The 40,538-nt window shown below is 55.0% G+C and carries 35 protein-coding genes and 1 pseudogene (1 of these 36 only partly in view); 25 read left to right on the top strand and 11 right to left on the bottom strand.

Annotated elements, in window-relative coordinates:
* From KI367_RS17425 to KI367_RS17405, 5 genes are all read left to right on the top strand, one after another.
* On the top strand, positions 1-226 hold a 226-nt coding region (locus tag KI367_RS17425; protein ID WP_212951188.1), incomplete at its 5' end, for a hypothetical protein.
* Between the two features lie 82 nt (positions 227-308).
* Entirely contained in the window at positions 309-1,760 is a 1,452-nt protein-coding gene (locus KI367_RS17420; RefSeq protein ID WP_306433248.1) for an FAD-dependent oxidoreductase, read from the top strand.
* 138 nt (positions 1,761-1,898) lie between these two features.
* Positions 1,899-2,528 (top strand): immunity protein Imm33 domain-containing protein, encoded by a 630-nt coding sequence (locus KI367_RS17415; protein WP_212951186.1) that lies wholly within the window; start codon positions 1,899-1,901, stop codon positions 2,526-2,528.
* 346 nt (positions 2,529-2,874) lie between these two features.
* Positions 2,875-3,486 carry a TetR/AcrR family transcriptional regulator gene (locus KI367_RS17410; protein ID WP_212951184.1) on the top strand — a complete coding sequence of 204 codons (612 nt, stop codon included), beginning with the start codon at positions 2,875-2,877 and terminating at the stop codon, positions 3,484-3,486.
* 134 nt (positions 3,487-3,620) lie between these two features.
* A complete protein-coding gene (locus tag KI367_RS17405; protein WP_212951182.1) occupies positions 3,621-6,746 on the top strand; it encodes an MMPL family transporter in 3,126 nt (1,041 codons plus the stop codon).
* A 134-nt stretch (positions 6,747-6,880) separates the two neighbouring features.
* Here the strand turns inward: KI367_RS17405 and KI367_RS17400 are convergent, their stop codons facing one another.
* Positions 6,881-8,005, bottom strand: a complete 1,125-nt coding sequence (locus KI367_RS17400) for an NADH:flavin oxidoreductase (protein WP_212951180.1) — start codon at positions 8,003-8,005, stop codon at positions 6,881-6,883.
* 119 nt (positions 8,006-8,124) lie between these two features.
* The gene (locus tag KI367_RS17395; protein WP_036706189.1) at positions 8,125-8,436 is read right to left on the bottom strand and encodes an ArsR/SmtB family transcription factor; all 312 of its coding nucleotides are present in this window, start codon (positions 8,434-8,436) and stop codon (positions 8,125-8,127) included.
* Between the two features lie 139 nt (positions 8,437-8,575).
* On the opposite strand from KI367_RS17395, the gene mprF reads away from it, so the two are divergent.
* Positions 8,576-11,218 carry a bifunctional lysylphosphatidylglycerol flippase/synthetase MprF gene (gene mprF / locus KI367_RS17390; protein WP_212951178.1) on the top strand — a complete coding sequence of 881 codons (2,643 nt, stop codon included), beginning with the start codon at positions 8,576-8,578 and terminating at the stop codon, positions 11,216-11,218.
* A 141-nt stretch (positions 11,219-11,359) separates the two neighbouring features.
* On the opposite strand, the gene KI367_RS17385 is transcribed toward mprF, so the two are convergent.
* From KI367_RS17385 to KI367_RS17365, 5 genes are all read right to left on the bottom strand, one after another.
* Complete coding sequence (locus tag KI367_RS17385; protein ID WP_212951176.1) at positions 11,360-12,640, bottom strand: sensor histidine kinase; 1,281 nt, start codon at positions 12,638-12,640, stop codon at positions 11,360-11,362.
* On the bottom strand, positions 12,633-13,319 hold the full coding sequence (locus KI367_RS17380; protein WP_212951174.1) for a response regulator transcription factor: 687 nt from the start codon (positions 13,317-13,319) through the stop codon (positions 12,633-12,635). The genes KI367_RS17385 and KI367_RS17380 overlap by 8 nt, the downstream gene beginning before the upstream one ends.
* Positions 13,320-13,532: 213 nt before the next feature.
* Positions 13,533-14,792 (bottom strand): MFS transporter, encoded by a 1,260-nt coding sequence (locus KI367_RS17375; RefSeq protein ID WP_212951173.1) that lies wholly within the window; start codon positions 14,790-14,792, stop codon positions 13,533-13,535.
* Positions 14,793-15,129: 337 nt separating this feature from the next.
* A complete protein-coding gene (locus tag KI367_RS17370) occupies positions 15,130-15,975 on the bottom strand; it encodes a lipoate--protein ligase family protein (RefSeq protein ID WP_212951171.1) in 846 nt (281 codons plus the stop codon).
* A 24-nt stretch (positions 15,976-15,999) separates the two neighbouring features.
* Entirely contained in the window at positions 16,000-16,797 is a 798-nt protein-coding gene (locus KI367_RS17365; RefSeq protein WP_212951170.1) for a GNAT family N-acetyltransferase, read from the bottom strand.
* 239 nt (positions 16,798-17,036) lie between these two features.
* Between KI367_RS17365 and KI367_RS17360 the strand changes: the two genes are divergently transcribed.
* The 4 genes from KI367_RS17360 to KI367_RS17345 all read left to right on the top strand — a co-directional run bounded on the left by KI367_RS17360 (position 17,037) and on the right by KI367_RS17345 (position 19,879).
* Complete coding sequence (locus KI367_RS17360) at positions 17,037-17,624, top strand: TetR/AcrR family transcriptional regulator (protein WP_212951168.1); 588 nt, start codon at positions 17,037-17,039, stop codon at positions 17,622-17,624.
* Between the two features lie 25 nt (positions 17,625-17,649).
* Positions 17,650-18,405 (top strand): glycosyltransferase, encoded by a 756-nt coding sequence (locus KI367_RS17355; protein WP_212951167.1) that lies wholly within the window; start codon positions 17,650-17,652, stop codon positions 18,403-18,405.
* Between the two features lie 61 nt (positions 18,406-18,466).
* On the top strand, positions 18,467-19,438 hold the full coding sequence (locus KI367_RS17350) for an alpha/beta hydrolase (protein ID WP_246537043.1): 972 nt from the start codon (positions 18,467-18,469) through the stop codon (positions 19,436-19,438).
* A gap of 216 nt (positions 19,439-19,654) precedes the next feature.
* On the top strand, positions 19,655-19,879 hold the full coding sequence (locus KI367_RS17345; RefSeq protein ID WP_212951165.1) for a cold-shock protein: 225 nt from the start codon (positions 19,655-19,657) through the stop codon (positions 19,877-19,879).
* 71 nt (positions 19,880-19,950) lie between these two features.
* Here the strand turns inward: KI367_RS17345 and ald are convergent, their stop codons facing one another.
* Positions 19,951-21,078, bottom strand: coding sequence for an alanine dehydrogenase (ald, locus tag KI367_RS17340; protein WP_212951163.1), 1,128 nt, complete (start codon positions 21,076-21,078; stop codon positions 19,951-19,953).
* A gap of 217 nt (positions 21,079-21,295) precedes the next feature.
* Here ald and KI367_RS17335 point away from each other — a divergent pair, with 217 nt between their 5' ends.
* The 4 genes from KI367_RS17335 to KI367_RS17320 all read left to right on the top strand — a co-directional run bounded on the left by KI367_RS17335 (position 21,296) and on the right by KI367_RS17320 (position 27,729).
* Positions 21,296-22,960 carry a PucR family transcriptional regulator gene (locus KI367_RS17335; RefSeq protein ID WP_444544270.1) on the top strand — a complete coding sequence of 555 codons (1,665 nt, stop codon included), beginning with the start codon at positions 21,296-21,298 and terminating at the stop codon, positions 22,958-22,960.
* A 34-nt stretch (positions 22,961-22,994) separates the two neighbouring features.
* Positions 22,995-23,996, top strand: coding sequence for a glycosyltransferase (locus tag KI367_RS17330; protein ID WP_036706204.1), 1,002 nt, complete (start codon positions 22,995-22,997; stop codon positions 23,994-23,996).
* Between the two features lie 96 nt (positions 23,997-24,092).
* Complete coding sequence (locus KI367_RS17325; RefSeq protein WP_036706206.1) at positions 24,093-25,838, top strand: ABC transporter ATP-binding protein; 1,746 nt, start codon at positions 24,093-24,095, stop codon at positions 25,836-25,838.
* Positions 25,825-27,729 carry an ABC transporter ATP-binding protein gene (locus KI367_RS17320; RefSeq protein WP_373316241.1) on the top strand — a complete coding sequence of 635 codons (1,905 nt, stop codon included), beginning with the start codon at positions 25,825-25,827 and terminating at the stop codon, positions 27,727-27,729. Before KI367_RS17325 ends, KI367_RS17320 begins: the two co-directional genes overlap by 14 nt.
* Positions 27,730-27,752: 23 nt before the next feature.
* On the opposite strand, the gene KI367_RS17315 is transcribed toward KI367_RS17320, so the two are convergent.
* From KI367_RS17315 to KI367_RS17305, 3 genes are all read right to left on the bottom strand, one after another.
* Positions 27,753-28,355, bottom strand: a complete 603-nt coding sequence (locus tag KI367_RS17315; RefSeq protein ID WP_212951159.1) for a DedA family protein — start codon at positions 28,353-28,355, stop codon at positions 27,753-27,755.
* 360 nt (positions 28,356-28,715) lie between these two features.
* The gene (locus KI367_RS17310; protein ID WP_081991960.1) at positions 28,716-28,847 is read right to left on the bottom strand and encodes a DUF4023 family protein; all 132 of its coding nucleotides are present in this window, start codon (positions 28,845-28,847) and stop codon (positions 28,716-28,718) included.
* A complete protein-coding gene (locus KI367_RS17305) occupies positions 28,844-29,644 on the bottom strand; it encodes a MerR family transcriptional regulator (protein ID WP_052146724.1) in 801 nt (266 codons plus the stop codon). Before KI367_RS17305 ends, KI367_RS17310 begins: the two co-directional genes overlap by 4 nt.
* 108 nt (positions 29,645-29,752) lie before the next feature.
* Here KI367_RS17305 and KI367_RS17300 point away from each other — a divergent pair, with 108 nt between their 5' ends.
* From KI367_RS17300 to KI367_RS17250, 11 genes and pseudogenes are all read left to right on the top strand, one after another.
* Positions 29,753-30,457 (top strand): CPBP family intramembrane glutamic endopeptidase, encoded by a 705-nt coding sequence (locus tag KI367_RS17300; RefSeq protein WP_212951157.1) that lies wholly within the window; start codon positions 29,753-29,755, stop codon positions 30,455-30,457.
* A gap of 246 nt (positions 30,458-30,703) precedes the next feature.
* Positions 30,704-31,657, top strand: a complete 954-nt coding sequence (locus KI367_RS17295; protein ID WP_212951155.1) for an ABC transporter permease — start codon at positions 30,704-30,706, stop codon at positions 31,655-31,657.
* Positions 31,654-32,598 (top strand): iron chelate uptake ABC transporter family permease subunit, encoded by a 945-nt coding sequence (locus KI367_RS17290; protein ID WP_212951153.1) that lies wholly within the window; start codon positions 31,654-31,656, stop codon positions 32,596-32,598. The genes KI367_RS17295 and KI367_RS17290 overlap by 4 nt, the downstream gene beginning before the upstream one ends.
* The gene (locus KI367_RS17285; RefSeq protein ID WP_036706213.1) at positions 32,595-33,353 is read left to right on the top strand and encodes an iron ABC transporter ATP-binding protein; all 759 of its coding nucleotides are present in this window, start codon (positions 32,595-32,597) and stop codon (positions 33,351-33,353) included. Before KI367_RS17290 ends, KI367_RS17285 begins: the two co-directional genes overlap by 4 nt.
* A 240-nt stretch (positions 33,354-33,593) precedes the next feature.
* Positions 33,594-34,577, top strand: coding sequence for a siderophore ABC transporter substrate-binding protein (locus tag KI367_RS17280; RefSeq protein WP_373316243.1), 984 nt, complete (start codon positions 33,594-33,596; stop codon positions 34,575-34,577).
* A 283-nt stretch (positions 34,578-34,860) separates the two neighbouring features.
* Complete coding sequence (locus KI367_RS27470; protein WP_212951151.1) at positions 34,861-36,021, top strand: winged helix-turn-helix domain-containing protein; 1,161 nt, start codon at positions 34,861-34,863, stop codon at positions 36,019-36,021.
* 58 nt (positions 36,022-36,079) lie between these two features.
* Positions 36,080-37,387 (top strand): MFS transporter, encoded by a 1,308-nt coding sequence (locus KI367_RS17270; protein ID WP_212951149.1) that lies wholly within the window; start codon positions 36,080-36,082, stop codon positions 37,385-37,387.
* Positions 37,388-37,445: 58 nt separating this feature from the next.
* A pseudogene (locus KI367_RS17265) lies at positions 37,446-38,461 on the top strand (S66 family peptidase).
* A 183-nt stretch (positions 38,462-38,644) separates the two neighbouring features.
* Complete coding sequence (locus KI367_RS17260; RefSeq protein ID WP_212951147.1) at positions 38,645-39,496, top strand: copper amine oxidase N-terminal domain-containing protein; 852 nt, start codon at positions 38,645-38,647, stop codon at positions 39,494-39,496.
* A gap of 150 nt (positions 39,497-39,646) precedes the next feature.
* On the top strand, positions 39,647-40,447 hold the full coding sequence (locus KI367_RS17255) for an ABC transporter ATP-binding protein (RefSeq protein WP_212951145.1): 801 nt from the start codon (positions 39,647-39,649) through the stop codon (positions 40,445-40,447).
* 3 nt (positions 40,448-40,450) lie between these two features.
* Positions 40,451-40,538 carry the start of a hypothetical protein gene (locus KI367_RS17250; RefSeq protein ID WP_212951143.1) on the top strand. Its footprint extends 1,553 nt past the window's final position, so 88 of the gene's 1,641 nt are visible here — the first part of the coding sequence; the start codon lies at positions 40,451-40,453; its stop codon lies beyond the right edge, outside the window.

Raw genomic sequence — 40,538 nt, 5'->3', positions numbered from 1 at the left:
GTGTGGTAGACTTCATCTAAAAGGTGCTCCTTTCTTTGTAGGTGATGTTCTGGACAAACACCATTCTACCAAAGAATTGGAGCCCTTTTCTTGTTTTTCAGACGATGTTACTTTCGAAATTCAGGATCAATATTTTAGCATATGTTTCTTAATATTCATCCTTTGGATTGTAAGCGGAGTGTTAAATATTGTATATTGGGAACGGAGGCGATTTGAAAAAAAGTAATAAATAGGAAACGTTAGTCTTGAGCTTTACGGTGTTAAAAAATTCATTTTCATCTTATCAAGAAGCGAGCTGATTATTGCCTGTGCGTCGGTCAAAAAAAACGTGGAAGCTTATGCTCCTGGGCATGGTATCCCTGCTCATCATGACTTTTTTTCTTCCGCGCGGATTGACGCGGATCAGCCAGCCGGAATCCTGCGGGGAAGGCTGCAGCCGTTATGACATCGTCGTCATCGGGAGCGAAATTCAAGGGGTACTCCTCGCCAAGGAAGCCCAAAATCTCGGACGGAGCGTCCTGATCCTCGATCCCCGGGAGAAACCCGGAGGAGAGTTGATCCAGGGTCAAATGCTCTTTCTCGACGAGCCTATGAACAAGGAGCGCAAAAGCCTGGTACAAGGCGAGCTCAAGGCACTGTTTGACGGGTACAACAAGGGCAAAATCCGCGACTTGCACGAATTCCAGGCTTATTACGATAAGCTGATTCAAGATATAACGCTTAAAAGCGGCATTACCATCAGCGGCGTGGAGGAAGATGCCGCAGGCAAAGGCCATCGGATGAAATCGCTCACCTATAAGGACCGGGATCGGAAGACTTATAAGGTGGAGGCCGGCTATTGGGTGGAAAACACCGATTTTAATGCCCTGACGGGCCGGCTTAAGCATAAACGGCGGATTCCGGGCATGGAGACGATCGAAAAAAGCCATAAGCCCGACTATATGGGCGCTACTTATATGCTGAACTTTAAAAACGTCGATTGGAAAAAACTCAGCAAAGAGGTGCTGAAGCATTACCCGCTGTCCAACGTCCGGAAGGTTTTTGGCCCCAATACCTACGTAGACTGGAACTTCGCGGTAGGGTTCAGCAACGTCATGGCCCAATACGTTCCCGCCGAAAAGCTCGTCCGGCTGCGTGGCCTCAACATGGCGAACCAGGGGGACGGGAAGGTCATCATTAACGCCTTAATCATGTATAACGTCGATCCGTCCAGCGATGCCTCCGTCAAAGAGGCGATGCGAAAGGGAGAGGCGGAGGCGCCGCGTATCCTGGAATATTTGCGTTCCCGTCTCCCCGGGTTTGAACAGGCGGAATTAAACGGATTTCCAAGCTACCTGTATATCCGCGATTTCAACCGGTTCGAAACGGACTACGTGCTCAAATACGAGGACGTGATGGGCGGCAGGATGTTTTGGGATAACGTCAGCATCGGCGCTTATCCGGTCGACCTGCAGGGAACGGTTCACATCCCGCACGGAATCGGCTTCGGCGTGCCGGATGCCTACGGGATTCCGCTCCGCTCTTTCGAGCTGAAGGAATACGACAACGTGCTCGTCGTCGGAAAAAACATCGGGGCCGACATCAAAGCATACGGTTCGTCGCGGATCATGGCCAACAACGCGCTGGCGGCCCAGACGATCGGAATCATCCTCGGGTACGAAGCAGACCGGAAACGGCTGAAGGAGCTGACGCCGGAAGACTTCAAGCGGATTCACCAGTATCTGAAACGAAGACATCACATCGATGTCGAACATATTTGAAGAAAGATTATCGGCTGCAAAGGCAATGCCCCGTTTTGGCGGGGCTTTTTTATCGGCTATTGAATCCTCGGGGTACAGGTTTTATAGTGATGAAAAGATTGCATTCAAAATACTGCAAAAAGGCGGGGACTCTAAAAAATGGCTTGGTATCTCGACAGCGCGCTGGAACGCCATAAAAAAGCGCCGTATACGTTTTACGTTCCGTCGCCTTCCGTCATCGAAAAGCTCGGGGAAGGCGATCGGGTCAGACTTCTTTTTATGTCCGGCGCGGAAGAGGACTACGTTTGCGAACGGATGTGGGTCGAAATTACGGAAAGGGACGGGGACCGTTTTGCAGGCACGCTGGTGAACGAGCCGGTAAGCATGGAGCAGCCGGTCCGGGGCGAAACCGTTCATTTTCGCGGCGAGCATGTGTGCGACACCGAATATAAAGACCCCGAGGAGCAGCGGTGGGATTACTATTTTGACAACAGGATCGTGGTAAGCCGCGACGTGCTTGCGAGGAAAGAATTCAACTTTTTGCTGAGGGACTTTCCCAATCGGGACGGCGACACCGGATGGACCGCATCAAGCGGGTATGAAGAAGAAGACTATTGGGAACATGCCGACCATTTGCAGGTCGTTTCCATCGGCGTCGTGCTGAATATGGACGATTCGATCCTCGAGTTCATCGATGACGCGCCGCAATGCGCCTACGAACGGGATCCGGCAACGGGAAGGTTCGTGAAGGTCGATGATTTCGACTGGGACGGCTACAACAACGGGTAAGGATCAAAAATCAACAGAAAACGACGTTTTTCATGCCATACCCATCCATAATTATGACCCGGAAAAACGAATTTTGGTGGAAAAATCTAACTTTGGTTAGTTTTTTTTTCAAACTTGTTCTTGGTAATCTGATAAAAGAAAGCAAGTCCTTACATCCTCCCAACGAATTCCCCGACATTTCCCCACGCGCATCCTCAAGCAACATCCCTTCCCGGACAGAGGGTTGAACCCGGTAGCTGCCGGGCTTAACCCTCCTTCGTATGTCCATGTGGACCGCGATTTGCCAACCGGCATGCCGGCGCTATATAATAATTTCATCAAAATAATAGTAAACAGGTGTTTATTTATGCAAACGCTAAAGGAAGACGTTCGTCAAAACATATTGCGGGCTGCCTTGGCCGAATTCAAATCCCATGATTACGCGGATGCCTCCATGCGCCGGATTTCGGCGGCGGCGGGCATCACGACGGGCAACATTTACCGCTACTTCAAAAACAAAGAGGAACTGTTCGAAGCGCTCGTCAAACCGGTATACGAGAAACTGCTGGACTATCTTCTGAGTCTGAAAAACGAGCTCGACCGCTCCTATATCGACGGCAACGGCGAAATGAAGTATTTCGGCATGATCGAGGATACGGTCGTCGGGCTGTTTGATGCGTACAGCGCGGAATTGACCATCCTGATGAACCGCAGCACGGGATCGAAGTACAGCGGCGTCAAAGCGGATATGGTGCGGCTTGTCACCACGATTTTGGAGGATGCGTTTGCTTCCGGCCGCGAACACGCGGCGAAGCTGACGGCCGAGCAGCGCCAAAGCGCGCGGATGCTGGCGGGAACCATCGTCGAAGGCGTCTGCCTGATTTTGCGGGAGCATGAGGATGGGGAGACGGTCAAGCGGCTCGTCAACGAGTTTATTCGTCTGTATCATGCGGGCATGATGTGCGGGCTTCCCGACTAAATCGGGGCCCGGATTTCTTTGCGGATGAATAATTTTTTTCTTATTTTTGTAAGATGCATAGGAAGCCCTATTTTTTTGTTTCAAAAATGAACACCTGTTTACTAACAATTCAGCCGAGGAGGAAAAACAAAAGGATGCGGCAAATCATCAAATGGCGCTGGGCGATTCTGGCGCTTTGGCTTGTGGCTACCGTACTGCTGACCGTGTTTCAGCCGGACGTGAACGCCATTTTGCATGAGCGGGGGCAGGACCCGCTTACGGAAGACAGCCCGTCGAAGGTTGCGGGCAAGCTGCTCAACAAAATGACGGGCACTACCGGCACCAGCGATATCATCGTATTTCATAGGGAAAACAAACTGACGGATCAGGACATGAAGGAGATCGAGGCGGGGATCCGCAACATGATCGAACATCAATCCGAACTCGGCTTCAGCCAATTGATCGATCCGTTTACGACGCCGGATGCGAAGTCGTCCCTTGTCTCCGGGGACAACACGACGCTGATGGTGAGCTTCAGCCTGGATAAAATGGGGCGCAACATCGACGAGATCGACAAGCAGTTCAAGGACGCGCTGAAGGACGTGAACGTGCAGTACTACTTCAGCGGCGAGGATTTTATCCAAAACGACTATATCAAAGCGACGACCGCAGGGGTGGAAAAAAGCGCGGCGCTTACCGTCATCTTTATTCTGGTCGTGCTGATCGTCATGTTCCGTTCGATTCTCACGCCGTTCGTGTCCCTGCTGACGGTCGGCATCACATACTTGGTTTCGATGGGGATCGCGGCGCAGATCATCGACAAGCTGGACTTCCCCGTCACCAGCGTGACGCAAATGCTGCTCGTGCTTATCCTGTTCGGGATCGGCACGGACTACAACATTTTGCTGTTCAACCGTTTCAAAGAGGAGTTGTCGCATGGGCGGACCGTGGACGAGGCGATCGTCGCATCGTACAAAACGGCAGGCAAAACGATTATTTACAGCATCGCCACCGTTTTTATCGCCTTTGCGGGATTGAGCTTCTCAAGCTTCGGCATTTACAAGTCCGCCAATGTGGTTGCGATCGGCACCATCGTGCTCGTGCTGCAAATCCTGACGCTGACGCCGTTTATGCTGAAGGTGTTTGGTCCGAAGCTCTTTTGGCCTTCGAAAAAGAATGCGGGGCATAAAGAAAGCAAATTTTGGGCGAAGCTTACGTCCGTCTCGGTCAAGTATCCGGTGGTCGTGACGGTGATCATCGTCATTTTGATGATTCCGGCGCTGCTGACGAGCGCGCAAAAACTTTCCTTCGACCAGCTTAAGGAACTGGGAGACGGCTATCCGTCCACCAAAGGCTTCAGCCTTGTAGCCGAGCATTTCAGCCGGGGGCAGGCGCTGCCGACAAGCGTCGTCATCGAAGACGACAAGGCGATGGACAACAATGAAGCATTGGGCGTCATCGACAAGCTGACCGACAAGCTGAAAGCGATCGACGGGGTAAAAACGGTGGCCAGCGTGACGCAGCCGCAGTCGAAGCCGATCGACGAATTTTATATCAGCAGCCAGTCGGAAACGGTCACGGACGGCATTTCGGCCTCCAAAAAAGGCGTGGATCAAATCAAAAGCGGCCTGGATCAGATCGCGGGCAAACTGGCTGCGCCGGATACGTCGAGCGCCAACCAGCTGGTAGACGGCACGGGGCAGGTCAAAGACGGTTATGACCAAATCACGGACGCCCTGGGCCAGGTTGCCGCGGGCATCGGCAAAGGCGCCGGCGGCGCGGGCGAGCTGAAGAAAGGAATCGCCGGATTAAAAGGCGGCCTGGATGCCGTCAGCGCAAACACGGGCAAAATCAGCGCGGGCCTGTCGGAAATCTCGAAGGGTTACGCGGCGCTGGAGGCAGGTTATAAGCAGCTCGGCGGACAAATTCCGCAAATCGAGCAAGGTTTGGCGGGCATGAACGCTTTGATTGAAGGACTGGGCGCCAAACACGGCGAGCTGGCGGAAGATCCGGATTACGCGAAACTGAAAGCGACCGGCGCGACGCTTGCTTCCTCCTTGGCCCAATTGAATGGAGGATTGCAGCAGCTGGAGGCCAACTTTGCGAAGCTGAACGGTTCCCTTGGCGAGGCGGCGGGAGGACTCGGCCAAATCCAGGCCGCCCAGAAGCAGATGGCTGCCGGACTTGCGGCTTTGCAAAAGGGCGCGGCGGAGCTGCAAAAAGGCCTGGAGCAGGGCAGCAGCGGTTCCCGGGAGATCGAGGCGAACATGAAAAAGCTGAATCTGGCGCTCGGAGAAGTGCAAAGCGGCCAGAAACAGCTGATCGACGGGCTTTCCGGTCTTACCGGCGGCATGAAGCAGTTGAAGGAAGGCATCGACAAGAGCGGCAGCGGACTCGGGGACATTTCCGAGGGATTGGGCAAAACCGGCGATTTCCTGACGCAGCTCAGCGGTTCGAAGACGTTCTTTATCCCGCGTGAAGCGGTGGAAAGCGAGGACTTCAAAAAGGCCGAGGACAGCTTTATGTCCAAAGACCGGAAAATCACGAAGCTGCTCGTCATTTTGGACGATGACCCGTATTCCCCGGCGGCGCTGGCCACGATCGAAAAGATCAACGACACGGTCGCCGGCAGCCTGAAAGGAACCGTCCTGGACAACGCAAGTTACGGGGCGGCAGGACCAAGCTCAACCACGTACGACATGAACAAGGAACAGTTGAATTCCTTCAACAGCACGGCCGTGATCGTCATCGTGAGCGTGTTTATCGTATTGTTGTTCGTTATCCGTTCCTTCTGGCCGTCGGTATTTATCGTGCTGTCGCTGATCGCTTCCTATTATGTCGCGATGAGCGCCTCCAATCTGGTGACGACGTATATCATCAAAGCCGACGGGGTGTCCTCGTTCGTGCCGTTTTTCTCCTTTATCGTCATCGTGGCGGTAGGGGTTGACTACAGCATCTTCCTGATGGAACGGTACCGGGAGCATGGCGACATGAACCCTGGCGAAGCGATCGTCAAAGCGGCGAAAAGCGTCGGCGGCGTCATCATTTCGGCGATGGTGATTTTGGGCGGAACGTTTGCGACCCTTATTCCATCCGGCCTGGTGCTGCTCATTGAGCTGGCTACCGCGGTCATCGTGGGGCTGGTCGTGCTCTGCTTTATTCTGCTGCCGATGCTCGTTCCGGCGCTGATCACGATGCCGGAGCGGCTCCAGCAGAAACGCGGACACCAGCTGAAAGCGGTCCATGTCAGCGGCTCGGATGCCGATGGCAAGCCGATGTAACAAGAAGCTTCATGAAACGCGGCAAAATTGATGGCCATAAAGCAGAAGAACCGGAAGGAGCGTAAGCTCTTTCCGGTTCTTTAATCTATATGGAAGGTGTAAAGGCGATCGCCACAGAGGGGGAGCGGGCTGCCTTACACCAGGGTTTTCAGGGCTTCCGGCGTGAACGGCTTCAGGTCGCCGAAACGGCCTTCGCGGACTTTGGCAGCCCATTCGGGATCGGCCAGCAGCGCCCGTCCGACGGCCACCAGGTCGAATTCCTGTTTTTCCAAGCGGTTCAGCAGCTCGTCGATGTCCTTTTGGCCTGCGCCTTTGCCTTCGGTAAATAGGCTCGTGAACGCTTCGTCCAGACCGACGGAACCGACGGTGATGACCGTTTTGCCGGTCAGCTTTTTGGCCCATCCGGCGAAGTTGAGGTCGGAGCCTTCAAATTCCGGTTCCCAGAAGCGGCGGGTGGAGCAGTGGAAAATATCGACGCCGGCTTCGGCCAATGCCGTCAGCAGCTGCTCCAATTTTTCCGGCGTATCCGCCAGCTTCGCGTCGTAATGGGTCGTCTTCCATTGGGAGAGGCGAAGGGCGATCGGGAAGTCCGGTCCTACCGCCGCGCGGACGGCTGCCACGACTTCGATGGCAAAGCGGGCGCGCTTCATCATGTCGCCGCCGTATTCGTCGGTACGCCGATTGGTTCTTTCCCACAGGAATTGGTCGATCAGGTACCCGTGGGCGCCGTGGATTTCCACGCCGTCAAAGCCGATCCGTTTTGCGTTTGCTGCCGCATCGGCATAAGCCTGGATGACGCGCTTGATTTCCGCCACCGTCATCGGCTCGGTCACGGGGTTGCCGTTCAGGTCGAGTCCGGATGGACCGATCGGCAGCGCCTCGGGATTCGGCTGGGCGCCAACGGGGCGCGTCATGCCGATGTGCCAGATTTGCGGCATGATTTTGCCGCCGGCTTCATGGACCTGTCTGACGACCTCGGCCCAGCCTTTCAAGGCCGCTTCGCCATGGAAGTTCGGCACGTTCGGATCGTCGGTGGCTGCCGGATGGTCGATCAGCGTGCCTTCGGTAATGATGAGGCCGACGCCGTTTTCGGCGCGGCGGCGGTAATAGGCCGCCACATCCGGGCCGGGCACGCCGTTCGGCGAAAAGCTGCGGGTCATCGGCGCCATCACGACCCGCGTCGGAATCGTCAGGCTGCCCAACGTATAAGGCTTAAATAAGGATGCGGTTGAGCGGATGTTTTGCTGCGAGTTGCTCATGTATGGATCCTCCCAAAATCTAGATTTTATTTTTCTGTATTTCTATAAAAATAGATATATATGATCAAAAGAAGGAGCTTTATGCTTATGGCAGACCATGAAAACGAAAGCTCTTAAGCCTAAAGCTCTTTCTTGAGTTGTTCGATAAAGCGGCTGATTCCCTCCTCATTGCGTCTGTAATAAGTCCACTGTCCCGCCCGGCGGGATTCCAGCAAGCCTGCCTTCTGCAATTTGACGAGATAACCCGAAATGACCGATTGGGCCAGCCCCGTTTTCGCGGAAATGGAACCGACGCAAATGCCGCCCTTGAAATCGCAGGATGCAGGCATATGCTCCTGGGGTCCAAAATGCTCCTCCGGATGCTTTAGCCATTCCAAAATGTTAAACCGGGTTTCGTTTGACAATGCTTTGATCGTTAATAATATATCCATGGGTTTAATTATATCTATTTTTATGGAAATGTAAATATCCTTTTTGGGCATGGGACAGGGGTTTGTGTCGGAATGGCTTTATTGTTAGGATAGGAGAGGACTTCGATTCCAATCTTTTCAAGTGAAAGGGTGCTTGACGATGAAGGAAACGCTGGAGCGGTACAAAATTTTCCGCGTCCTGGCATCCATATATAGGATCAAAGCCGTTCGGCTGCTCATCCCGCTTGCGGTGATCGGATTCGTCTACTGGGAAGGGAAAAGGGAGCTGTCCCAGATTTCCATTGGACGCACATTTGGGGAGTTGCGCCGGCTCCCGGCTTCGTCCGTTGCGGAAATTTTCCTGTTTGCCCTTTTTTCCGTTGCGGTGATGAGCCTTTACGATTTTATGATCCGCCGCCATTTTCGGTTAAAGGTTGGATTCTGGAGCACGTTTCGGTATGCGTGGATTGCCAACACGTTTAACAACATCATTGGATTTGCGGGATTGACCGGGGCCGGGCTCCGGACGATTTTATATAAACGAAGCGGGATATCGCCGGTACTGATGGCTTCCGCCGTCGTGTTCCTTTCCCCGGTCGTCGTGACGGGGCTGTCGGTCCTATCCTGGGGGATCATCTTTGGGCTTTTTAACGTGGACGGGCTCCTGCAGGAGCATGGGTGGCTTGTTTTTGCCGTCTGGGGGATGGCTTTGTATTTGCCTTTATTTGTCCTGATGCAGCGGTCTTCGCTTTTTGCGAAATGGTTTAACCGCGGGGAAGGGAGAACGCCGTGGACGACCGTCGGCGTATCGCTCAGCGCTTCGCTTTTGGAATGGGCCTGCGCGGGCATCACCTTTTGGATGATCGCCGGCAGCGTCCTGCACGACGTATCCTTCCGGGACGTGATCGGCATGTATTCGGTCGCAGCGATCGCCGGCATTCTGAGCATGGCGCCGGGAGGCATCGGGGCGTTCGACTTGATGGTGCTGCTCGGGCTGGAGCAGATGGGTTTCCCTTCCGGCCGGTCCATGGCGGTGCTTGTCCTGTTCCGGCTGTTTTATTACATCGTGCCGTGGCTGATCGGCCTGATCCTGTCGGCCTTTGAGCTGGGCAGCGCGGCCAAGCGGGCCGGGGAAAACGCGACCCCGGAGTTCCCTTTGAACATATGGCAGCGGTTGTGGCGTTGGCCGGGGCAATTCCGGTTCTTAAGCGATCTGGGCGCGTGGGCGCTCGGGAAGCTGGTGTTTGTGAGCGGCCTCGCGCTCCTGCTCTCGGCTGCGATGCCCGGCTTGCTCTACCGCCTGAAACTGACGGAGGAATTGCTGTCGATGCCCATCATGCGCATCTCCCATCTGCTGACGGTCGTTATCGGGTTCATGCTCATTATTCTTTCCCGGGGCATTTCGCTGCGGATTCGCCGGGCATATGTCTGGACAGGGGTTCTGCTGCTTGCCGGCGCGATTTCTACGTTTACGAAGGCGTTTGATTTCGAGGAAGCGATTTTTCTGCTGATCATCGGCCTTGCGCTTTGGATGTCCCGGTCCAGGTTTTACCGCAAGGGCGCCGTCGTCGACTACCGAAGCTACGTGCTCTGGTATGCATTGTCGGCGGTCATCGCTTTTGCGTACTACTGGATCGGAAGCCATGTCCACCATGGCTGGCTCAGGCATCTGCCGACGGCCGACCGCATCCACTGGATGTTCGGGCCGAAACCGTATGCCATGACGGCATGCATTGGCCTGGCAGGCGCATGGCTGCTGCTGACGATGCTGATGCTGCTGCGCCCGAACCGGAATATCGCGACCGGGGCGGGTCCGGAGGAGCTTGAGAAGCTTCGGCTTTTCCTAAGGGACACCAAAGGCAATATGCTCACCCACATGCTGTTTGCGGGAGACAAAAGCTTTTTCTGGGCCCAGGACGGTCAGGTGCTGCTTCCTTATGCCAAGTCAAGGGACAAGCTGGTGGTGCTGGGCGACCCGATCGGACCGATGAAGCTGGTGCCGGACGCCATTGCCGAATTCCAGCAGTATGCCGACGAATACGCGATGTCCGTCGTGTTTTACCAGGCGACGCCCGAATTTCTGCCCGTTTACCATGAACACGGCTACCGTTTTTTTAAATTGGGGGAAGAAGCGCTCGTTCCTTTGGAGAATTTCACCCTCAGCGGCAAAAAGGCAGCCGACCTGCGGAGCGTCCGCAACCGTTTCGATCGCGAGGGGTATGTTTTCGAAGTGGTGCACCCGCCTTTTGCCGATCCGTTGTTCGAAGAACTTCGGACGGTCTCGGATCAATGGATCAAGGGGCGGAGGGAGAAGGGCTTTTCGCTCGGCTGGTTCGATAAAACCTACTTGGAACAAGCCCCGATCGCGGTTCTCAGGGACGATCAGGGCATGATCTTGGCGTTTGCGTCGCTAGCCCCGGGATACGACGGGGGCCGGACGATGTCGATCGACTTGATGCGCCACCGCAGCGGCACCCCGAACGGCACGATGGATGTTCTGTTTATCCGGCTGTTGGAGTGGTGCAAGGCCCAGGGATACAAGGTTTTCAACCTCGGCAATGCGCCCTTGTCCAGCGTCGGGGAGAGCAAAAGCGCGCTGCGCGAGGAAAAGCTTGCGGCTCTCGTATTCCAATACGGCGGCCATTGGTACGGATTCAAAGGTTTGCGGAGATATAAAGAGAAATTTTCCCCTGAATGGGAGCCGCGTTTCCTGGCTTATCCCGCCTGGGTGTCGCTGCCGGCGCTTACGGTAGATTTGGTGAGGCTGGTGTCGAGAAGGGTGCGGCAAGGCGGAAAAAGGTAGAGGATACGTAGTTACGTTCCTCGGCGTCTCTTCTTAGGGATCGTGCCTGTGGCGCGCATGTCATGACATGGTGCCTTAGGAAAACCATAACCAATCAGCCCGGCCCGTGAGAGGGACCGAGCTGTTTTTTTATATCAAAGCCTACTGCTTCGGCAGCCGAATCCGGAAGATGACGCCCTTCGGCTCGTTATGCAGCGCCTGGATCGTCCCATGATGGCTGTGGACGATCCACTGGGCGATGGACAAGCCGAGCCCGGAGCCGCCCTGCTCGCGCGACCGCGCCCGGTCTTCGCGGTAAAAGCGGTCAAAGATGCGGGAAAGCCCTTCCTCGCTGATGCCGATGCCGGTGTCGCTGACTTCGATGAACGCTTTGTTTTCTTTGGCGTACGTGCTGATGGCGATGCTGTCATGTTCGCCGGTATATTTCAGGGCATTGTCCAGCAGGATGACGAGCAGCTGGTGCAGCCGCTCGGGGTCCGCCTTCAGCCGGGTCCGGCTCTGCAGCCTAAGCTGCATGCTTTTTTCGGACAGCTCGGCGATTTCCTTATAGGGGCCGCATACGTTGTTCACGAATTCGTCCAGCTCGATCGTCTGCTTTTCCAGCTGCGTTTCGGTCGAATCGGCTCTCGCCAGCGTCAGCAGGTCGGCCGTCATGCGGGACAGCCGCCGCGTTTCCGAAAGGGAGAGGGCGATATTTTCGAACGTATCGATGATCCGCTTCTCCGGCATCGTCTGCAGCAGCTCCAGCTTGTTCTGGATGATCGTCAGCGGCGTCCGCAGCTCATGCGAGGCATTTTCCACGAACTCCACCTGTTTGTCCCAGGAGCGGATGATCGGTTTCATCATTTTCCGGGACAAAATGTAACTCGCGCTGATCGACAGCAAAATAAATAGGGCCGAACATAAAATGATGATCCGTTTGAAATTGTCGATCAGGTTTTGCTCGGGGTCCACGTTGACCAGCAGCTGCACATAGCTCCCCTCTGCCGCGGGATAGGGAATGGAAACGGTCCGGAAATGGTATTTGCCCTGCACCGTCACGTTGGAAATGACGCCGATGGTGGCGGGATCGAAGCTCATTTCGCTGAAGTAATGATTGTAAGTGAAGCCGATCTGCTCGGCATTGGCGATGTGTCCGTCGCTCCACAGGAGCGGAATGACCCGCGGGTTCAATCCCCGGCCTTTGGCAGGGGGGAAGCCGTATTTGTCGCGAACCGGTTCTTTGCCGCGTTCGGCGCCGGCTCCGCCGGTCTCGAGCCATCTTTTGGATGCCGTCAGGTCCGAGTCGGTTTTGGCGTAAAGCGTCGATTGGATCCGGCCGAAAATGATCGCCCCGAACATGCCGAACAGAAGGGTAAAGGCGATCAGCGTATAGACCATGAACCGCAGCTGCTGGCTGCGGATGACTTTGTTTTTATTCATGGTCGTCTCCGTTCTCGGTCAGCATGTATCCCATGCCCCGGATCGTTTTGATGTACTTGTCGTAACCGAAGGGCTTGAATTTTTTGCGCAAATTGCTCACGTACACTTCGATGACGGTGTTGGCGGTGCTGGAGTCCATGCCCCAGACGCGGTCGAAAATTTGCTCTTTCGTCAAAATGATGTTTTTGTTGTTGATCAAATATTCGAACAGGTCGATTTGTTTGCCGTTGAGCAGGACCGGCGCTTCGCCGATCTGAACCTCGCGGCTTTTCAAATTCAGCTTAAGCTCCTTGAACAGCAGCGTATGCTGCTTGAACCCGCCGACGGAGCGGCGCAGGATCGCCTCCAGGCGCAGCAGCAGCTCCTCGCGGTGGAACGGCTTGACGAGGTAGTCGTCGGCTCCCTGTTGGAAGCCGCGGATTTTGTCGTCGATCCCGTCTTTGGCCGTCAGGATGAGCACCGGCGTCAGAATCCCCTGCTGCCGGAGGCGTCCGAGCACTTCATAGCCGCTCAGTCCCGGCATCATCACATCCAAAACGATGGCGTCATAAATGTTTTGCTCCGCCAGATACAAGCCCTCTTCGCCGTCAAAAGCCTGCTCCGTCTCGTACAAATCCCGCGTCGTTGCGCAGATCGTATCGGACAAATGCTTATCGTCTTCTATGACCAGGAGCCGCATGGCCTGTTCACCTCTATCGTTTTTCTGCTTCCCGGAGCATGCGTTGTCAGCCTTCATTCGCCGAAGAAGAACGAAAGAAGCATCCGGGAGGCGCGTTATTGTTGCGGTATCAGGATCGCGAGTGAATTCGGATTCGAACGTTGGCGTCCTGATATCTAAACATAAACATTTCTCCCGGAAAGTCAAATGGGGCGTTCGGACAAAATGCGTAAATTAGGCGGTCATCTCCGTCTTCACGGCGCGCTGATGCTTGCGGTGAAGCCCCGGAAGGGCGATCAGGTAATATACGCTGACGATCAGCATGCTGACGGCCAAAATCCAGTACAGCGCCGTAACGTTCACGATCGCGGGAAACGCCACCGAGATGAAGCCGAGCGCAATCGCCTGCCCGGTCGTGTTCAGGGGCTCGATCCAGGCGCTGACGCGGCCCATGCTTTGCGGCTCGACCAGCTCCGGCAGCCAACCGCCGAGCACCACGTTGATGGGAGCCAGGATGATCCCGAGCAGGACCATGACCCCCAAGTAAATTTGAATGTTTCCGGAGAGTCCGGCAGCAAGGGTCAGCGCCATCGTAAGGAACAGTCCGGTGATCAGCACGGCCACCTTGCCGCATTTTTTAATCAGCAGGGAACTAAACGCGCTGCCTGCGAGGTAACCGATGCCGAGGAAAACCATGACCAGCGGGGTATACACCTGATAGCGGTCGGGACTGAGCTCGTATTTCATCGTGAACAGGGGGAGGATCGAAAACACGCCGTTGACGATGCCGAAGAAAAAGAAACCGAGAATGATCGCAAGGAGCAGCCGGGAACGGACGATATATTTGAAGCCTGCGCCAAAGTCGGCCGCCATGCTTTTCAGGTTGAGGTCACGCAGCTTCGCTTTGCCGTTCGGCTGGCGCACTTCGGCCGGAAAATGGCATGTGGCAAGCAGGATGCCCGATATGATGAAGCTTGCGGTATCGATGATGATGGCTCCTTCGATGCCGAGGTAATAGTAAGCGGCGGAGCCCATGCTCATGCCGAACAGCATGAAGATGCCCATGATCGACATATTCAGGCTGGACGCCTTCACATATTGCTCCGGCTTCATAATGCCCTGCATCAAGCTCATCTCGGCAGGGGTGAAAAATTTCGAAATCGCGCTCCGCAGGAACAGGATGGCGAAGGCGGCGATGATCCAATCCTGATGAATGGCAAACAGCAGGACGACGGACAAAACGGCCCGGATCCAGTCGCTTTGCACGGCGATCCGTTTGCGGTCCAGCCGGTCGGCCAGCACGCCGACGAACAGGAAAACGACCAGCGTCGGCAGCGAATACATCAGTTCGGCAACCGAGGCGTAAGCCGGCTGATTGCTGAACCGGTCGACCAAATAGAAGGCGAAAGCCATGCTGCCGACCATCGAGCCGAGCTGGGACGCGAAGGCGGCCAAAAACATTCTGACAAAAATAGCGTTGCGGAAAAGTTCCATACGGGGTTTGCCTCATTTCCTAAAAATTTTATCCGGTACATGCGTCCTGGCGACCTCTTGGAGTTCTCAGGGCGCGGGAATTGATATGAGTGTACAATATCCTGAATTTTCCGGATAACGGCGCGAGAAGGAAATCGTTCTCCGTCTGTGGACCGAGGCAAGGATACGAGAGGGCATCGCCGCCGCATAAAAGTAGCGAAGCCGATGGGAGCCCTAGGGCATCCGGGAAGCTTCGCTTGATGGATTTCCGTAACCGCCGACATGCCCGGTTGCCGGGTTGGCATCTTGCAGATGTCCGCGTCTTTTCTGATATAAAATTCACGGGCCGATGTTTGGGTTACACCTGTTCCTTTGGAGCATAACGCTGCTTAAGCTGCTCCGCCATCGCGGTAACCTCCCGGGTGCCCGGGAGCGTCAGCCGCGCGGCCGAAGCCGCGATGCCTTCGGCCGATTGGCGGCTGCGGACGACGTTTTTGACCGCCTCCGCGAAGCTTGCCGCCGCCCCGGGGCCGAGCCCCGCGAGTTCGGCGAGGGAAGCGGTGCTGCCGCTGTCCACCTGCGGGAAATCGCCGGGGTCCGCCCCTTTGCCCGCCCGGTCGTAAAATTCCCGCACGAGCTGGGCCCGCTCCTGCCCCGAGCCGTCGGCGATGACAAAGGCCTGCACGACGAATGCATGCGCCTGGCGACGCTGCGCAATCCCGCAAAATTTCCGGCCGCCGATGCTCAGGTCGAAATCGCCGGGACAATACGCCCCGGCAATTTCGCCTTTGTCGACCGTCACGCCCGTATGGGCCAGCGCCTCGCGAATGAGGGCATACATCCGCTCGAAATCGCCGCGGAAACGTTCGTCGCCCTTGCCCTGCTTGGGCAGGATGAGCGACAGGTTCACGACGCCCGCGTCAAGCGGCACGGCCGCGCCGCCGGAATTGCGGATGGCCGTTTTGTACCCGAGCGCCTCCAGCCAGGCGCAGGCTTTGGCCGCCCCCGGCAGGCGGCTGTCGCGCAGCCCGATGATAAAGGAGCGGGGTTGGCGCCAAATATGCAGCAAGGGCGGTCCGCCTCTGCCGGTCTCCTTGCACAGCAGTTCGTCGAGCGCGAACGGATACAGCGCATCCTGCTGCGGATCGGGGTTCATCCGGTCCAGAATGAGCATGGAGCTGAATTCGTCGTTGAAATCGGACATCGGGATCACTTCCTTTCGCAAGGGTTATTTATGGCTATCAGCAGGCATGAAAAATTGGATGATGTGCTGAATGGCAACCGTTTCGTAGCCAATGGACCGATAAAGCCGGATGGCGGCTTCATTCTGTTCAAAAACATTCAGGTAAACGTTCGGAGACGCGGCCGCTCCTGCGCGGGTGAGCGCTGCGCAAACCATTTTCCCCAAGCCTTGTCTCCGGAAAGCGGGATCCGTCCCGATATTTCCGAGCTCCACGTAATCCGCGCCGTAAATGTGATACCCTCCTGCGGCGGCAAGCCGCTCATTGTCCATGACACCATAGAAAGGGTACTGAAGCTCTTCGGCCGAAAATGCCATGGTGCCGAGCTTTTTCATCAAGGCCTCAATCCTATCAAAGTGGGATGGCTCCAAACGCTGGACCCGCGGATCCGCGGCGGGCAGCATCTGATGATGTATATGCTTCATGAGAAACAGTTTTTCCGGAGGTTTGGCGAACGCCATTTGTCCGCTAAGAGCGGCCATGTCCTCCTCGTGCACGATGAAATTGCCGATCGCCTCGTCCGGCAGCCGGAGTTCTTTTTTCGTAAACGCCAAAACGGCCGAAAAATCAAACGATGGATGCACGGGGAATACGGAAAAGGCATAAAACGGAAGCCCCTCCAGAAAGGCCAACACGCCAAGCAGCCCGCCTTGGTCTGTAAATTGCCCGTAATGCGTCGTGCGCGGCTTGCGGAACGTCAAATATGAATAATATAAAAAATGCCTCTCGCGGTCGAGCGAGGCGGGGATGGCCTCCAGCTCTTCCGGCGTCAGTTTGCGAATCATGTTTGTTGCTCCTATCCTGGTTTGTCTATTATACTTCTTCGACAACAAGGAGGCATTTCCTTGCCTGTGCCCATGACCCTATATAAGTACAACGCTTACACTTCCTTGGACGTAACGATTGATTTTTGATCGGCCGCTCGTCAAACATTCACAAATACATATTGCCAAAAGGAAATACATGGAATACAATTTATACAGACCGATCAGTCGGTCGCATTAACGGGAAAGGCATTGGGATCATGAAAAAAAGCAAAGACGAAGCGGAACAAACGAAACGGGATATTGTGGAAGCCGCCAAGGGGCTGTTTGCAGTGAAAGGCTACGCGGCAACCTCCATGAGCGATATTTGCAGCGCCGCCGGCTGCAGCAGGGGAGGCCTCTACCACCATTTCGACAGCAAAGAAGATCTGTTTATTTATATCGCCGACCAGGCGTTTACGGCGTCGTGGGAGAACTGGGATCAGGCGATCGACGGGACAATGACGGCCACGGAGCAGCTGTATAAGTACGCGGATTATTTTGTGGACACGCTCGAAAAGCCGCTCAATAAGGCGGGAGAGGAATTCATAAGCCGCGTCGGCGCGGATTCCGAGGCGGGGCAGCGGTTTCTCGGCACAATGATGGCGTATATGCAGCGCTTCGAGCGGCTCGTGCAAGCCGGTCTCGACCGCGGCGAGTGGAAAGGCGGCAACGCGCAGGAGCTGAGCATGATGATTCTAGGTTATTTTTCCGGCCTCAGCGACCACATCCAGATGATGGGCAAGGAAGACGCCAAACGGTTTTACCGCAAAGCAACCAAGCTATTACTCGAAGGGATTCAAAAATAACCTATTCCTTGAGGAGCGATGAATCATGAATAGCCCATTTGCATCGGGTACCGATCAACCCATTAAGTTTTCCGTCATTATTCCGGCACGAAACGAGGAGAAATATATCGGCCGCTGCCTCGATTCCATAGCTGCCGCCGCCAAACCTTATCCGGGGCAGGTCGAGGTGATCGTGATGATCAACCGCTGCACGGACCGGACGGCCGATATTGCCCAATCTTACGGCGCTGTCACGCTGCCGGTCGAGCACAAAAACTTGTCGCAGATCCGAAACGCCGGCATTGGGGCCGCCAGAGGGGAAATCATCGTCACGATCGACGCCGACAGCTGGGTGACGGACAATATGCTGACGGAAATCGACCGGATGCTGCAAACGGGCAAATATATCGGCGGCGGCGTCCGCTCGGCTTTTGAACGGAATTCGCTCGGCATCGCCATGTCGGCGCTTGTGCTGATCGTTCCGCTCCTTTTTAAATACGGTCCGTTAACCGTAGGCCTCTTCTGGGGGTACAAAAAGGACTTTGACGCGGTGGGCGGTTTTAACGAACAGATGCTCATGGCCGAAGATATCGAATTTGCCAGCCGCCTGAACAAATGGGGCAAACAGAACGGGAAAAAATACGGTACCGTCACAAAAGCGCTGATGACGACTTCATGCCGCAAATTCGACCAGCATGGGGATTGGTGTTTAGTTAAAAATCCGGGCATCGTGCGGGCGTATCTGAAAGGCAATGACCGGAAGTACGCGGATCAGGCCTATTATGAAATGGAAAAGAAATGATGGGAATTTTTGTGATATACTAAACCAAATAAGACGGGGGTTCGTTTAGGAGAGAACGGAATTGAAGAAAAAAATGATAGCAGGCCTTGCTTCCTCCTTGTTGGCGCTGGTCGTCGTGGTCCTTTGTGCCGGGAGCTTTTATTTTTATCATGTGGCGGTGGCACGCGCCTCGAAAGAGTTTTTGAGCGAGAGCCCCGACTTGAAGACCAGTCCGGAGGTGGAGGAATCCAAGGAAACGACGCTGGCCGACGATGAATGGTGGAATAGCCAGAACTTTGAGCGCAGGGACATGGATTCGGAAGACGGCATTCACCTGAAGGCATATTATTTGCCGGCAACCGGGCCGTCGGACAAAACGGTCATCATTGCCCACGGATATTCCGGCAACGCCACGCAAATGAGCAGCTACGCCAGAATGTACCATGAAAAATGGGGCTACAACGTCCTGCTCCCGGATGCCCGGGGGCATGGGGAAAGCGGAGGCGGTTATATCGGCTTCGGCTGGCCCGAACGCAAGGATTATCTGAAATGGATTGGACGGGTACTGGACGAGAACGGCGCGGATTCGCAAATCGTTTTACACGGCGTGTCGATGGGAGGAGCCACCGTCATGATGACCAGCGGCGAGGATTTGCCGCCGAACGTCAAGGCCGTCGTCGAAGATTGCGGGTACACCTCCGCAAAAGCGGAGCTTTCCTTCCAACTGCGGCGCATGTACCGTCTGCCGGCGTTTCCGATTGTGGAAACGACCAGCCTGTTGACCAAGCTGCGGGCAGGGTACTTTTTCGGCGAGGCTTCGGCGCTGGAGCAGGTGAAAAAGTCGAAAACGCCAACCCTTTTCATCCACGGCGCCAACGACAAGTTCGTGCCTACGGAGATGGTGCATGAGGTATACGAAAGCTGCGCCGCCGAAAAAGAGCTCTATATCGTTCCGAAAGCCGGGCACGGCGAGGCATACCGGATGGATCCCGAAACGTACGAAAAAACGGTCGCCGGATTCATCGGCCGGTTCGTTCAATCAAATCATGGATGATAACCTGACGCCAAAGCGTTTGCAGCATTCGAATTTTGAAAAAGGTGCAATATTAGTCCCGATACGAAATATATATAGTAAGACAGACCATCCCTTTGTAGTGGCGGAGGGCTGGCCGATCCATTCTTTATGCATGGAACATAATTCAGCCCTTCCGGGTCATACTAAGGAAACAGCTGGGATGCTGACGAAAATATAGGATGAGGATGGGATTAAATGTACTTCGGAAAAAAAGTGGTTGAGGAGATTCCTCAAGCGGATACGGCGATTTGGTCCTGCACCAACGAGGACTGCAATGGCTGGATGCGGGATAACTTTGCCTTTGAGCAGGAGCCGGTTTGCGCACACTGCAGCTCGCCCATGGTCAGCGGCACGAAGATGCTGCCTTTGGTCGTCAACGATCATCCTATCAAAATGCTGAAAAAGGGCACCTTGATCTAGGTGCACGCCATCATATGAAAAGGAAAAACAGGGCCGCCGCAAGGGACCCTGTTTTTCGTTGCCGGCATAGGTTAAATCGTCACCTGGCTGAACGCTTTTTCCGCCGGGACGTAGTCGTATCCCAAATCGCGGGCGACCGCTTCATGCGTTACGCGGCCGTTAATGACGTTTGCGCCGCTGCGGATGGCGGGGTTCGCCGCAAGCAGCTGCCGCAGCTCCGTGCCTGCAAGCTTGAGCGCGAAAGGCATCGTCGCATTCGTAAGCGCCAGCGTCGACGTACGGGGCACCGCGCCCGGCATGTTGGCGACGGCGTAATGGACGACGCCGTGTTTGACGTAAGTCGGGTTGTCGTGCGTCGTGATGTGGTCGATCGTTTCGACCACGCCGCCCTGGTCGACCGCAACATCGACGATCACGGAACCGGGCTTCATCGTTTTTACCATCGCTTCCGTGACGAGACGGGGCGCTTTGGCCCCCGGAATGAGAACGGCGCAGATCAGCAGGTCGGTGTCCGCCACCGCCTTGGCGATGTTGGCCGGGCTGGAGACGAGGGTATGGATCTGGTTGCCGAAAATATCGTCCAGCTGGCGCAGACGCGGAATGCTCAAATCGAGCAGCGTCACGTCAGCGCCCAATCCTACGGCGATTTTGGCCGCGTTCATGCCGACGACGCCTCCGCCGATGATCGTGACCTTGCCTCGGGCGACGCCGGGAACGCCGGACAGCAAAATGCCTTTGCCGCCATGCGGGCGTTCGAGCAGCTGCGCGCCGATCTGCGCGGCCATCCGTCCCGCCACTTCGCTCATCGGCGTCAGGAGCGGCAGCGTGCCGTTCACGTTGACCGTTTCATATGCGATGGCATGCACGCCCGAGGCGACAAGCGCTTTGGCCAGCTCGGGTTCGGCAGCCAGATGCAGGTAGGTGAACAGGATCAGCCCTTTGCGGAAATATCCGTATTCGCTTAACAGGGGCTCCTTAACCTTCATGATCATGTCGGCCTGATCCCATACATCCTTGGCTTCCGCCAACAGGACCGCGCCTGCCTCATGGTATTCTTCGTCCGTGAATCCGCTTCCAAGACCGGCGCCGCGCTCGACGAGGACCTTGTGGCCGTGCTGGACGAACTCCAAGGCGCCTGCCGGGGTAACGGCCACCCGATTTTCATTGTTTTTGATCTCTTTCGGTATTCCGATGTTCATGACAGATCACCTTCTCCTAAAAATAAATGCAAGCTCCGTCAAATCGCGCAAAACCTTGACAGTAAAAGTTTACAATCGATTTTGCGGCGAAGCATCATACGTCTTGTCAAGGGAATAGATCACATGACAGGACATTTTGTTCAGCCGGGCGGGCATGTCGCCCATATTGAAAATGGATCTCCAAACTTCTATAATGACTCCATTAACGAGAGGGGACGTGACGGCTTTGGGCGAATTTACGCTATATATCCGGGACGTTCTGGAACGCCCCGTATTTCGGAAGGCCCGGCTGATCGCAGGCGCGGGCGGAACCGGCCGCAAGGTCGGATGGGTTCACATCCTGGAAATCGCCAACGTGGCCCCATACGTCACGAAAAACGATCTGATCATGACGACCGGGCTTTGGCTCCGCCATTATGAGCAGCAGCGCCTGTCCTACATGCAGCAGCTCATCCGCCAGGAAGCGGCGGGGCTATGCGTGGAGCTCGGCACGAGCATCGAAAACATCCCGGCCGAAATCATCGAACTTGCAGACGTTTCCGATTTTCCCCTGATCGTGTTCGAGCAGCCTGTCCGGTTCGTGGAAATTACCCAGGATATCCACGGCCTGCTCATCAACCAGCAGCACCAGATGCTGAAGGACTTGGAGGCCTTTTCCCGCAGGCTTCAGCAGATCACCCTTCAAAGCACCGACGTGAGCGCCGTCCTCCATGTATTATATGAATACGCCAAGCAGCAGGTTGTGTACTACTCCACCGTGGATACGAATAAATTTATGCCCCGCGGCATATCCCCGGCGGCTGCGGACGAAATTGCCGCCTTTTACCGGCAGCGCGTGGAAGGAAACGAATCCGCCCACCAGGAGGCGGGCATGTTCGAGCTGCCGCAGGAGAGGCTGCTGCTGACGCAGCCCGTCATTTGCCTCGGGCAGACGCTGGCCCATGTCGGGCTGGTGCTGCCCCGCCGGCAGGTGCAGGAGAGGCTGACGCTGCTGCTGGATTACACCGCCAAATCGCTGGCTTCGCTCCTCCTTAGAATGCTTTTTCTGGAGGAAAAAATGCTCCGCGACCAGAACCAGCTGATCCAGGACATTTTGAACCACCAGATCGAAGACGAAGAGGAAGCGCGGATGCGCATGGGGCTGCGGCCGCCGAAGCAAAGCGAAATGTGGTTTGCCGGCGGGATGATCGAAACGGAATATGGCGGGGGAGACGAAGAGCCGGACCGGGACAAGGTCGAATCGGATCAGCAGGACTTGCTGGTTCGGCTGCGCGCGCTTTTGAAAAAATACGCCCTTCACAACCTGCTCATGCAGAAGGGACGCAGGATTTACGTGCTGTGCGCGCGGGAGAAACCCGCCAAAGAGGGTACGCCGGTTTCCCTGCAGCAGACGATCCGCAAAATCGTGGAACGGCTGCAGCATCCGGCTTCGGGGGCGCCTGTATTCCGGCTGCACGCTGGGTTTGGCCTCGTCCGCAACCGGATGACGGATATGCACCGGAGCTTCAAGGAAGCGGAGCAGGTGCTCGAGGTGGCGAGATCAAGGGCTGCCGTTCAGGATGCCCTTTTTTACGACCGGATCGGGGTATACCGGCTGCTGAAGGCGATTCCGGCGGAAGCGCTCGAATCGTTCGTCCAGGACCAGCTCGGCGCCTTGATTGCCTATGATCAGGAGCATCATCTGCATCTGCTGCAGACGCTCGACATGTATTTGAAATGCATGGGTTCCAAAAACGACACCGCCAAAGCGCTGTATATCCACAGGCAGACGCTTTACAACCGGCTCGATAAATTGATGGAGATTCTCGGCGAAGACTATTTGGAGCCCGAGCGGCGCGTCTGCCTGGAAATGGCGCTGCTGGCGCTGCCGCTTTTAACTTAAAACAAAGACACAGCAAAAAAGGATGATTAGACATATGAAAAAAGTCGGACTGGTCATGAGAAAAATCCAGTTTCGCGAAAACCAGGGGCCGCGCGTGTTTGCGGACCGCCTGAAAGCGATCGGGCAGGAGCTGGGCGTGGACATCGTGTTCATTTCCCCGGAGCGCCATGTCAGCGGGTATGATTGGCTGCCGGGATACGAGCATGAGAAAGGGGATCTGGTCAATTACGACATCGTGCTGGACCAGATCCACGAACACGGCATCGAGCATGTCATTTACACGGTGTCCGGTTTTACGTACCTCAAGATGTTCATCGAAAAAAGCGTCCTTTTTCCGCACAGCTTCCCGGATCCGGCTTTGACGGGATACGACATGATGAAGCCTTTTTATCAAATCGTGGACAAAGCCATCGTGCAGACGGAGTTTCTGAAAGAGGAATTTGCCCGGAATTTCGGGATTACCGACGTGGACGTCATTCCGATCGGCTTCAGCGAAAGCCTGGCGCAAAAGCATTTTGACCCTTCGCAGGTCGTGCATAACCGCATTTTATGGATCGGCAGGGACGAGGAGAACCGGCGGCCGGATCTGGTGCTGAAATACGCGAAGCAGAATCCGGACAAGGAAGTGTTCATGGTGTTCGGCGGCGAGCGTTACCGGGAAAGCATGAAAAAATACGACGTTCCCGATAACGTGCGGCTGCGGTTTGCGTTGAGCCAGGACGAGGTGTTTGCGCTGATGAACACCGCCAAGGTGTACTGGAACTGCTCCCGTTTCGATACGTTTGCCATGCCGCTCACGGAGGCGCTCGCGATGGGCAAAATCGTCGTGAAGCCGGAGCATCCGTGCTACCGCCATATCAATGCGCGCCATTCGTTTTCCGGTCATGAGGAAAATTGGTTCGAGCTCGTGAACATGGCGGCCGCGCTGCCGCAGTCCCATTCGATGGACAACCGTTATTATGCGTTCGACCAGTTTTCCAGCCGGGTGATGAAGGAAGGGTACAAAAACTTTTTCGATGCATGGCTGAGAGATTGACGGATGCCGTCCCGATCGGCGAATATGTATGTACATACATAAAGAGTTTGGGCGTTCGGAAAATACGGCCCTAAACCGCGGGAGGTGGGTGTCGCTTTGTCATTTCTACGGAAATATGTCCGGAAATACGGAAAGCTGTTTTGCGTGGCGGTGCTCTTTTTGACGCTGGAGGCGTTTTGCGATTTGCTGCAGCCGACCATCATGTCCAAGGTAATCGACGACGGCGTCGCGAAAGGAAGCATGGACAAGGTATTCGAGCTGGGCGGGCTGATGCTGCTCGTGACGGGCATCGGCGCGCTGTCGGCATCGATCCGCAACGTCATTTCCAGCCATGTGTCGCAGCGATTCGGGGCCGAGGTCAGGTCCGATTTGTTCCGCAAAATCCAGTCGCTTTCGTTCGAGCGGATGGACCGCTTCGACCGGGCCTCGCTGGTCACGCGCCTGACGAACGACGTAACGCAGGTGCAGAACTTCGTGAACGGACTGATGCGGTTTTTCGTCAAAGCGCCTTTGCTGGGGCTCGGCAGTTTGATCATGGCGGTCCGGCTGGACGTCCATTTATCCGTCGTGCTTGCGGTCGTCGTGCCCTTCGTGGCCGTGCTCATCGTGCTGAATATGAAGATCGGCTTCCCGTTTTTCATCCGCGTGCAGCGCGCGCTGGATCGGGTGAACGGCGTCATGAGGGAATATTTGTCCGGCGTGCGCGTCGTCAAGGCGTTCAACCGGTTCGATTACGAGGTGGAGAAGTTTCGTGCCGCCAACGACGAACTTACGGCCCGTTCGGTGACCTCGATGCGCGTCATGTCGGTATTCGGCCCGGGCATTTCGCTTGCGGTCAATTTCGGCATCATCGCGGTGTTATGGCTTGGGGGCCTGCGCGTTGACAACGGGCAAATGCAGGTCGGCAGCATCATCGCATTCATCAATTATATGACGCAAATATTGTTTTCATTGATGATGATTTCGAACGTATTCAACATGTTCGTTCGGGCGAAAGCATCGGCGGGCCGGATCGGCGAAGTGATGTCCGAGGACAGCGGGATGCCGGGCGAAGGAGCGGATGCCGCGCCTGCCTCCGGGGAGCGGGGACGGATCGATTTCGAGCAGGTCAGCTTCGCTTACGCCGGTTCGTCGGGCGATCCGGTCATCCGGAATTTTACGCTGACTTGTTTGCCGGGGCAAACCGTAGGGATCATCGGGTCGACGGGGGCGGGCAAAACGTCGCTGGTTCACCTCATCCCGAGATTCTACGACGCGACGTCCGGCACGGTGAAAGTGAACGGCGTGGACGTTCGGGAAATGGACCCGGCCAAGCTTAGGGAAACGATCGCCATCGTCCCGCAAAAAATCATGCTGTTTACGGGAACGGTCGAGGACAATCTGCGCTGGGGGAAAGAGGATGCGACGGCCGAGGAGCTGGAGCAGGCGGCCCGGACGGCGGAGGCGCACGACTTTATCATGGCCTCCCCGGAAGGATACCGAAGCCGGATCGGCCAGGGCGGCGTCAATTTCTCCGGGGGGCAGAAGCAGCGGCTCTCCATCGCGCGGGCGCTTGTCCGAAAACCGGAGATTTTGATTTTGGACGACTGCACCAGCGCGGTGGACGTTGCGACCGAAGGACGGATCAAGCAGGCATTGCGAACGTATGCGAAGGGGTTAACCTGCATTTTGATCGCGCAGCGGATTACGTCGGTGATGGACGCCGACCGGATCGTCGTCATGGACCGCGGGGAAATCGCGGGCAGCGGGACGCATGAGGAACTGATGCAGACTTGCCGCGTATACCAGGAGATTTACAAGTCCCAACTGGGAAAGGAGATGCAGCCGAATGCCGCACAATGATGCCGCACGCGACCAGCAGCAGGCTCCTCCCGTGCCCCAAGGGGCCGGCGCTCCCGGGGGGAGACCGGGTCCCATGCGGGGAATGATGGGCGGGGGGCCCGGCGGAAAGCCGAAAAACTTCGCGGGAACGCTTAAGCGTTTGTGGGGGTATATCGGCCGGGAGCGCGGCCTGTTGTCGCTCATTATGCTGTTTATCGTCATCGGCGCGGGTGTGACGCTGGTCGGCCCGTATTTGATCGGCCGCTCGATCGACGCGATGTCGCTTGATATCGGCGGCGTCGATTTTCATCTGCTCCGCATCCTGATCGCCGTCCTGGCCGCCGCGTACGTAACCGATGCCGTGCTGAGCTTTCTGCAGGGCTGGCTGATGGCCGGCATATCGCAGCGGATCGTCGCCTCCTTGCGCCGGGCGCTGTTCGGGAAGCTGCAGAAGCTGCCGGTATCGTATTTCGACGCCCGCTCGCACGGCGAAGTGATGAGCCGCCTGACGAACGATATCGACAATGTCAGCTCGACCATTTCCCAATCGACTGTTCAGCTGATGTCGGGCATCATCACCATCATCGGGTCGCTTGCGATGATGATCGTCTTGAGCCCGATCCTGACGCTCGCGAGCCTCATTACCGTGCCTATCCTGTTCTGGCTGACGCGGACCGTCACCCGGAAAACGAAGGTGCTGTTCAAAGAGCAGCAGGTGCAGCTGGGCAGGCTGAACGGACATATCGAAGAAAGCATTTCGGGGATGGAAGTGGTCAAGGCTTTCAACCATGAACACAAAGCGATCGAGGAATTCGAGGGCGTGAACCGGAAGCTGTTCGAGGTGGGCTTAAAGGCGCAGATCCGTTCCGGTTTCATGATGCCGATGATGAACGTGATCAACAATATCGGCTTTGCCGCCGTGGCGCTCGTCGGCGGGGTTCTGGCCGTCAAAAGCCTGATCACCGTCGGCGTCATCGCGAGCTTCATCAGCTATTCGCGGCAGTTCGTCCGGCCGCTGAACGAGCTCGCCAACATTTACAACCTGCTTCAATCGGGGATCGCGGGCGCGGAGCGCGTCTTCGAAGTGCTGGATGAACGCGAAGAGCCGCTTGATGCCGAACATGCCAAAGCGCTGGAACGGATTCAGGGCGAGGTCGTCTTCGATCAGGTAAGCTTCGGGTACAGGCCGGACGTTCCGATCCTGAAAAATATCAGCTTTACCGCGAAGCCCGGCAGCAGCACGGCTCTTGTCGGGCCGACGGGAGCGGGCAAAACGACGATCGTGAACCTGCTGACGCGGTTTTACGACGTGACCGGCGGTTCGATCCGCATCGACGGGACGGACATTCGGGATTATACGCGGGACAGCCTCCGGCGCAGCTTCGGATTCGTGCTGCAGGATACGTATTTGTTTTCGGGGACGATCAAGGAAAACATCAAATACGGCAAGCCGGAAGCGACGGACGAGGAGGTCCGGGAGGCCGCGGCCATGGCCAATGCCGACGTGTTTATCCGGCGGCTGCCGGACGGATACGATACCGTGCTGTCCGAGAACGGCGGCAACCTGAGCCAAGGCCAGCGCCAGCTGCTGGCGATCGCCCGCGTGCTGCTTGCGAGGCCGTCCATTCTCATCCTCGACGAGGCGACCAGCAGCATCGATACCCGGACGGAGCTGCATATCCAGGATGCGCTTCTCCAGATGATGCAGGGCCGGACGACTTTCATTATCGCGCACCGGCTGAACACGATCCGCGATGCCGATACGATCATGGTCATCGACCATGGCGAGATCATCGAGCAGGGCAGCCATGACGAGCTGATGCGGCGGCAGGGCTTTTACGCCCGCATGTTCGAAAGCCAGTTCAAAAACCTCGAAAGCGCGGCGGATGCCGCCGAAACGGCCCAGGATTAACGAAAAAGGCAAGGCGCCTGAAATTACAGGCGCCCTTTTGCCGTGCTTCTTTTTTTCTTGAACCAGAACAACGCGGCCACGACAACGGCCAAAATGACCATGGACAGCGCAAAATAACGGGTGGCGACGTGGAGGAGCTCCTCGATGTTCGGGCCGAAGATTTTGCCGATCATGACGTAAACCAGGACCCATACCAATCCGCCGATGTAGTTCAGAATGAAAAAGGTGCGCGGGCGGATTTTGAGCACTCCGGAGACGTACCCCGTAAAATGGCGGAGCCCTGGCACGAAATAACTGATCAGGATCAGCTTGTTGCCGTATTTTCCGAACCATTCCTTGACCTTGGCCAGGCGCGCCTGATTGAGAAACACATATTTGCCGTACTGTTCGAGGAAGGGCGTCCCCAGCCTGTAGCCGACAAAAAAGGTGACGGTCGTGCCGATGATCGCGCCCACGTAGGAATAAAAAATGATGAAGGGGATATGGAAATCCCCGAAAGAGGACATGTGGCCCGATATGGCCATCGCCAATTCGCCCGGAAAAGGGAGCGCCAGCGACTCCGAAAATAATCCGAGGAATAGCACCAGGTAACCGTATTGTTCAAACAGTTGATTCATCCACTCCATCGTTTCAGTCTCCTTTTATCTCTAATCGCCGGAAATGTCCGGATATTTTATTTAAAAAGCAATACAAAATCCGCATGTTCAGGAATGAGTTTCCCTCTATTGTCCATTCTATAAGAAACGGAAGAGCGTTCGGAACTGACCGCGGTCCAGTCTAAGCCCTAGACTTTGGTCTGGCCGCGCCCGCGCGTACCTGTTATTGATTTAGACGACTTAGCCCCGCCGTTCCCTGCAAGTTCTCAGGAAATGGTTCGGTACAAGGAATGGCTAGGGACGGGAAAACGCCCGAAGCATGCGCCGGCGGGAGAGCATGAAAAAAGCACCCGCCTCCGCAAAATGGAAGGTCAGGTGCTTATTTGCGTCTTACTTATTCGTGCTGTGCTGTTTGTTCTGCAGCTGGGCCTGGGGCTGGCCTGCGGCGCGCTGCTTGTTTTTGCGCTGGTTTTCCTGTTGCTCGTGGACCTTGTTTACGAAATCGCGCGTGCTGTCCGTCATGTTGCCTTCACGCTCCCTTCTGTTTCGGAAATGGGGTTCCCTGTTACGATTTCCGAAGAGGGCGAATGGAATTCATGGGATGCGAGGCATGCCTCCACGAAAGCAAGCACTTCTTCCCGGATCGGGGCGAGGCCCTGCTTCGAAGAGGCGGGGTCCCGGCGCAGTTTCCAGAACTTCTCCATCAGCTTCCGGTCGCCGCCGAAGGTCAGCTCGGACAGCCGTTCGATTTCGCCGGCAATCGCCTTTCCCTCGCCGGATTTCGGTCCGCGGCCTTCTCGCAAACACTGCTCGATTCGGGCGATTACACGCACCCAGCCGCGCGTCATTTCATCGCTGCCCTCGAGGCGGGGCAGTTTCGCCTTCAATACTTGCAATTCCTCTTCTTCAAAATAAGCTTCCCAGCTTACGGTGCGGTCTTTTGCTCCTTTCACCAGCGGCAGCAGCGTCTCCCACCGGATCATGCCCTCCGCTTCGAGAAGATTCAGCAAAGCGTTCGTATTGTCCAAGCTTTCTTGCAGATTCTCCAGTTGTGTTTTCAAATGCTTCCGGTGGGCCTCCAAAATCTGCCCGATGGACAGCTCGTCAAGCAGATGCCGGATTTCTTCGAGCGGAAGCGACAAGGACTTCAGCAGCGATATTTTTTCGAGGCGCAATAAATCCTCTTCGGTATAAAGCCGTCTGCCGCCCGCTTCCTTGATCCCGGGGGTGACCAGCCCGATCTGGTCGTAATAGCGGATGGTGCGGATGGATACCCCAAGTTTCGCGGCTGCTTGCCCCGTCGTCCAGGTATGGCCCATGTCGATCAGACCCCGCTTTCTTTAAGGTTGAAATTTGTGCTTGCAGGTGACGTTGCGTCACCTTGTAGACTACATGATAACCGAAGGAAAATATAGGGGGAATCGCAAATGAAAACAACCAACCAACAAGCTTGGCCCAAAGATCCCTGGTCGGTCAAAGAGCTGGCCGCCATCGTATTTTTGGCTTTTGTGCTGGTGCCATGGCTGGTCGAGGTCAAATTATACGCATTTCTTGAAAAGTGGTTTGACAACACGTTGTATGCGGGCACGCTGATGGGGTTCGTCCTGAGCGTCGTGTACATGGCGAGCCTTTATCTTATTGCGCTCTACCCGCATCAAGCCGGATGGTCCGAGGTGGGTCTCCGTTCTTTTCCGCGCAAATATTGGAGCGCCATTGTGCTGTGGTCGGCTGCGGTTCTTGCGCTTGGTGCGGTTATGCTGCTGGTGATGACGCTGCTTGGAGGCGGCTACGAAAACAGCAAAACCGATAGTTTGCAAAGCCATGCGAACGTTCTAGGCATCCTGATCGCCATTACGGTCGGAGGCGTCATTTCGCCCATCTATGAGGAAATTCTGTATCGCGGTTTTCTGTACCGCTGGTTTCGGACGCGTTTCGGGGCGGGGTGGGCGCTCTTCATCAGCTCTTCACTGTTTACGATCGCCCACATCCCGACGTATAACACGCTGCCCCTCAATTTCGCCAGCGGGCTGATTTTTGCCTGGACCTATGAAAAAACGCGCTCCGTCGTCCCCGGCATGATCGTTCACGGGCTGACCAACACGGTCGCGGTGCTGCTGACGGTGTTTGCATAAATTGTATACAGTTTTGTGTATAAATCCACAAATCGGGCAGGCTGTAATCCTTGCGGTTACGGTCTTTTCCCGTTCCGTAATTTTGCATTGCTCCTAAAATTCCTTGATTTGATCACGATTTAACGATTGACAAAACCGGTTCAGCTGGTAGAATGATAACAGAATCCATCTAATTGAGAATGAATATCATTCTTATTATATGTAATATGATGACATATAGTCTGGATAGAAAGAGTCTGGTTCCTTATGAAAATTTGGTACTTGTGGGCAGCATTCATCGTTTTATCCATCATCTCCCTGTTCGTGGGAGTCAAAGACATCGCGCCGTGGGATTTGTTCCATCTGACTCCGGAGCAGCAGCAGGTACTGTGGATCAGCCGTCTGCCAAGGCTCGTCAGCATTATCATCGCCGGCACCAGCATGAGCATCATCGGCCTGATCATGCAGCAGCTGACGCGCAACAAATTCGTTTCGCCGACGACGGCGGGAACGATGGATTCCGCAAGGTTCGGCATATTGGTCGCGATGATGCTGTTTTCGAACGCGAGCACGCTGGAGAAAATTTTGGTCGCGTTTGTGTTTGCGCTGCTGGGTACGTTCATTTTTATGCGCATTCTGGACCGGGTGAAGTTCAAGGATGCGATTTTCATTCCGTTGGTGGGACTGATGTTCGGCAATATCGTCAGTTCGATCACGACCTTTTTCGCTTATAAAAACGACCTGATCCAGAATATGTCCGCCTGGCTGCAGGGCGATTTCTCGACGGTGCTGAAAGGGCGCTACGAAATGCTGTACGTCAGCATCCCGCTCCTCATCATCGCGTACCTGTTCGCGAACCGCTTCACCATCGCGGGCATGGGCGAGGAATTCGCGGTCAACCTGGGCCTCAACTACAAGGCCGTCGTCAACATCGGGCTGGTGCTGGTCGCGGCGGTGTCGTCGGTCGTCATTTTGACGGTCGGCACGATTCCGTTCCTTGGCCTGGTCGTCCCGAACATCGTGACGATGTACCAGGGCGACCATTTGAAAAAAAACCTGACGCATACCGCCCTGCTCGGAGCCGTGTTCGTCCTGTTCTGCGACATCCTGGGCCGGATCATCATTTATCCGTATGAGATCTCCATCGGCCTGACGGTCGGCGTTTTGGGCAGCGCGATCTTTATTTTCCTACTCCTGAGAAGAAAGGCATATGCGTCATGAAAAAAAAGCTGATATTTCTGGCAGTCATCGCACTTGCCCTCATCGCCGTGTTCATGCTGATCCAGGCCGGGGGCCACTGGGACTACATCCTTCCGCGCAGGGGCAAAAAGGTGCTGGCCATGATCATTACCGGCGGGGCGATCGCTTTTTCGACCGTCGTGTTCCAGACCATTACGAACAACCGCATCCTGACGCCGAGCATCATGGGACTGGATTCGCTGTATATGCTGTTCCAAACGTTTATGGTGTACATATTCGGTTCGGCAGGGCTTACGGCGATGGGCAAAAACGTGAACTTCATCATTTCGGTCGCACTGATGGGACTTTTTTCGATGGTCTTTTACAAGCTGCTGTTTAAGCGGGAGGGGCAAAACATCTACTTCCTGCTGCTGCTCGGGCTGATTTTCGGGACGTTGTTCCAGAGCTTGTCGACCTTCATGGAGGTATTGATCGACCCGAACGAATTCCAGATCGTCCAGGACAAAATGTTCGCGAGCTTCAACAACATCAACACCGAGCTGCTGATTCTGTCGATCGTGCTGATGGCGGGTACCGCGATTTATTTTGCGCGTTATACCAAGTATCTGGATGTCATTGCCCTGGGAAAAGACCAGGCCGTGAACCTGGGCGTCGATTACGACCGGGTGGTCAAACGAATGCTCGTGGTCGTGGCGATCCTGATTTCGATTTCGACCGCGCTCGTCGGACCGATTACGTTCCTCGGCCTGCTCGTCGCCAACGTCGGCTACCAGTTCATGAAAACCTACAAACACCATTTTCTCATTCTTGGCTCCATGCTGCTCAGCATCATCGCCCTGGTGGGCGGACAGCTGCTGGTCGAACGGGTATTTACGTTCTCTACGACGCTGAGCGTCATCATCAATCTGGCCGGAGGGATCTACTTCCTCTACCTGCTGCTAAAGGAGAGTAAATCGTCGTGATCGAGGTCAAAAACGTAACCAAACGATACAACAACAAAACGGTCCTGGACGATGTGTCCGTCACCATCCGCAAAGGGAAAATCACTTCCTTCATCGGCGCGAACGGTGCGGGCAAAAGCACGCTTCTGTCCTTGATCAGCCGCCTGAACAAAAAAGACGAAGGCGACATCCTGATCGAAGGCGATCCGATCGACAAGTGCAAAAGCGGGGATCTCGCGAAAAAAATATCGATCCTCAAGCAGTCCAACCATATCAATGTGCGGCTTACGATCCGCGAGCTGGTGAGCTTCGGGCGCTTCCCCTATTCGCAGGGCAAGCTGAAGCCGGAGGATTGGGAATACGTCGACGAGGCGATCCGCTACATGGAGCTGGAGGACTTGCAGCACCAATACCTGGATCAGCTGAGCGGCGGCCAGCAGCAGCGGGCGTTTATCGCCATGGTCATCGCGCAAAACACGGAATACGTGCTCCTCGACGAGCCGCTGAACAACCTGGACATGAAGCACTCGGTACAAATCATGAAGGTGCTGCGGCGGATGGTCGACGAGCTCGGCAAAACCGTCATTATCGTCATTCACGACATCAACTTCGCTTCGGTGTATTCCGACGATATCGTCGCCCTCAAAAACGGGCGGGTCGTCAAGGAAGGACCGGCGGCGGAAATCATCGATTCGTCCGTGCTGAAGCAGGTGTACGGCATGGATATCCAGATCGAAACGATCAACGACCACCGGATTTGCGTTTATTTTGCGTAAGACCTGTGGTTCCCGACGTTGGTAATGAGATCGATGCTCGCCAAATTTGCCAGGGCCCGGCAGGACGGCTGAGCGTCGCATCATTTTATAAATTTATTTCAATTAAGGTGCAGTGTAGCGGAGGGGACGGAATCGATCTGAAGACAACAGCGATCGGAAGAACGATCCGTCAACGTAGCGGCTACAATGCAATTTACACTAATATATATAAATGAGGTGACCCCCTTGAAAACAAGAAACATGTTCATGCTGATCCTATCCGCAATGCTGGTGTTCGTGCTGGCGGCTTGCGGCAACAATAACAAGACGGCGGAAACGCCGGTAACGGAAACTTCGGCCAATGCGGCCGGCGGCTCCTCCGATGCCTCCGCTTCGGAAGAATTGACGATCAAACATAAGCTCGGCGAAGCGAAAGTGAAGAAAAACCCGCAGAAGGTCGTCGTATTCGACTTCGGCATCCTGGATACGCTCGACAAGCTGGGCGTGAAGGTAACCGGCGTGCCGCAGGCCAACATTCCTCCGTACCTGTCCAAATACGAAGATAAAGATGCTTATCAAAACGTCGGCAGCCTGAAAGAACCCGATTTCGAAAAAATCAACGCGCTGGATCCGGACCTGATCATCATTTCCGGCAGACAATCCGAAGCGTACGAAGAACTGAACAAAATCGCTCCGACCGTATACCTTGGGCTGGACACGACGCGTTACATGGATTCGTTCAAGGAAAACATGACCACCGTCGGTCAAATCTTCGGCAAGGAAGACGAAATCAAAACCGAACTCGAAGCCATCGATAAATCGATCGCCGAAGTGCATGACAAAGCTGCGGCTTCCGGCAAAAAAGCGCTGATCGTCCTTTCCAACGAAGGCAAACTGAGCGCGTACGGCCCGAAATCCCGTTTCGGCCTGATCCATGACGTTCTCGGATTTGCCGCGGCGGACGACAAAATCGAAGTTTCGACGCACGGCCAAAGCGTTACGAGCGAATACGTCGCCGAGAAAAATCCGGACTATCTGTTCGTCGTGGACCGCGACGCCGCGGTAGCCACCGATAAAGACGGAGAAAAAGCGAGGCAAACCGTAGAAAACGATCTAGTGAAAAACACGAATGCATACAAAGAAGGACATATCGTCTATCTTGACCCGAACTACTGGTACCTCTCCGGCGGCGGCCTGCTGTCCGTGCAGGAAATGGTGAAGGAAGTCGGCGACAGCATCAAATAACGGTGCGCAAAGCACGCATGTTATGGCCGAAAAGGCCGCCCCAATTTCCCTTAGGGAATTGCGGGCGGCTTTTTTTGGCATATCAGGATGTTGAACTGCAGAGACGCTGCCTCCTCCTGATCCTGCAAGCATCATTATCTATAAAGGCGGCCTTTCTTCTTAGAGAACGCGTCGATAGACGTTTTTCTTACTGCCGTCGTTAAACGATATCTTGTCTGTCAAATCCTGTATATGATTTAATGGGGTTACTGATAAATACAGGCAACGAGGAGAGGAGAGCGGCATGGCTTATCTGGACTTTCACCCCAACGATTATTCCGTCACTTACAAGTCGGATACCATTGTGCTGCTGGCCAAGGAATACGCGCTGCTTCAGTTTCTGTACCGCCACGCCGGCCGGCCCTTCACGCGGGAGCAGCTGCTCGATCAGGTGTGGGGAGAGGAATATCCCGGCGAACGCACCGTGGACGACCATATATATCGCCTCCGGAAGAAGCTAACGCGGTGGAGCGGGCAGATCCGGCTGGTTACCGTACGGGGACTCGGTTACAGCCTGATCGTGCAGGAAACCCCGGCGATTGCCGTTCCATCGCGGTCGGATGGCGGTCTGCAGCAGCAGATCGCGCAGCTGCTTGAAACGTATCAAAAGCTGGGACAAAGCCAATCGATGCTGGCTCTGGCCAACCAGCAGGAGCTGCTTGGCGTAAACATTGATGCGTTTTATTTGATTTTTCTCCGTTTTGTGCAGGCGGACTTGGACTGGTTTCTGCACAGCCCCGACGCGGAGGATCGGGATAAACTGTATTGGCTGCTGGTTTCCTATTACGCTTTTTACAGAGAGCCGCAGAAATGCCTGGACTACTTCGAGCGGGCCATCAAAGCCGGAATTTTGCCGTTTCATATGCACCGGGAGCTGGAGATGCTGAACATCATCGGACTTTATACCGACAACGGACACCTTGAAGAAGACCTGCGCAAGATCGAAGCGGCTTACCGTGTGATTGACGGACTTACCGGTGAGCTTGACGGTTTTAAGGTGCATGTGGCCACGTCGGAACTGTACGTTCATCTGAAAGCGCGGCATATTTCGGAGGCGGAGCGCTGCTCGGAGCGGATCGAGGGCATGCTGGCCGAAACCCCTTATTTAAGGGAGATTTGCAGCTATCAAGGGTTAAAGGGAAGGCTGCTGCTGCTTCAAGGCCGCCGGACGGAGGCGCTTTCCGCTTTTGAGCATGGCCTCGAAGCCGGGGAAGCCGCGCATAATGTGCCTGTTCTCGTAAGTTCCGTATTGGGCACGCTCGACTTTCTTCAAACGGTGCATCACGATCCTCCTCTCCAGCGGCAGTTTCAGGCGCGTTATGATGAATTCGACCGAAGGTACGGGTTTTTGCCGCATAAACAGCCGCTTGAACGGATGATCGAGCGGATTCTTGATTCCGTCTGATAATCTTCTGATATTCCTCCATTAAAGTAAGCGTATTCTGATTGGTGGAGGAATTCTGATGTCAACCGTATCAACTGCGTCCGGCAACCGCCCGGCATCGGTTTGGGCCAACCGGACGTATTCGAAAATGTTTGCGGCCTACGCCATGGCGTCTTTCGGCGAATGGTTCGACGCCTTTGCGATTGAAATCCTGGTCGCTTACCGCTGGCATGCCGATCCGTTTATGATTGCCCTCATTCCCGTCATGATGGCTCTTCCGGGCATCCTGCTCGGTTCGTTTGCCGGCGTCATCGCCGATCGGTGGAAGAAGGTCAATTTAATGCTGATCGCCGATGCGGCCGAGACGGTCCTTACCGTGCTGCTGCTTTTTGTCCCGGGCATGTACTGGCTGCTGCCGCTTCTTGCGCTCCGCGCCGCCATGGGCGTATTCCGCGTCCCGGCGCATCAGGCGTTGACCCGCCAAGTGGTCCATGAAAACCAGCTGCTGAAGGCGACATCTTACAACGGACTCGTCAACCAGTTTTCCAAAATCGCGGGTCCCCTGCTCGGAGCCGTGGCTTTGACGGTTTTTTCCCCGCAGCTCTGCATTCTGGTCAATGCGGTCACGCGGCTGCTTTCCTGCGTACTCCTGTTTACGCTGCGGCATATCGATCAAAACGAGGCCGTAGAGCGGAAGTCGTACGGCGGCCATTCGGACGATGAGGGGGAGAAACAAGGCTTTGTCAGATCGTGGAAGCAGGGATGGGGCACGCTGCTGCAGCGCCGGATTTTGCTCAGCAGCTTTCTCGTCAACATGTCCGTGATGCTGGTCATCCTGATGATCGATTTTCAGTTTCCGACGTTATACCGGGAAATCGCACCCCATAATGAATCGCTGCTCGGTTGGGTGCTGTCGGCGACCGGGGTAGGCGCGGTGATCACCATCTTGCTGCTGAACCGTCTCGGCAGAGTAAGATACGGCCTCGGCATCGGGGGAGGCGTAGCGCTGGTTGGAGCCGCCTTCGGCTTCATGGGGCTGCTGGTTCCGGGCTCGCCGGACATATGGAGCATCGCTTTGGGCTTCGTCATCGGCATTGGCAACGGGCTGTTTATCGTAACGTATAACTATGTTCTGCAGAAAGAAACGCCGGAGGGCATGACCGGACGCATTTTCGGCATCCAAAACATGTCCGCCAGCACCCTGATGGTCGCCGCCCCGTTAATTGGCGGGGTACTTATTCATGGATGGGGCGTAAGCATGGCGTTTCTCCTCTTAGGAGCTGTGGTTTTGGCGATCGGGATCGCTTGCCTCGTTTTTCAGGCAGCGTTATGGCCGTCCAAGCAGGCAGCAACGCTGTCGCAGGAAATGCGGGAGGTTTCCGGGTAAATTCTTTATGCATTCCTTGGGGAATTTAGTTGAAATTTCTAGTGAAAGAGGGTCGGCAATGATACGTTATCCCATTTTAAAAGAAGGTGCCGTCATCGGCACGACAGCGCCGTCATCCGGCGTCCCGGAAAGCTTGCATGGTTTGATTCGGGAAGCGACCCGGCGTTTGGAGAAGGACGGCTTTCGGGTGGTTGTCGGAGAAAGCGTATGGACTCAAAACAAAGCCAAGTCCGCTCCCGCCAAGGTCCGCGCCGCCGAGCTGAACCGGATGGTCCGGGACGAGGGGTTGACCTGATCGTGCCGCCTTGGGGCGGAGAGCTGCTGGTTGAGATTCTGGAACATCTCGATTTGGAGATGCTGCCGGAAAAATGGATGCTCGGCTATTCGGACATCAGCGTGCTGCTGCTTGCCGTGACGCTCACAACAGGCTTGGCTACCGCCCATGGCACGAATCTGGTGGACTTAAGGAGTGAATATTCCGACGAGACGACGGCCATGTGGCGAACCGTGCTGTCGACGAAAACAGGGAAATCCGTCGTGCAGCATTCGTCGCCAAAGTTTCAGAAGGAGTGGGACCATGCCAATCCGTCGCCATGCATCTTTCATTTGACGGAACCGACCGATTGGAAAACGGTAACCGGCGGCAAGGTTCATGTTCAGGGCCGCCTGCTCGGCGGCTGCGTCGACGTGATCCGGCATTTGATCGGCACGCCGTTTGGCGATGTCCGCACCTTTCAGCAGGAGCGGATCGGCGGGGAACCGATCCTGTGGTATCTTGAAAACTGCGAGCTGAATACGGCTGATTTGCGCCGGTCGCTCGTGCAGATGAGGCTGGCGGGTTGGTTTGACCATTGCTCCGGCCTCATGTTCGGCCGAAGCCCGGCCAACCATCCGGTCGAAAATTACACCGTCGAGGACTTGTATCAGGAGCTTGCGGAAGAGCTGCAGATGCCCGTCATTTACGACATCGACTGCGGCCATGTGCCTCCGCAGATTACCTTCATCAACGGCGCATACGCCGAGGTTGAAGTGGAAGACGGCCGCGGGAAGGTCGTGCAGCATTTTAGGCCGTAAAGATTTCCCCCAACAAAGCCACTTGGATTCCAAGTGGCTTTGTTTTTTTATCCAACATGTAACTTTTTACCTTTTTGGCTGTTTTTATGAATATGTCGCAAATAGGATTAGCTGCCGACTTCTTATTCTCCTTTTCAAAATTAACTTTGCTAAACTAACAAAAAAACTACTGGGGGGGTTCATGTGCGAAAAACAAAACGTTTTCTTATGGCAGTTGCTGCTTTGGCATTGTTTTTAGGTTTCCCGAAGGGCAGCTATGCATCTGCTTCCATGATCGAAAAGAAGGTTCCGGTGCTGCTGCAGATTAATGAATATGATGTATTATACACCTACCCGAAGCAGCCATACCTCGATAAAAACAATAGATTAATGGTACCTTTACGCGCTGTAAGCGAATTAATCGGTGGTAAAGTGAGTTATAATCCAACCCACAAGACAGCATTAATTCAAATGAATAATAAAGATCTCCAGATTACAGCCGGCTCTAAGAGTATCCAAGTGAATAATGTCCCCCGAATGATGGATACGGTCCCGGTTCTGTATCAACAATCTTTTTTTATCCCGGTTCGTGCCTTGATAGATAACTTGAATCTTCCGGTAATTATAGACCCAAATACAGGGCTCGTTCATATAAGCAGCGAATCCACGGACAAAAATCAAATGATTGAATTCATGAAAGAGTCAGATCTTTCCCCTGCCGATATTGCGGATCATAACGCAATTCTTCCACTCTCCTACGACTTGACATTGAATAATAACGGCAGCGGTGAATTGCAAAATGGTAGGCTCCATATCCAATCGAAAAATATAAGCGGAAAAGTCATAGCCGAAGGAAAAGAGGATCTTCATGTAATATTCCTGTTTGATAAAGCATTTCAAATGGAAGCAGACTCGAATACGACGGATCAGAACAATGAACGGCCACGCCCAAAACTCGGGTTGAACGAAATCTTTAATAGAACTGTGGGTTTTACGGCGAGTAATGATGATGAGAAATTGAGGTATATCCTAGCCGTTGGAAGGGTCTTTAAATGATCTGACTTTTTTAACCAGCATATTAAGCAGCTGTATGCTATTATTTGGAAGAGAAACGGCAATCGGAAGGGCGATCTATAACCGAAGCGTTCACTTGCATGTATGAAGATTTCAAAAATACATAAAGCAACACTCAAGGGAGTGATACGGATGATCGAAACGGCAGGAGGCCGGCAGGAGCCGGTCATATCCATCCGCAATTTGGAAATGAGCTACGGAAGCAAGCCGATTTTGCAAGGAATCGATTTGGACGTCTACCAAGGGCAAATCATCGGGTATATCGGTCCGAACGGCGCAGGCAAAAGCACGACGGTCAAAATCATGCTGGGCCTTGTCGAAGGCCACCAGGGCGAGGTGAAGATTTTCGGCAGGGACATCTCGGACGGGGATATCGAATACAAGCGGCGCATCGGCTATGTGCCGGAGGTAGCAGAGCTGTACGACAGCCTGACAGCGCAGGAATATCTGGTTTTCATTGGGGAGCTTTACGGGCTCCCGCAGCGGAAGGCGGATCACAAAGCACGGCGTCTTATGGCCAAATTCGGGCTCGAAGAGGTTTATTTCGACCGGATTTCCTCGTACAGCAAAGGGATGCGGCAGAAAGTGCTTCTCATCTCAAGCCTGCTGCATAACCCGGACATCTTGTTCCTCGACGAGCCGCTGAGCGGGCTGGACGCCAACAGCGTCATGATCGTAAAAGAGATTTTGGCCGCGCTGGCGGCGGAAGGCAAAACGATTTTTTATTCCTCGCATATTATGGACGTCGTCGAAAAGATCAGCAGCCGCATTTTGCTGCTGAACGGGGGGCGGATCGTCGCCGACGGCAGCTTCGAGGAGCTGCGGGAACAGTCGCATGAACGGTCGCTGGAGCAAATTTTCAACGATCTGACCGGATTTCACGAATACAAGGATGTGGCGTCTTCGTTCGTGTCTATCGTCCGGGAGGTGTAGCGGATGGGTAGCGTGAAATGGCTGCAAATTCTGGATCCGCTGCGGGGGCTGTTCGAAAGATCGGGAGTCGACTACCCGATGATGCGCCGCA

It is taken from the genome of Paenibacillus cookii, assembly GCF_018333375.1.
In the GTDB taxonomy this organism is placed as follows: domain Bacteria; phylum Bacillota; class Bacilli; order Paenibacillales; family Paenibacillaceae; genus Paenibacillus_AQ; species Paenibacillus_AQ cookii.
This window is presented reverse-complemented; position numbering and strand designations above follow the sequence as displayed.

Coding starts and splice junctions, on each gene's coding strand:
- KI367_RS17300 (WP_212951157.1), top strand. CDS start 29,753: ATGAAAACAACCAACCAACAAGCTTGGCCCAAAGATCCCTGGTCGGTC.
- KI367_RS27470 (WP_212951151.1), top strand. CDS start 34,861: ATGGCTTATCTGGACTTTCACCCCAACGATTATTCCGTCACTTACAAG.
- KI367_RS17355 (WP_212951167.1), top strand. CDS start 17,650: ATGAATAGCCCATTTGCATCGGGTACCGATCAACCCATTAAGTTTTCC.
- KI367_RS17375 (WP_212951173.1), bottom strand. CDS start 14,792: ATGGAACTTTTCCGCAACGCTATTTTTGTCAGAATGTTTTTGGCCGCC.
- KI367_RS17320 (WP_373316241.1), top strand. CDS start 25,825: ATGCCGCACAATGATGCCGCACGCGACCAGCAGCAGGCTCCTCCCGTG.
- KI367_RS17305 (WP_052146724.1), bottom strand. CDS start 29,644: ATGGGCCATACCTGGACGACGGGGCAAGCAGCCGCGAAACTTGGGGTA.
- ald (WP_212951163.1), bottom strand. CDS start 21,078: ATGAACATCGGAATACCGAAAGAGATCAAAAACAATGAAAATCGGGTG.
- KI367_RS17345 (WP_212951165.1), top strand. CDS start 19,655: ATGTACTTCGGAAAAAAAGTGGTTGAGGAGATTCCTCAAGCGGATACG.
- KI367_RS17330 (WP_036706204.1), top strand. CDS start 22,995: ATGAAAAAAGTCGGACTGGTCATGAGAAAAATCCAGTTTCGCGAAAAC.
- KI367_RS17405 (WP_212951182.1), top strand. CDS start 3,621: ATGCGGCAAATCATCAAATGGCGCTGGGCGATTCTGGCGCTTTGGCTT.
- KI367_RS17315 (WP_212951159.1), bottom strand. CDS start 28,355: ATGGAGTGGATGAATCAACTGTTTGAACAATACGGTTACCTGGTGCTA.
- KI367_RS17310 (WP_081991960.1), bottom strand. CDS start 28,847: ATGACGGACAGCACGCGCGATTTCGTAAACAAGGTCCACGAGCAACAG.
- KI367_RS17400 (WP_212951180.1), bottom strand. CDS start 8,005: ATGAGCAACTCGCAGCAAAACATCCGCTCAACCGCATCCTTATTTAAG.
- KI367_RS17360 (WP_212951168.1), top strand. CDS start 17,037: ATGAAAAAAAGCAAAGACGAAGCGGAACAAACGAAACGGGATATTGTG.
- KI367_RS17270 (WP_212951149.1), top strand. CDS start 36,080: ATGTCAACCGTATCAACTGCGTCCGGCAACCGCCCGGCATCGGTTTGG.
- KI367_RS17395 (WP_036706189.1), bottom strand. CDS start 8,436: ATGGATATATTATTAACGATCAAAGCATTGTCAAACGAAACCCGGTTT.
- KI367_RS17255 (WP_212951145.1), top strand. CDS start 39,647: ATGATCGAAACGGCAGGAGGCCGGCAGGAGCCGGTCATATCCATCCGC.
- KI367_RS17415 (WP_212951186.1), top strand. CDS start 1,899: ATGGCTTGGTATCTCGACAGCGCGCTGGAACGCCATAAAAAAGCGCCG.
- KI367_RS17385 (WP_212951176.1), bottom strand. CDS start 12,640: ATGAATAAAAACAAAGTCATCCGCAGCCAGCAGCTGCGGTTCATGGTC.
- KI367_RS17370 (WP_212951171.1), bottom strand. CDS start 15,975: ATGTCCGATTTCAACGACGAATTCAGCTCCATGCTCATTCTGGACCGG.
- KI367_RS17410 (WP_212951184.1), top strand. CDS start 2,875: ATGCAAACGCTAAAGGAAGACGTTCGTCAAAACATATTGCGGGCTGCC.
- KI367_RS17365 (WP_212951170.1), bottom strand. CDS start 16,797: ATGATTCGCAAACTGACGCCGGAAGAGCTGGAGGCCATCCCCGCCTCG.
- KI367_RS17280 (WP_373316243.1), top strand. CDS start 33,594: ATGTTCATGCTGATCCTATCCGCAATGCTGGTGTTCGTGCTGGCGGCT.
- KI367_RS17380 (WP_212951174.1), bottom strand. CDS start 13,319: ATGCGGCTCCTGGTCATAGAAGACGATAAGCATTTGTCCGATACGATC.
- mprF (WP_212951178.1), top strand. CDS start 8,576: ATGAAGGAAACGCTGGAGCGGTACAAAATTTTCCGCGTCCTGGCATCC.
- KI367_RS17295 (WP_212951155.1), top strand. CDS start 30,704: ATGAAAATTTGGTACTTGTGGGCAGCATTCATCGTTTTATCCATCATC.
- KI367_RS17290 (WP_212951153.1), top strand. CDS start 31,654: ATGAAAAAAAAGCTGATATTTCTGGCAGTCATCGCACTTGCCCTCATC.